The following is a 56,856-nucleotide window of genomic DNA, read 5'->3' as shown; positions in this document are numbered from 1 at the left end:
CAAATCGAAAATCAAAAGAATTTAATCAAAAATCAAATCAGTGATAATTTTCTTGAATTTGAAAATATCTTACAAGAATGTTCTTTTTGTAATGAATTTAGCAGTGGATTAAATGATGCGATTTTATTTGATATAGAAATGCTTGGAATTTTAAAAGAAACTGCTGAAAGTGCTTTTTTAACCACTCTTGAAAAAGCTGAAGATATAGAGCTTACTAGTAGTGAAATTGCTAAAAGTCTTGTTTATAACGCTATTTGTGAGGCTCATTTTGAAAAAGAGCGTATTTTAAAAATTTCAAGTATTATTTTAAACACAGCTTTTGAGATAGCAAATGAATCTATGGCTTATGCTAAAGATCTTTGTCTTGGCGTGATTAAAGGGACTAGAGATGGAATTTCTTTGGCTATGGAAAAATTTAAAACTTCACTTACTTATGCAAAATTTGAAGAAGATGTAAGTCTTAAAAGTAAAGAATTGATAGGCATAGAAGATGATTTTATCGCGCTTTTAAAAAGAGAAATTAAAGAACAAAAAAATCCATCAAAAGATATAGTTGAAAATTTATTAGAGCATGAGCTTGATAATCTTTTTGCCAAATTTAAACGCCTTGCCGTTGAGAGTAGAGAGCAATTACTTTTGGTTTTAAATGATATCAAGAAAAACCCAAAAATCAATGATTTTAATAGACTGACTCAAAGAAAATTACACCGCTTTAAACAAGAAATTCTTGAGCTTGAAAAAGTAGCAGGAGAAAAATACAAAGAATTAAATTCAAAAAAAGCTAAAAAACTAGGTGTAAGACTTTGGGAAAGGGCAAAAAAACTCATTAAAAAATAATATCCCATTTTTGTGGGATATTAAATATCTATTTCTATACCTACAGGCGCGTGATCTGAACCAAAAATATCATCTCTTATGAAAGCATTTTTAAGCTTGTCTTTTAAACCTGTTGAAATGAAAAAATAATCAATTCTCCAGCCCACATTTCTTTCTCTTGCTTTCATTCTATAACTCCACCACGAGTATTTTTCTTTGATATCGCCATTAATCTCTCTAAAAGTATCAATAAAACCAAGTTTTAGCAAATCATCAATCCAAGCTCTTTCTATGGGTAAAAATCCCGAGGTATTGGCATTTGCTTTTGGATGGGTAAGATCGATTTCTTTGTGCGCGGTATTGACATCACCACAAATAATAATCTCAAAACCATCCTTTAAAAGCTTTTCTAAATACACTAAAAAATCCGCATAGAATTTCATCTTAAAACCCAAACGCTCTTCATCTTTTTGTCCATTTGGAAAATAGATATTAAAAAGTGCTATATTTTTAAAACGATGTTCTAAAACTCTACCTTCTTCATCATCAAAAAATTCACATTTTTTCACTTCGCTATCAAAATTGCAAAGACTCATAACACCCGAGTATCCAGCTCTTTTGGCAGAATTAGAATACATATGCTTAAAAGGATATTCATAAATTTTCTTAGGAAATTTATCTTCATGTGCTTTAATTTCTTGAAAACCTATAAAATCAATATTTTCCTTTATTATCCAATCAAGTGCATTTTTATCACAAATAGCTCTTAAGCCATTGACATTCCATGAAAGTAGTTTCATCAGTTAATCCTTAAATTTTTGAAATAAAAATAATATCATAATTAATAAAAAATATTACTAATGGTTAGCTTTTTCCTTTTAAACTTTGCCTTTTAGTTATTTTTTAAGGAGAGAATATGTTTAAATTTAAACTTTCTTGGTTTCAATTTGTACTTTTTAATTCTATACTTATTACACTTTTAAATTTTAATTTGCATTCATTTGTTTATGAAAAATTATCCCAAAATTTATTGCTAACTTTAGTTTTTATTGTGGCTTATTTTGGTTTGGTCCATATGATTTTTTCACTTATTTTTGTAAAATATTTAACTAAAATATTATCTATATTTTTTATTTTATCATCTTGCATTAGTCTTTATTTTATTACTTTTTATGGAATTTTAATTGATTCAGATATGATACAAAATGTCGTGCAAACTGATGTAAAAGAAGTGAAAGATTTGCTAAGTTGGCGTTTGGTTTTATCGGTTATTATTGTTTTACTTTTTTGCATTTTTATTTTAAAAATTCGTATTGAAAATAATGTAGAACAAGATTTTTTTAAAAGAATACGAGTTAGGATTTTAAGTGCGTTTTTGGGTTGTTTTATATTTTTAATCTTCTTTATGCCTTTAAGTAAAACCTTTATACCTTTTTTTAGAACTTACAACGAAATAAGAATGTATAATGTTCCTTTTTATCCAATTTATGCTGTATATCGTTATTATGTGCGTTTTTTAAAGCCAAAGCCTGAATTTAAAACCATAGGCGATGATGCGTTTAAAGAGGATAATACTACAAAGAAACTTTTAGTTTTAGTAGTGGGTGAAACTGCTAGAGCGGCGAATTATTCTCTTGGAGAATATGCTAAAAATGATACTAATTTTTATACCAATAAAAATAATGTAGTATTTTTTGATAATTTTTCTTCATGCGGTACTGCTACGGCGGTGAGTTTGCCTTGTATGTTTTCTCTTTCAAAGCGTCAAAACTATTCAAGTAGCGAATATCAAGAAAATGTTATGGATATCTTGCAAAAAACAGGCGTAAAAGCTTCTTGGATAGATAATAATTCAGGCAAGTGTAAAGGAGTTTGCGATAGGTTATCTGACAAGCAGCAACTCTCTAGCGATTGGGATGAGAATTTATTGCCTTCTTTAAAAGAAAGATTAGGCAATTTAGATACTCAAAATATCATAGTTCTTCATTTGCAAGGCTCTCATGGACCAGCCTATTATAAGCGTTATCCAAGCGAATTTAAAAAATTTACTCCAACTTGCGATACTAATGAACTTTCAAAATGTGCTAGTGAGGCTTTAATCAATACTTATGACAATACTTTGCTTTATACGGATTATCTTTTAAGTGAGATTATCGAACTTTTAAAAGAAAAAAAAGATTATGAGAGTTCTTTATTATACCTTTCAGATCATGGAGAAAGTTTGGGTGAAAATGGAATTTATTTACACGGAATGCCTTATGCTATAGCACCAAGACATCAAACTCATATTCCTGTTATTTTTTGGAGTAGTGATGAAAATTTAATGACCACAGCTCAAAATCATAAAAGTTTAAATCTTTCTCAAGATAATCTTTTTAGCACGCTTTTGGGTTATTTTAATATTCAAACCGCTGTCTATGAGCCAAGCTATGATATATTAAATCAAGCTTTAAAGGCTAATTAATGAAACCAAAATATCATCTTTTAAATAATGCACGATATGCGCTAGAAGGAATTCTAGCCTTGTTTAAAAATGAAATGGCTTTTCGACTAGAGCTTTGCGTGATTATCCCCGCTATCGTTTTTAGCTTTTTTTTAGATGTAAGCTTTTTAGAGCATTTATTTTTAATCGCTGTTTTAATTCTCATCTTAATCGTTGAAGCTTTAAATTCAGCCATAGAAGCTTGTGTGGATTTGATTACAAATGAATGGCATGAAAAAGCTAAAGTTGCTAAAGATTGTGCAAGTGCGGCAGTATTTTTTAGTGTGTGTTTAGCGCTTTTTATTTGGGGTTTTATCTTAGGAAAACTATGGCTGTAAAAATTGAAAATTTAATGAGAGAAATTTTAGGCAAAAAACGCTTTGAGCTGCTTCAATTTTTATGTGAAAATGCGGATGAGAATGGTTTTGTGATGGTAAAAATAAGTGAGCTTGAAGCAAGATTAAATCAAAGCAAACCTACCATCATCGCAACTTTTAAATTTTTAGAAGAAAAAAAGCTTTTTAAAAAGTTGAAAAATGGATTTTATCAACTTTGCATCCCTTGTGATTAGAAAATAAATTTTCTTGTTTTAATTATTCTTCTTTTTATCATTCTTTTTGGCTTTATAAGATAAAATTTGTTTATTGATTTAGGAGAAAAAATGACACTTAAAAACCCACTAGATATGCATTTGCATTTAAGAGATGAAAATATGCTAGGCTTGGTTGCACCTTTTAGTGCTAAAGATTTTCGTGCGGGTGTGATTATGCCAAATTTAGTTCCACCACTTTGTGATTTAGAGAGTTTAAAAGCTTATAAAACGCGTATAATAAATGCTTGTGAAAATGAGAATTTCACTCCTTTAATGACTCTTTTTTTTAAAAATTATGATGAAAAATTTCTTGAAAGTGCCAAAGATGAAATTTTTGGTATCAAGCTTTATCCTGCGGGCATTACTACAAATTCAAAAGGCGGGGTTTCAAGCTTTGATATAGAGAATTTAAAACCTACTTTAGAAGTGATGAGTGATTTACAAATTCCACTTTTAGTGCATGGAGAAACCAATGATTTTGTGATGGATAGGGAAAGCAATTTTGCTAAAATCTATGAAAATTTGGCTAAAAATTTTCCGCGTCTTAAGATTGTTATGGAGCATATTACGACTCAAACCTTATGTGAACTTTTGAAAGATTATGAAAATTTATATGCAACCATTACTTTGCATCATTTAATCATCACTTTAGATGATGTTATCGGTGGAAAAATGAAGCCTCATCTTTTTTGCAAGCCTATAGCTAAGCATTACAAAGATAAAGAAGCGCTTTGTGAGCTTGCTTTTGGTGGATATGAAAAAGTTATGTTCGGAAGCGATAGCGCGCCACATCCTAAGCATGAAAAAGAATGTTGCGGTTGTGCAGCGGGTGTGTTTAGTGCGAGTGTGGCGCTTTGTGTTTTAGCTGATCTTTTTAGTAAAAATTCAAATGAAGCCAATTTACAAAGATTTATTTCAGATAATGCTTGCAAAGTACATAATTTAACCTTTGACAAAGAAAAAACCATCGTTTTAGAAAATCAAGAATGGCAAGTTCCAAACGAATATAAAAACGAAAGTGAAAAAGTAGTTCCTTTTATGGCAGGAGAAACTTTAAAATTTAGAGTAAGATAAAAACTAGTTTTAAAACTAGTTTTTATCTAAGGTGTTATTTTTTATAATACGGCTAAGATTTTATTAAGATTGTCTTTTTTGATGCCTTTCCACACTAAAAACCAATCCACAATGCACCATATCCATAAAGCAAATAGAATTAAACCACCGATATAAATCCAAATGGTAACAACACCTACTAACCAAGTTATAAGTTTAGCGACCCCCAAACCTATATCACCCTTATAAAAACGATCAATTCCAAAGGCACCTAAAAATAGACCTAAGATCAAACCTATAATATGGCTTTTAAAAGGCAAGATGGCAAGAGAGTTGATTTTATCTTCACTTGCATTTTTAAGCTTGTCTTGCACAAGGGGCAAGCTATTAGATGGAATTTTGTCTGAAATCATCATCAATACAGTATTTATATCCATAAAATCTCCTATAATAATATTAGAATAAAATAATAACTAAAATAATCTAAAATTACTTTTAAGTTTAATTTTATAAAATGAGTATTTTGATAAAAATATTTCAGTATTACAAGATTATATATCTACCTTAAGATAGAATTTTATCTTAAGGATGATTAAAAAACCAAAAGTTTGATTTTTGATTGTATAGTTTCTGTGATATCATCTTTCACAAAAGCTTCTAAATCTTGCTTGGAAGCTTTAACCCCATTCATATCTAAATGCCATAAAGCATTTTCTATAGCTTCATCTTTTCTTCTTTCTACTATGCGTGTTTCATCAAAGACAAATTTATGAAACTTTATATCATTTTCTAGCAAATAACTTTCCAAATCCTGCTTATAAACACCCTTAAATTCCGTATTAAAATGCTTAAAAATAGGATCTAAAAAATCACTTTTTCTATAATCTGCCCAACCAAGATAAATTCGAAATTTAGCTAATTGGATAAAGTTTAAATAATCTTTTTTATCTTGCAAAGCAGGAGACATACTCAAAAAGGCTATGTCAAATTGAGTATTTTGATTTTTACTTACCCATTCAGTAAAAGTGCAATTTTCATATTTTATATTTGTTAATTGGAGTTTTTTAGCATCTTCTTTTAAAATTTCTAACATAGCTTTTGCATTATCAAGGGCGGTGATTTCTTTTGCATTTTGTGCTAAGTGTAAAGTCCATACTCCTGTGCCACATCCTATATCTATAATGCTTTTATTTTTAAAGCTTATATTTAGTTTTTCTAATTCTTTAAAAGTTTGCTCTTGTATGGAATTGAGTTTTTGATTGTATCTTGCGTAGTTTTTAGCTTTTTTATCCCAAAGATTCATTGATAGTCCTTATTTTTAAATCAATAAAATCATAGCATAAAAAATACTAAATTATTAAATTATCTATTTATAAAACAAACCAACCCAATCTACTTAGGTGTTAATAAATAATGAATTAAAAGATATCAACGAGTAATCAGCTAAAAGTGTTAATGAATTAAATCTTTAGATTGATACTCGCATATCAATCTAAATTTTATATATCAGTCTCTAATTAAAATCTTTTCTTTTTCACATCTTCAAGTATATTATTAGCTATATCACTTACAGTATTAGAAATAATAGCAGACTCATTAGCAATCTCTACATTATCCTTAGTAGTTTGATCAATTTGAGCTACACTCTCATTGATTTGAGTAATACCTGCAGTTTGCTCTTTAATAGATTCTGCCATATCATTGATAGATTGAACCAATAAATTAGTATTAGCTTCTATTTCAGATAAAGACTTTTGAGTTCTTTCCGCTAGCTTTCTAACTTCATCTGCAACAACTGCAAATCCTCTACCATGTTCTCCTGCACGTGCGGCTTCAATAGCAGCATTTAATGCTAGAAGATTGATTTGATCTGCAATATCTCCAATAATACCTGTAACATTCTTAATCTCTTCAGATTGAGTGATAACATCACTGGTTTTTACAGAAACATTTTGCATAGAAGAAGTAATCTCTTCTAAAGCAGCAGCTGTTTCTTCCAAAGAAGCTGCTTGAGAATTAGAAGATGAAGTAAGGTTTTGAACTGCACTTTGAAGTTTAGAACTTTCACTGGCTAAGTGATTAGCAAAGTCAGAACTTTGTTTTAACATCTTAACGATTTCATCTCCTAAAGCATTGGTAGTGATTTCAACATTACCACTAGCATTATCAAGTTTATTTCTAAAGTCTAAAGACTTATATTCTTCAAAGATCTTATGAATAGCATTCATATCTGATCCTACTTTAGTTTGTAAAACATCTAAAAGTCTATTAAGAACATTTTTAAGTTCTATTAATTGTGGATTTCTAGGATTAGCTGTAATTCTTGCAGTAAGATTACCACTTTCTACTACTCCTACGGTTTCAACACTTTCTTTTACTGCTTTAGCATCTTGTTCTAAACCTTGTTTAGTAGCAAGGATGTTTTCGTTGATGATTTTACCCATTTTTCCTAGTTCATCATCGGCCCTAATTTTGATTGTGTGAACTTCGACTTTTTCATGATTTAAGAAGCGGAAGAAATTTTCTAGAGCTTTGAGTATAATAGGAATTCTTGCTCCTACTATTTTTCTTACACAAAAATATACAACTACTAAAATAGCAATCAAAGCTATAGCGGCAACACCAACGATAATAAATTCTAATTTATATAAAGGTGCTAAAACTGATTTCTTAGGCGCTGTTACAACTACGCTCCATTTGCTTGAATTATTTAAAGTATTAAATGGAGTGATACTTGCGTAACTAGGTTGCCCCATTGAATCGGTATAATTATCAATGATGATTTGTCTATGTTCTTTCACTGCATCATTGATTAAATTTATAGAAGGATCTTTATTGATATCAATCAAATTTTTTAAAATAGCTCCTGGGTTGGTATTGTGAACCGCAATAACCCCTTGATCATTTGTGATCATTCTTATATTACCTTCAAAAAGGTCTAAAGATGGATCAAGTAAAGCTTTAGAAATTTCATTAAAATCCAAAGAATATCCTATAGCTCCTACAAGCTTACCTTTATTGTTGAAAATAGGCATTCCCAGATTGATACCCAAAAACTCATTTCCATTATAATTAAGGTGTGTAGGAGGACCAAAAAATACTGAATCATGATCCCCGTATTTCGCATTTTGTTCTATTTCTCGAATTATATTTAGTTGCGCGAAATTATTTGGAGTACGGATAACTTTTATACCTCCTGATCTTTCTAAAGTGGTATCAGAAAAAATCATAGCAAAGGTGTTGCCATCTTGGCTTCTAAAATTTTTATCTATAGCAGCAGTATTGCTTAATACCGAAGGATCTTTTAGATAAAGAAAAGCATATTCTGCTCTTGCACTACTATCAAAAGTATTTTTTACAATACTTTCAACCAAATTTACATCAATTTGATCATATTGTGAAAATATTTCATTCAATGAAGAAGCGGTACTTTTTGTTAAGACAATGGGTTCATTTAAAATACCTTCCATGTAGTTTACATATCTTTTTGAAGATATGAATAGTGCATTTTTGGCTTCTCTTTCTGCAAAGGAAGCAACTTCTGAGGATACAATAGATATTAAAACCACTATAGCTACAATTACACTGATGGCAACTGATAGTACGAGTTTTGAACCTATATTCAAAGATTTAAACATTGAATAAACTCCCATTAATTATTTTTTGAAAATTATCAGATTTTAACAATATATCAAAAATTTTTTAAAATTAAGTTGAAATTTGTCCTAAAAAGTTTAACGGATTATAGTATATTGATATTTTTAAAAATATTTAATATTTACCATAGTTTTTTAAATGCATTTTAAAGTGTGGTAAAATTCGGGATTTTCAAAACTTGGCGGAAAAGGAGCTTCAGCTCTAAAAGTTTTATATGTATTGCCTGGAAGGGTGTCTATGATTTCTATAGTATAAGAAACGCTTGTATTTTGCATTTTGGCATTACGTACATTTTTATCATCAAAAATTTCTCCTCCAACCTGTTTTTTGTTTAATATGCTTAACATTAAATAGCATTTGCGAATATTAAATTTAGTAAGATTTTGCACTTTTCCTGTGATAATAATGCTTTCGTGTCTTAAATCTCTAGAAAAGGTAAGTTTGCTAAGACTAGCTTGGATTGTAAATTGATTAATAGTTAGAAATACAGAATAGATTAAAAGAGCAGTGAAAATAGTTGCAATAGTATAGGAAATTAAAGCAAATTCTTTTTGTTTAACCTTTAAGAAAATTAAAATACAAATTAAAATAAAGCAAAAAATTAAAATAACAAAAGCTAAAATATGAAAAATTGTAAATTGCATTAAAAGCACTCCGAATTTAGGCGTATAGTGTAGTTATTATCGTAGTTAAAATTGTCAAAAGCAATTCTTTGAAATTGGGTTGTGTTTTGTTTTAGATTAAAAATCTCTCTACTTTTTTGCCTAAAAGGAATAAATTTGTTTTTATATGTATTTATGAGATTATCTTGAGGTAGCTTATCTTTGAAAATTTTAGCTATTATTTTACATTGTTTAAAGTCGTTTTTAGAAGTATTTGTGATATTAAAATCAACAATCAAAGCTCCTGAACTTTGTATGAATTTTTGTTCTACAATGGTTGTTTTTCTACTCCTTGCTTGGCTGTCTATGAGTTTATACCCATATGTATAAACTAAAAAACAAATGATTATATTAAGCGCGATAATTAAAAGAGCCGCCACGGGTTTGTGGCGTAAAAAGATACACAAGAGTAGAACACAAGTGAAGAGAAAAAAGACAAATAAAATCAGCATATAATCCACCAAATACAAGTGAGTAGTGTAAAAATGCACAATTTCTTTTAGTCTTTCCACTCTATACACCCTAGTTCATATTAGCAGAACTTTGTTTTTTAGCATCCTTAGTATCTACCCAAATATTTGGCACTGCTCCACCAGGAGTTAAGAAAATTTTGGCATCTTGATTGACTTTCAAGGCTTCATTAAATTCTTTTTGGGTTTCGATTTGTTTTAAGTTAAGCAAAGGAGTATTTAAACTATTTGCAATTTCTTTATTAGAATAAGCTTGCGCATCTGCTTCTATTTTTACAGCCATTGCTTTACCTTTAGCACTGATGATGGTTGCATTTGCTTCCCCTTCAGCTAAAGCAGCCTTTTTTAAAGCTTCTTGGTTTGCTCTTTCTACTTCATATTTGGTTCTTTCTGCTTCTTGTTTTGCAATCTGTACGCGTTCGATTTGCTCTTTTACTTTTAAAGGTAAGATAATTTCTCTAAGTTGAACCGCACGAAGTTCTACAGGCTCATTAGGTTGTGCTTCTATAGTTTTTCTTATACCCTCTTCAATTTGAGTTGCAATTGCATTACGATTTGTTGGAAGCTCTTCAGCAGTATATTTTCCCACAACACTTCGAACCACATCGCGCACCACAGGATCTATAATTTTGTTTTCCCAATTTAAGCTCCAAGTTGCTATGGTTTGAGGAACTTGTAAAGGATTTAGGCGGTATTGAACTGTTACATCGATAGAAACAGGCAAGCCACGTGAATCAAGCACAGAAATGCTGTTTTTATTGATTACGCCTGAGCCTGAAGATAAATTTTCATTACTCCCTTCTATAGAAGCATAATTGATTTGTCTTACTCTAGTATCAATTATGGTTATTTTTTGTATAAAAGGTAGAAAAAAGTGGAGTCCTGGTTCTAAAGGATTTGGATCATATTTACCTGTAGTGGATTTAATCCCCATTTCCCCAGAATTTATTACCATAAAAGGTTTTGCGATAATTAAAAACAAAACAATAATAATTGCACCATAGACAAAAGGAGAAAATTTTCCAAAACCCTTGAAATTGAATTCAGGGGCTTTAAAATTGAAATTTTGTCGATTGTTATTGTTATTAGAGTTTCCATTTTTTTTATTGAAATAATCATTCAAATCAGCTGGCATTTATTTCCTTTATCTTTAAATATAAGTTAGCATAGATGCGTATTTTTCATTGCGTCCGTAAACTACATCAAAATAAGCATCTTGAAGTTTTTTAGTAATAGGACCTCTTATACCACTACCTATAATTCTTGCATCAACATTATTAATAGGGGTGATTTCTGCAGCAGTTCCAGTAAAAAATGCTTCATCAGCAGTATAAACTTCATCTCTTGAAATTCTTTGACGAAGTACAGTTAAGCCAAGATCGTGAGCGATTTTAAGCACTGTATCTTGAGTGATGCTTTTTAGGGAAAAGTCATTAGGAGGAGTGATTAAAACTCCATCTTTTACGATAAAGAAGCACTCTCCTGTGCCTTCTGCAATAAAACCTTCTTCATCAAGCATCAAAGCTTCTTCATATCCTGCTTCAATAGCTTCAAATTTTGCAATTTGAGAATTAAGATAGTTTGCACTCGCTTTTGCTTTGCCCATGCAAGATTTTACACTATTTCTTACAAAAGATGAAATTTTTACTTTAATACCTTTTTCTAAACCTTCTTCACCCAAATAAGCACCCCATTCCCAAGCAGCGATACCAACACGCACAGGAGCTTTTACATGATAAAGTCCCATTACTCCATCACCTAAGAAAATCACAGGGCGAATATAGACATTATTTTTAAAATCATTCACTTTTAAAAGTTCAATTTGTGCCTTTTCAAGCTCTTTTTGAGAAAAAGGGCAGTTTAAAAGAGTAATTTTAGCGGATTCTAAAAGTCTTTTAGTGTGATCTTCAAGTCTGAAAATCGCCAAACCTTTATCTGTTTTATAAGCTCTTGTTCCTTCAAAAACAGCATTACCATAATGTAAAGAATGGGTTAAAAAGTGCAAAGTTGCATCTTTAAAATCAACTAATTTTCCATCCATCCAAATTTTGTCTGCCGAGATCATTTTTAGCCTTAATAGTTATATTTTTGTTAAAAAACTTTTAATTTTATCAAAAGTAAATTAATGATAGCTTGATATATAAAGTATAAATTTAAACATTTAATGAAGGATTTTAATAAAAAATAAAAACTTTTTAAAATTTATCAAACTTCTATCTTAAAAATATAGTTTTTATTAGCTTGTGTTTTGGTAAAGCTTTTTTTGATAATTAAAAGTAAAATTAAGAAATTTAATGTCGAAATTTTGAGAAAGATTGAATTGAAAATTTTTTACAGAATTTAGTGTAAATTTAAAAATTTATTTGTTAAAGTTTGAAATAATTATAAAAATTAAATAAGGAGAAAAAATGCCAATTGTAAATATTAAATTAGCAAAACCGGCTTTAAGTAAGGAGCAAAAAGCTGAATTGATAGCCGATATAACCGAGCTTTTAAGTACAAAATACAATAAAAGCAAAGAAAGAGTAGTAGTGATGCTAGAAGATATCGAGAGTTACGATATAGGTTTTGGTGGAGAGAGTGTAGAGGCTATCAAGGCAAAGGCAAGTAAATGAGTATTTTAAAAGAGGGAGATGAGGCACCACAATTTGAGCTTTCAAATCAAGATGGAGTGAAAATTGCTCTTAAAGATTTTATTGGTAAAAAAGTGATTTTATATTTTTATCCTAAGGATAATACTCCAGGTTGCACCACAGAAGCTTGTGATTTTAGTGCAAACTATGATAAATTTTGTGATAAAAATGCAGTGATTATCGGTGTAAGTCCTGATGGTGTGGCAAGTCATGATAAATTTATTGCCAAATTTAATTTAAAGCATATTTTATTAAGCGATAGTGAAAAAGAAGTGGCAAAAGCTTATGGAGCTTGGGGACTTAAGAAAAATTATGGTAAAGAATACGAAGGCATTATAAGATCGACTTTTGTTATCGATGAAGCGGGAAAAATCGCCCAAATTTATAGCAATGTCCGCGTAAAAGATCATGCACTAAAAGTGCTTGAAAGTCTTTAATGTTAGTACACATTTGTTGCAGTGTAGATAGCCATTATTTTATAGAAGAGCTTAGAAAAGAATACCCTAAAGAAAAAATTATAGGGTATTTTTATGATCCTAATATCCATCCTTTAAGCGAATACGAGCTAAGATTTTTGGATGTAAAAAGATCTTGTGATAAGCTTGGTATTAAACTTTATAAGGGTGAGTATGAGTATGAAAAATGGCTAAAAGCTGTAAAGGGTTACGAAGATGAACCAGAAAAAGGTGCAAGGTGTGAAATTTGCTTTGATTTAAGAATGGGTTCAAGTGTAGAATTTGCAGCTAACATAGGAGAAAAAAAGCTTACAACAACACTTTTAACAAGTCCTAAGAAGGATTTAGAACAATTAAAAAATGCTTTGCAAAAAGAGTGTGAGCCTTACGGAGTAGAATTTTTAGCTCCTGATTTTCGTAAAAATGGAGGCACTCAAAGACAATTTGCTTTAGCAAAAAAAGAAATGCTTTATCATCAAAATTATTGTGGTTGTATTTATGGGCTAAAAAAACAAAAACAGGATAAAAATTTTATCGATGAATTAATGTCACCTATTAATGCTCAAATTTTACCTGCAAGCATAGAAGCTAGAATAGCTCTTTATAAAAAAGTCAATCTATTAGAAAAAAAAGGTATAAAATTTGAAATCATAAGACAAAAATTTTTAAACTACCGACTTTTAAATGCTTTAATAAAGCTTGATAAAAAAGCTGTTAAAAGTCATATTTTATTTTATTCTCATTTTAAAAATCATTATACAAGATTTAGTTTAGATGAAAAGATTTTAAATGAGAATTTAAAAGATGGAATTTATAAAAGTATGAAGGATGAAATCAACTTTATAGAATTTTGGCGCTTTAATTCTTATTTTAAAAATAAATGGAAAAATTTTGAAGATTTTTTAAAATATCCTTTGAAAATAGAAGAAGAAATTAAATGGAGAAATAAGCATTTTGGAGCTTATGATCTTAGTCCTGTTATAGTGCTTGAAAAAATTTTACCTACAAGATATGAGATTGTAGCCAAGAGTGAAATTTATTTTGATGTTAAGGAAGTAATAAAAAGAATGTAGATTTAAAATATTTTAAATCTACTTAAAAATTTGACTAAAATTGGTTAATTTAACATAATTTTTAATGATTTTTTTATATAATTGAGTTTTTAATTGTTTTTAAGGCTGATTTAATGATAGATGTAATGCAAATTCAAGAAATTTTACCTCACCGTTACCCCTTTTTACTTGTTGATAAAATCACAGAGTTAAAAGTTGGAGAAGTTGTTCGAGGATATAAAAATATCAGCATAAGTGATCATGTTTTTATGGGACATTTTCCAGGCCATCCTATTTACCCTGGAGTTTTGATTTTAGAAGGTATGGCACAAACAGGTGGTGTTTTAGCTTTTGAAAGTATGGATGCTAAGGTAGATCCAAAAAGCAAGGTTGTATATTTTACGGGTATTGACGGAGCTAAATTTAGAAACCCTGTTCGTCCTGGAGATAGACTTGATTATGAAATGCAAGTGGTGAAAAACCGTGGTAATATGTGGATTTTTAAAGGTCAAGCTTTTGTAGATGGAAATTTGGTTGCAGAAGCAGAACTTAAAGCTATGATAGTAGATAAATAAGAGAGAATAAGTGAAAAAAATTCATCCTAGTGCTGTAATAGAAGATGGAGCGATTTTAGGTGATGATGTTGTTATCGAGGCTTATGCGTATGTAAGTAAAGAAGCTAAGATAGGCAATGGGGTTGTTATCAAACAAGGCGCGAGAATACTTTCAGATACTACCATAGGTGATCATTCTCGTGTATTTTCATATGCTATAGTAGGCGATATTCCTCAAGATATATCTTATAAAGATGAGCAAAAAAGTGGAGTGATTATAGGGCAAAATTCTACTATTAGGGAATTTGCTACGATTAATTCAGGCACGGCCAAGGGCGATGGTTTTACTCGCATAGGGGATAATGCTTTTATAATGGCGTATTGTCATATCGCACATGATTGCCTTTTGGGAGATAATATTATTTTAGCCAATAATGCAACCTTAGCAGGGCATGTAGAGCTAGGAGATTTTAGTGTTGTGGGCGGTCTTACTCCTATTCATCAGTTTGTTAAAGTAGGCGAGGGTTGCATGATAGCAGGTGCGAGTGCGCTTTCGCAAGATATAGTACCTTTTTGCTTAGCTGAAGGAAATCGTGCGAGTATTAGAAGTTTAAATTTGGTAGGAATTCGTCGTCGTTTTGATAAGGATGAAGTGGATAGACTCAGCAAAGCTTTTAAATTCTTGTTTAGACAAGGGGACTTAAAAGAAAATGCTCAAAAATTATTAGAAAATAATGAAAGTGAAAATATTAATAAAATGTGCAAATTTATATTAGAAACCAAGCGTGGAATTCCTGTATATAGAGGTAAAAATAATGCCTAGAAAATGCAGTTTTTGTAATGAGGTGGAAAGTCCACAAAGAAGAATTTTGGCTAATGAAAATGATGACGCATTTATTTGTGAGTATTGTGTTGAGGGAGCTTATAGTATTATTTATGGCGAAGAAAAAGAATTTAAAGAGCCAAAACACGAACATGGTGTAGATTTTAAAGATATTACTCCAAAAGAATTAAAGGCTTATTTGGATCGTTATGTAATAGGACAAGATAGAGCTAAAAAAGTTTTTAGCGTGGGAGTTTATAATCATTATAAAAGACTTTTTAAATCAGAGCTTCAAGATGATGATGTGGAGCTTTTTAAATCCAATATTCTTCTTATAGGTCCCACAGGTAGTGGAAAAACCTTACTTGCTCAAACTTTAGCCAAATTTTTGGATGTACCTATAGCAATTTGTGATGCAACTTCTTTAACCGAAGCAGGTTATGTGGGTGAGGATGTGGAAAATATTTTAACCCGTCTTTTACAAGCTGCCGATGGAGATGTAGAAAGAGCTCAAAAGGGTATAGTATTTATTGATGAGATTGATAAAATAGCTAGAATGAGTGAAAATCGTTCTATCACCCGTGATGTGAGTGGAGAAGGTGTGCAACAAGCTTTGCTTAAAATTATAGAAGGAAGCTTGGTTAATATTCCACCAAAAGGCGGAAGAAAACATCCTAATCAAGATTTTATTCAAATTGACACTTCGAATATTTTATTTGTTTGTGGTGGAGCATTTGATGGCTTAGAAACTATACTTAAGAGAAAATTAGGTGATAAGGTCGTAGGTTTTTTTGATAATGAAAAAGAAAATAGCAAAGCCTTGCTTGAAAAGATAGAGCCTGATGATTTGGTGCATTTTGGTCTTATACCTGAACTCATAGGGCGCTTGCATGTTATAACTTCTTTAAATGAACTGAATGAAGATGATATGGTAAGAATTTTAACTGAGCCAAAAAATGCTATTGTAAAGCAATATCAAAAACTTTTTGCCATTGATGGCGTGAATTTGAAATTTGAAGATGATGCTTTAAGAGAAATAGCAAAATTAGCCCTAGAACGAAAAACGGGTGCTAGGGGACTTAGAAGCATTATAGAAGAAATAATGGTAGATTTGATGTTTGAGTTGCCAGAATATAAAAATTATGACATCGTTATCACCAAAGAAGTAGTAAGAGATGGTGCGAAAGCATTATTAATTAAAAAGAAAATAAGCTAAAAAGGGATAAAAATGATTTTAGATCAACTTATAGGATTTTTTTCAAGCGATATGGGTATAGATTTAGGAACCGCTAATACTCTTGTTTTGGTAAAAGATAAGGGTATAGTTATTAATGAACCCTCTGTTGTGGCAGTAGAGAGAGAAAAGTATGGCTCTAGAGCTAAAATTTTAGCTGTAGGAAAAGAAGCTAAAGATATGGTTGGTAAAACCCCAGGAAATATCGAAGCTATTCGTCCTATGAAAGATGGAGTTATCGCTGATTTTGATATGACAGAAAAAATGATTCGTTATTTTATAGAAAAAACTCATCGTAGAAAAAGTTTTTTAAGACCTAGAATCATCATTTCAGTTCCTTATGGTTTAACTCAAGTTGAAAGAAAGGCTGTTAGAGAAAGTGCTTTAAGTGCAGGTGCAAGAGAGGTATTTTTGATAGAAGAGCCTATGGCAGCAGCTATTGGGGCAAATTTGCCTATACAAGAGCCTAAGGGAAATTTGGTTGTAGATATAGGGGGTGGAACAACTGAAATTGGTGTGATTTCTTTAGGTGGACTTGTTATTTCAAAATCTATTCGCACTGCGGGCGATAAACTTGATACAAGTATAGTTAATTATGTTAAAGAAAAATACAATCTTATCATTGGTGAAAGAACTGGCGAAGAGATTAAGATCGCTATTGGTTCAGCCATTCAGCTTCCAAAAGAGCTTTCTATGGTTGTAAAGGGGCGTGATCAAGTGAGTGGACTTTTAAGTCGTATTGAGCTTACAAGCGAAGATGTTAGAGAGGCAATGAGAGAGTATTTAAAAGAAATAGCAGACGCCTTAAAGATGGTACTTGAAATGATGCCACCTGATCTTGCAAGTGATATAGTAGAAAATGGTGTTGTTTTAACAGGTGGTGGAGCATTGATTCGTGGGCTTGATAAATATTTGAGTGAAATTGTTCGCTTGCCAGTATATATTGCTGATGAGCCGCTTTTAGCTGTAGCCAAAGGAACAGGTAAAGCTTTGGAGGAAATTTCACTATTGCAACAATTGACGAATGAAGAATAAGCTTATATTTGTTCTTGTTTTATTTTTTTTAGTTTTTATATCTTTTTACTATGGGGGCTTGGTAAAAAAAAATATTCTTTTGGTAAATGATGCGGTGTTAGAAAAATTTTATGGAGTTAAAGATTTTATCGCCGAATCTTTTTCCAAGCATTTTAATCAAGTAGAGCAAATTGAACAATTAAAAGCAAGAAATCAAGAGCTAGAATATGCAGCTGTATTGACTACAAGTTTTGCAAATCAATTAAATCGTATTTTAGAGGATAAGAATTCAACAAGATATTTGCCTCAAGTTTCTTTAGTAAGAGCTATTTCTTATGTGAGATTAAATGATTATAAGAGATTGTGGCTTGATTTTGCTAAGGTTTCTCCTAATAAAAACAAGGGTTTGATTCATCAAGGATATACTATAGGCATTGCGATTAATAAAGATGGTAGAGCTATGGCGCTTTTACAGGGTGATGAGCAATGCGTTTTTTCTGTATATGTAGGTAAAAATAAAATTCCTGGCCTTATCCAAGGCGAAGATGATAAACTCAAGGTTAAATTTATACCTAAATGGGCAAAGATTAATATAGGAGATGAGATTTTAACAAGCGGTCTTGATAATATCTTTTTTTCAGATGTTCCAGTTGGCATTGTAAGCGCAATCGAAGATGGAGATGTATATCAAAGTGCTGAAGTAAAACCTTATGCTAATATCAACATCCCCGCTTATCTTTATATAGTCGATAGCTTATAAATCAATACTTAAACTCTTTTTAAATAAATTTCCATATGGACTTTTTTTATCTAAAATTTCGCAACTTTCTTTGATATTTAAATTTTCTTTTAAACATTGTAATAGAATTTCCATGATAGAACATGCATCTTGGGCTAAAATATGCGCAGGGCATTTTTTTGCATGGGTATAATGCTCATGAATTTTATGAACTAAAGTAGAGTTTTTGATCTCGACTAATAACATTTCCAAAGGAGCTTTAAAAAACATTGTATTTTCTTTGGCATTGATAGAAAGATAAAACATATCCAGTCCATAGATTTTTTTATCATAAGAATCAAAAAAGTATAAAGATTTATTAAGATTATCTTTAAAAGTGTTAATCATAAGTTCTAAAATTTGAATTTTTTGTTCTTTTGTATAAAAATTTCCTATGGGAGAAAAACAAAATTCAAGTAAAGACTTAATAGAATACCATTCACTTGCATTAAAAGAATGCGCTCTCATTTTTTCACCCCTTCTCATACGGTAAATTCGAGCTTCTTCGCTATCGCTATTTTGATATACTAAGGGTACGATAAAATCTCTATAGGCGGGATTTGGAAAAGCAGGGTGTAGTATAAGCGAGCCTTCGTTTTCGTTTTCAAAAATGTATTTTAGCCCACCGATGTATCCCTCATCAATGATGCGGATTTCATCATTTTCTATTTGATTTAAGAGTGTGTAAAATTCATTTTCGCTACTGTCCCATATTTTAAAAGGATAGCGAAAGAATTCACAAATTTTCTCTTTGCTTTTGGTATCAAGTTCTTTTACTGTGTCATTTTCTATAAATTTAGCAAGGGTTCTGCGATCTTTGCCCAAAATTGTTGCAAATTTGCTCAAACTTAAGCCTGATTTTTCCAAAATTACCTGTGTTCTATCTTTAGAATTTAACATTGTCTCACTCTTAAAAATTATTTTTGTTACTTTTTGATACAAACATATTTTTTTATTGTTTTTTATATTTTTTAATTATTAAAAAATATAGGTAAATATGCATACAAAAATTAAAATTTTGTTCAAAAAATATACAAAAATTATTTTTTTGGCTACAAAATCACACAATCAAACCAAAAAATTAGCATTTTATTTTTCAAACAAAAACTCTATAATGCAAATTCAACTTATCAAGAAAGGATAGATTATGGGTATTGTTTATGAGCAGACTTATCGAGAATCTCTTCAAAATCCTGAAGCATTTTGGGCTGAAGCAGCTAAAAAAGTGCATTGGTATAATGAATGGGATAGAGTGCTTGATGATAGCGATGGGCATTACAGATGGTTTGTTGGCGGGTGTATGAATACTTGTTATAATGCGCTTGATTTACATGTACACAATGGCAGGGGTGATCAATTAGCACTGATTTATGATTCTCCTGTTACGGATACAAAGAAAAAATATACTTATAAGCAACTTCGTGATCGTGTTGCAAAAGTAGCCGGAATTTTAGCAAACAAGGGCGTGGTTAAAGGGGATCGCGTTGTTATTTATATGCCAATGATACCCGAAGCACTTATAGCTATGCTTGCTTGCGCAAGACTTGGGGCTATTCATAGTGTTGTATTTGGAGGCTTTGCAGCACATGAGCTTGCTACTAGGATAGAAGATGCTAAACCTAGAATGATTATTAGTGCAAGTTGTGGGATAGAAGTAAGTAGCATTATTGAATACAAACCTATTTTAGATGAAGCGATTAAAAAATGTACTCATAAGCCTACTACTTGCTTGATTTGGCAACGCCCACAATATAGAGCAAATATGCTCCCTTGGAGGGATATTGATTGGGAGCTTGAAGAGGAGAAAACTCGCGGTGTAGATCCTGTACCTGTTTTAGCTACAGATCCGCTTTATATACTTTATACTTCAGGTACTACAGGTTCTCCAAAAGGAGTAATCCGTTCTAATGGTGGCCATTCTGTAGCAATGAAATGGTCGATGGATAATATCTACAATGCTAAAGCAGGAGATGTCTTTTTTACTGCTTCTGATGTAGGTTGGGTTGTGGGACATTCTTATATAGTTTATGCACCTTTAATGAATGGATGTACAACCATAGTTTATGAAGGCAAGCCTGTAAGAACGCCTAATCCTTCAGCATTTTGGAGAATTATAGAAGAATACAAAGTAAATGTGCTTTTTTCAGCTCCAACTGCTTTTAGGGCGATTAAAAAAGAAGATCCTAAAGGAGAATGGATCAAAAAGTTTAATCTTGATAGCTTAAGATCTATTTTTGTAGCAGGTGAAAGATGTGATAGTGATACACTTAAATGGATAGAAAAGCTTACAAAAAAACCTGTAATTGATAATTGGTGGCAAACTGAAACAGGTTGGGCGATCGCGGCTAATCCTTTGGGCTTAGAAGCACAAGTTGTTAAAGCAGGAAGCCCTACAAAACCTATGCCAGGATTTAATCTTAAGGTTTTAGATGAAAAAGGTCAAGAGCTTGGAGCAGGAAAAAAAGGAATTTTGTGCTTGAAACTTCCTTTACCTCCAGCTTGTTTAATGGGAATTTGGGAGAATGATGAAAGATATCGTAGGGGATATTTAGATCAATTTCCAGGCTATTATCTAACAGGAGATACGGGTTATATCGACAAAGATGGCTATGTATATGTTTTAGGAAGAATGGATGGAATTATTAATGTTGCAGGCCATAGGCTTTCAACTGGGGAAATGGAAGAGATTATAGCAAAACATCCTGATGTTGCAGAATGTGCGGTTATAGGTGTAAACGATGAACTTAAGGGTGAAATACCTATGGGCTTTATAGTTTTAAAAGAAGGTATAGAGCGAGATCATAGGGGTATAGTTGAAGGGGTTGTAGCTTTGGTGCGTCAAGAAATTGGAGCTGTAGCTTCGTTTAAAATTGCCACAGTTGTTAGTGCTTTACCTAAGACAAGAAGTGGAAAAATTTTGCGTAAAAATTTAAGAGAAATAGCAGATGGTTCGACTTTAAATGTTCCAGCTACTATAGAGGATAGCAATGTTTTAAAAGCTTGCGAAAAAGCTATTAATGATTTAGGATACCCAAAAAATAAAGGAGAGAAATAATGAGTGCAGGAAAAAAATTTAAAGAATTAGTAAAGACAAGCAAACCCTTGACCATAGTAGGAGCTGTCAATGCTTATAGTGCTTTACAAGCTACTAAAATAGGACATAAAGCTTTATACCTTTCAGGAAGTGGCGTGGCAAGTGCGAGTTATGGCTTGCCTGATTTAGGGATTATCGCGCTTGAAGAAGTATGCATTGATGTAAGACGTATTTGTTCTAGAGTGGATACGCCTTTATTGGTTGATGCAGATACGGGTTTTGGAGGCGCTTTTAATATTGCAAGAACGATAAAAGAATTAATTCGCGCGGGTGCAGCAGCAACTCATATTGAAGATCAAGTAGCTCAAAAAAGGTGCGGACATCGTCCTAATAAAGAATTAGTAAGCACTGAAGAGATGTGTGATCGTATTAAAGCGGCTGTAGATGCAAAAATCGATCCTGATTTTGTGATTATGGCAAGAACGGATGCGCATGCAATTGAAGGTCAGCAAAAAGCTATCGAAAGGGCTTTAGCATATGTTGAGGCTGGAGCTGAAATGGTTTTTGCTGAAGCTATTACAAGTTTAGAAGAATATGAAGAATTTGTTAAAAATGTAAAAGTTCCAATTCTTGCAAATATCACAGAATTTGGAAAGACTCCTTATTTTACCAAAGAAGAATTAAATAGAGCAGGAGTATCTATGGTGCTTTATCCTTTAAGTGCAAATCGCGCGATGAATAAAGCTGCAGTGCAAGTTTATGAAAGCATATTGAAAAACGGACATCAAAAAGATGTGCTTGAGATTATGCAAACTAGAGAAGAGCTTTATGAAATGTTAGATTATTATTCTTATGAGCAAAAATTAGATGAATTATTTAAAAGAGGTGCAAAATGAGTATAAGTGAAGCAGCTAAAAAAACGGGTGGTTTAGCAGGAGTTATCGCAGGGCAAAGTGCAATTTGTACTTGTGGGCTTGGAAATGGACTAAATTATTATGGTTATAGCATAGAAGAGTTAGCGCAAAATGCAGAATTTGAAGAAATAGCTTATTTGCTTCAGTTTGGAGAATTACCTAATGCAAAAGAATTGGAAAATTATAAAGAAAAAATCATTGCTCAAAGAGCTTTGAGTGAAAATTTAAAAAGCGTTTTAAAAGCTATACCTAAAGAAGTTCATCCTATGAATTTAATGCAAGCAGCCGTTGCGGCATTAGGAGCTTTAGAGGGTGAAAATGAGGATTTTAGCGATCAAGATGAAAAAATCATCAGACTTTTAGGAATCTTACCGAGTGTGCTTTGTTATTGGCATCATTATGTGAATTTTGGTAAAGAAATTGATTTTGACTCTAAGCAAACAAGTATAGCGGGATATTTTTTGGAAAAATTAAAACTTGAAGCTCCAAAAGAAGATTTTATCAAGGCTATGCAATGCTCATTAATCCTTTATGCAGAGCATGAATTTAATGCTTCAACTTTTACGGCTAGAATTTGTGCTTCTACAAAAAGTGATATTTTTAGTGCGGTTGCGGCGGCTATTGGAGCTTTAAGAGGGCCTTTGCATGGAGGAGCAAATGAAGCAGCGATGCACCTAATAGAAAGTTTTAAAAGTGTTGAGGATGCTATTAAGGGTGTGAATGAAAAATTAGAAAATAAAGAGCTTTTAATGGGCTTTGGTCACCGTGTTTATGGACTTGGAGGCGATCCTAGAAATGCGCTTATTAAGGTTTGGAGTAAGCATTTAGGAGGCGATGATTTACTTTTTAAAATCAGTGAAGCCATAGAAGCTTTGATGAAAGAAAAACGCCCAAGTTTGCCACCTAATGCAGATTTTTATAGTGCATCAGCTTATCATTTTATGGGAATTCCAACTGAGTATTTTACGCCGATTTTTATTATGAGTCGCGTAAGTGGTTGGTGTGCGCATATTAAAGAGCAAAGAGCAAACAATAAACTTATACGCCCAAGTAGCGAATATATAGGCGTTGAACCAAGAAAATTTGTAAAAATTCAAGACAGATAAGGAGAAAAAAATGAGTGATATGGGAATTTTAGAGGCAAAACGCCCTGAATTTGATGAACTTTTAACAAAAATTGCAAAATATGCTGATGAATTTGAAATCACAAGTGATTTGGCTTTAGAAACGGCTAGATATTGTTTAATGGATACTATAGGTTGTGGGCTTTTAGCGCTTAAATATCCTGCTTGCACCAAGCTTTTAGGGCCAAGTGTTGAAGGGGCTGAATTTAGACCTTTAGGTGCAAAAGTGTTTGGAACTTCTTATCAATTAGAGCCAATCCGTGGAGCTTTTAATGTGGGTGCTATGGTAAGATGGCTTGATTTTAATGATACATGGCTTGCGGCTGAATGGGGACATCCAAGCGATAATTTAGGTGCGATTTGGGCAGTGGCTGATTATGTAAGTCGTAAAAATATCTCTGAGGGAAAAGAGCCTTTAAAAGTAAAATGTGTCCTAAAAGCCATGATAAAAGCTCATGAAATTCAAGGAGTTTTGGCACTTGAAAATTGCTTTAATAAAGTAGGAATGGATCATGTTTTACTTGTAAGGATAGCAAGTACTGCAGTAGCTGCAAAGCTTTTGGGTTGTAATTTTGAAGAAATTCGCAATGCCATTTCTCATGCTTTTATTGATGGTGGAGCTTTAAGAACTTATCGTCACGCACCAAATACAGGCAGTAGGAAAAGTTGGGCAGCGGGTGATGCTTCAAGTCGCGGGGTGGATCTTGCTTTAAAAGCTAAAACAGGAGAGATGGGTTATCCTTCAGCTTTAAGTGCTAAATTTTGGGGCTATGAAGATGTGAAAATGAAAGGACAAAAACTCACCATTCCTCAAGAATTTGGCTCTTATGTAATGGAAAATGTTTTATTTAAAATTTCTTTTCCAGCTGAATTTCACGCACAAACCGCAGTAGAAGCAGCTTTAGCTTTACATGATGAGGTAAAAGATCGTTTGGATCAAATAGAAAAAATCATCATCACAACTCAAGAATCAGGCCATCGCATCATCAATAAAGTAGGTGAGCTTGCAAATCCTGCTGATAGGGATCATTGTATCCAGTATATGGTTGCTGTGCCACTTATATTTGGGCGCTTGAATGCAGATGATTATGAAGATAGTGTTGCAAGTGATGAAAGAATCGATGCTTTAAGAGCTAAAATGCAAGTAGAAGTCGATGATCGCTATACAAAAGAGTATTTAGAAAGCGATAAAAGAAGCATAGCTAATGCCGTGCAAGTTTTCTTTAAAGATGGCACAAGCACAAAAAAAGTCGAAGTTGAGTATCCTATAGGACATAAAAGACGCAGAAATGAAGGAATCCCTCTTTTAATTGCCAAATTTAAAGCCAATCTTGCTACGCGTTTAAGTCCAAAACAATGCGAAAAAATCATGCAAATTTGCGAAGATCAAAAAAGCTTAGAGCAAATGAATTTTAACGAATTTAGTGATCTTTTTTGGTTGGGTTAAAAATATAAAACAAGACTATTTTAGTCTTGTTTTTAAGTTTAGATAGGGTATGATAATATATTAATTTCATAGCTATTTAATATTTCTATAATAAAAAACTAAAGCAAAATATTTGATAATTGAGATTAAAAAGTTTTTTTAAAGATCAAAGGAGCTTAAAATATGCTAAAAAATCCTAAATTTCAAGCTTTCTTTTTTGCTTTCTTAGCCGCTATATTTAACGCTTTTGTTGGAATTTTTAGCGTTTTTCTTTTTAAAAAAGGTTTTATGAGTTCAGAAGTAGCTTTTTATAAATGCTTTGTGGCTAGTTTGATTTTGTTTGCGATTTTAATTTATATGAGAAAATTGGGCGCTTTGCTAGTTTTTATCAAGCAGAAAATTTTCACACTTTTGCTTCTTGCTTTTTTTGGATTTTTTATGCTTTATCATTTTGAGAGTGCTGCTTATACAAGTATGAGTGTGGCTAATGTAGTTTTTGTGCTTTTTGGTGTGGGAATGATCATCACTTTTATTTGTGAAGCATTGGATGCTAAACGCTTTTTTCATTTAAATGAGCTTTTGGCTATGGTTTTTGCGCTTTTGGGACTTTGGATGATTTTTTTGGCCGAAGGTGGAACTTTAGAAAATTTCACTCATTTAAAAGACCTGGTAAATGCTATTTTAGCAGGACTTGGCTATGCTTTATTTTTATTTTTTACTAGAAAATTAAAACTGGGTTTTGGGTTAATTCCTCTTTGTGCTTTGCTTTTTATAGGAAGTTTGTATTTGAGTATTCCTTTGTTTGGAGCAAATTTAAATCTTAATTTTTCTTTAGAGAGTCTTGTTTTACTTTTAGCTTTAGCATTTTTGCCTACTATAGGTGGATTTTACTGCACTACTAGAGCCTTAAGTCTTGCAAAGTCAAATTCAGTCCAGCTTATAGAACTTAGTGAGCCTTTATTTGCTATGCTTTTTGGGTTTTTGTTTTTGGCTCAAAGTATTTCATTTTTGCAAATTGTAGGTGGAGTTTTCATACTTTTTGCTATTTTTGTCCACGAATTTAAATTAAAATTGTAAAAAGCAGTTTTTTAGAAATTTTTTTCAATTGGATTTTTAAAATTTCTTTAGAAAGAGCAGATGCTTTATGGCAAGCAAAAGATTGTTTATTGCTTGAGTTTTGACATTGATTTTGACTATTTTTTTGCGTGATTTTAATAAGATATAATTGCATAGCTTGATCTTTGGAATTTTTATCAACTGCCATGTTGCAATCAGCATAATATCCAGCCTGACAAGATTTATAAAAAAGTTTTTGGGCTAAAATATCATTCTTATTAAATAATTCAACCCAGCCTTGCGCAAAGCACAACTTTGTATCTTTTTCACAAATTTTAGAGCTTAACTCTTTAGCTTTGATTAAGTCTTTTTCTACTCCTTGTCCGCATGCATACATATAAGAAAGTCCTGCACAAATAGCATCATGCCCTTGCTCGCAGCTTTTTTTGGCTAGTATAATTGCTGATTTTGTATCTTTTTTACTAAGTGTAGCGATATGTTCTAATAAAGCAGAACTTGAGTTTTGATCTAAGAAATATTTTAAATTGCTTTGATAAGTTTTTTCATCTAGCTTTTTCAATAATTTAAATTTTATATTGTTGATTCTCGCGCAAGAGTCCAATCTTCCAAGCTTACAAGCTTTTTGTAAAAGCAATAAAGCTTTGTTTAAATCCAAAGAAAGTCTTGTGTCTGCTGCAAATTCTCCTCCTAAATAAGCACATGCGGTAGCGTTGTTTTCTAAGCATTGTTTTTGAAAAAGACTTAAATCACTCTCGAAAAAATATTCCCCCTTTGGAGTAAGGGCAAAATTTTCCTTTAAGGGCTGATTTAAAATTTCTTTTAAATTCTCGTCCAAGAATTGATTAATGCCTAAATTTTCTTTTATATTTTGGGGTAAATTATTTGCTAAAACGGAAAATTGACAAAAAAATATTAAAAAAACTAAAATTTTAATTTTTTTCATGGGTATTTCTTTCTTGCCTATTTTTTTTAAAATTATAACAGAATTTCAAAGTTTGTAAAACTAAAATTTGTTATAATCAGCCCAAATTTATGCTCTTAGGAAAATTCATGCCAAAACGAACAGATATTAAAAATATTTTACTTATAGGAAGTGGTCCTATCGTTATAGGTCAAGCTTGTGAATTTGATTATTCAGGAACTCAAGCAGCAAAAACTTTAAAAGAACAAGGATATCGTGTAGTTTTAATCAATTCCAACCCAGCAACTATTATGACTGATCCTGAATTTGCTGATGCTACTTACATAGAGCCTGTAACCAAGGAAAGTATTTTAAGCATTATTAAAAAAGAGAAAATCGATGCCATTTTGCCAACTATGGGTGGACAAGTAGCTCTTAATGTGGCTATGGAAGTTTATGAAAGCGGGCTTTTAGGTGATGTGAAGTTTTTGGGTGCAAACCCTGAGGCGATTAAAAAAGGTGAAGATCGTCAAGTTTTTAAAGAATGTATGAAAAAAATCGGTATGGATTTGCCAAAATCTATGTACGCATATAATTATGATGAAGCTTTAAAAGCTGTAGATGAAATCGGCTTTCCTTTAATGATCCGTGCGTCTTATACCTTAGGTGGTGCTGGAAGCGGTGTGGTTTACAATATGGATGAATTTAAAGAACTTGCCAATGCTGCTTTAGCACTTTCGCCAATCCATGAAATTCTTATCGAAGAAAGTTTGCTTGGATGGAAAGAGTATGAAATGGAGGTTATCCGCGATAAAAATGATAATTGTATCATTGTATGTAGTATAGAAAACCTCGATCCTATGGGAGTGCATACAGGAGATAGTATCACAGTTGCACCTGCTCTTACCTTAACTGATAAAGAATACCAAGTCATGCGTAATGCCTCTTTTGCTATTTTGCGTGAAATAGGCGTGGATACAGGCGGATCAAATGTGCAATTTGCCGTCAATCCAACAAATGGTAGAATGATAGTTATTGAAATGAATCCAAGGGTTTCAAGATCAAGCGCCCTAGCTTCTAAAGCAACGGGTTATCCTATAGCAAAGGTTGCAACACTTTTGGCAATCGGATTTAGCTTAGATGAGATAAAAAATGATATTACAGGCACTCCTGCTAGTTTTGAACCTGTGATTGATTATATTGTTACAAAAATTCCTCGCTTTACTTTTGAGAAATTCCCAGGAGCCAATACAACTTTAGGTACAGCGATGAAAAGCGTGGGTGAAGTAATGGCTATTGGCCGAACTTTTAAAGAAAGTATACAAAAGGCACTTTGTTCTTTGGAAAGAAATTTAAGTGGTTTTGATAGAGTGAAATTTGAAGATAAAAACGATCTTATCTTTAAAATTCGCAATGCTAACGAAAAGCGTTTACTTTATGTAGCACAAGCTTTTAGAGAGGGTTTTGATGTAAAAGAGCTTTATGAGCTTTGTAAAATCGATCCTTGGTTTTTATCCCAAATTAAAGAAATTGTGGATTTTGAAGAGCAAATTGATATGGATATCTTGCATAACAAAACCCTTTTAAGAAAAGCAAAAACTATGGGTTTTTCAGACAAGATGATCGCTTTGCTTGTGAATCTAAAAGATAATTTAGAATTAAGTCAAAATGACATTTATTATGCAAGAATGAAGCAAAAAATCATAGCAGAATTTAGCGAAGTGGATACTTGTGCGGGAGAATTTGAAGCTTTAACTCCTTATCTTTATTCTAGTATCAATGTGAGTGAGCTTACTCAAAGCAAAAATGAAGCAAGAGATAAAAAAGAAAAAAAAGTGATGATTATAGGTGGGGGGCCAAATCGTATAGGACAAGGAATCGAATTTGACTATGCTTGTGTACATGCTTCTTTTGCATTAAAGGATTTGGGTGTAAAAACTATTATGTATAATTGCAATCCAGAAACTGTTTCAACGGATTATGATACGAGTGATATTTTGTATTTTGAACCTATTGATTTTGAGCATTTGCGTGGTGTGATTGAACGCGAAAAGCCAGATGGAGTTATAGTGCATTTTGGTGGCCAAACTCCGCTTAAATTTGCTAAACGCTTGAGTGCTTTTGGAGCTAAGATCATAGGCACAAGTGCAAGAGTGATCGATATGGCAGAAGATAGAAAGAAATTTGCCGAATTTATCACAAAACTTGGTATCAATCAGCCTAAAAATTCTACCGCTACAAGCGTAGAAGAAGCGGTTTTAAAAGCAAGTGAGATAGGTTATCCTGTGCTTGTAAGACCAAGCTATGTTTTAGGCGGAAGAGCTATGCGTGTGGTTAATGATGAGAGCGAACTTAGACTTTACATGCAAGAAGCTGTGGATGTAAGTGATAAAAGTCCTGTTTTGATCGATCAGTATTTAGATAATGCGACTGAAATCGATGTTGATGCTATCAGCGATGGTAAAGATGTTTATGTAGCAGGGATTATGGAGCATATCGAAGAAGCAGGAATTCATTCAGGCGATAGTGCATGTTCTTTGCCACCTTGCAATATCGATGAAAAAATGCAAGAACAAATTATACAAAAAACCGCTAATATTGCTTTAAATTTAGGTGTTGTAGGGCTTTTAAATATACAATTTGCAATTTACAATAACGAACTTTATATGATAGAAGTAAATCCTAGAGCAAGTCGTACTGTGCCTTTTGTAAGTAAAGCTACAGGTATACCTTTAGCAAAAGTTGCAACGCGTGTGATGTGGCAAGGAAATCTAAAAGAAGCTTTAAAATTTTATGATACTTTTGGTGTGGTGAATTTTGATAATACGATTTTGCGTCCTAAGCTTTCAAAATATATCAGTGTAAAAGAAGCGGTATTCCCTTTTGCTAAGCTTAGCGGAAGCGATTTAGAGTTAGGACCTGAGATGAGATCAACAGGTGAGGTTATGGGTATAAGTAAGGATTTTGCTAATTCTTATGCAAAAAGCCAAATTTCATCTTTTAATCATTTGCCTGAAAATGGCGTAGTGTTTATCTCTTTAAAGGAAAAAGATAAAAAATATGCTAAAAAACTTGCAAGTGAATACTCTAAGTTAGGTTTTAAACTAATGGCTACAAGTGGAACTTGCAAGGAAATTGTAGAAAATGGCTTTGAGTGTGAGCTTGTGCATAAAATTTCAGAAGGGCGTCCAAATGTGGAAGATAAGCTAAAAAATGGAGAAATTCAGTTAGTGATTAATACAAGTGATAGTCATACCTTTGCAGGGGATACAAAGAAAATTCGTGAGAATATTATCCGTTTTAAAATCCCTTATTTTACAAATTTGCGTTCTGCTCTTGCGGGTGCAAAATCGATTAAAGCGATACAAAGTCAAAGTTATTTAGAGGTTAAGAGCTTGCAGGAGTATCTAAAAGCTTGATTTATCTAGCGCAAACAGATACTACAGCAGGATTTTTAAGTAAAAATTTAGAAGAAATCAATGCTTTAAAAGGTAGGGCTAAAGATCAGCCCTGCTTGATTACCTCTGCAAAATTCAGTGAGTTAAAAAAAATCGTAAGGGTTCCAAATCAATTTAAAAATTTAGTGCGTCGTGCTAAAAAAACAACTTTTATTTATCCAAACAATCAAGCAATAAGAATCGTCAAAGAGTGTAAACACGCACAATTTTTAAAAGAAAAGGGCTGTTTTTATTCAAGTTCTGCAAACAAGCATGGACAAAAATTTGATGAGCTTTGGGCTAGAAGTGTCGCAGATGTTGTAGTCGATGAGATATTTTTTGAAAATACCCCATCAAAAATAATAAAACTTCATCGTAAGAAGCTTAGAAAAATTCGTTAATTTAATGCTTGTAAAATTTCTTCAAAAGCTATGCAAAATTGCTCCAAGCCGTCTTTTAGTAATTCATCGCAAGCTTTTTCTCTTTCATTTTGTGAAATGATAGCATTAAGTTGTGTGTAAATTTCAAAATTCATTAAAGGTTTTTTAAATTCAAATTCGGTTTTAAATGCATTGATAGCATCTAGTGGAGCAGTGTTTATGCTATTTTCAAAAAGAAGTTCTTTGATATAATAATCTTTTGGCAAACCATCACCTTTTACACCCGTGCTCGCAAATAAAGCTCGGATATTAGGTTCATTTTTGGAGATGATATTGTTATAGGCTAAATTTGCATTTAAAATTCCTATACGATTTTGTTCTTTCGCTTTGGAATTTAAAAGTCTATCGAAACGACTTACAAAGATACTTATAACAGCTTGTGGGGTTCTTAAGCGAGTGTTTTTTCCTTGTAAGGCTATATTGTTTTTTCTAAATTCAACCAAACCCGCATTTAAAGCCTCAAAGCATTTTTGACTTTGCTCTAAAGAAAAAATCAAAGTAGCATTTACACTGATGCCATTTTTCATCAATTCATACATTACTTCATAAGAAGCATTGGTTGCTGGGACTTTAATCATCACATTATCTTTTCCAATGGCACTATAAAGTTTTTTTGCCTCACCTAAACTCAAGCTTGTATTATCATAAAATCTTGGATCAATTTCAAGGCTTATAAAACCATCATTTCCTGTGTGATATAAAGGAGCAAGTTTATCTGCTGCTTTTTGTATATCAGCCACAGCAAGTTCTTCGTAAATTTCCTTTGCCTTTTTTCCTTTTAATTTCGCTATTTTTTCTTTATAGATGGGTGAGTTTAAAATAGCATTTTTGAAAATAGCGGGATTTGAGGTTGCTCCATTGATGCCACGCGATAGTAAATTTAAAAAATCATCATCTAAAAAACTATTTTCTATAAAATCACACCAAAGAGAAAATTTTTTCATCTTATATTACCTTTATTATTTCTTTTAAGTCTTTGTTGTCTATGCAAATATCTGCTTTTGAGCGTAAAATTTCTTTAGCACAAAAGGCGACTTTTAAACCGCTTTCATTAAACATAGCGATATCATTTGCCCCATCACCCACACACATGACTTCATGAGTTTGCAAATTTAAAAAGTTCTTAAGGCGTTGTAGCATTAAACCCTTTGAATTTGAAAACATCATTTCTCCACCCACTAGTCCTGATAAAGTATTGTTTTTATGATGTAGGTAATTTGCAAAGCCCAAATTTACTTTTAGTTTTTTCATAGCAGGATCAATCCCTTCATGAAAACCTCCACTAAAAATAACAACAAAAATATTTTTAGAATTTAAAAATTCAATGAGTTCATAAGCTCCATTCATCAATGGAAGATCTTGCCCTATTTTAAGAACAAGATCGTAAGGCATTCCTTTTAAAAAACTAACGCGCTCCTGCAAGCTTTCAAAAAAATCAAGCTCACCTGCCATAGCGCGATGAGTGATATCAACCACTTCTTTTTCTTTGCCATAAGCCTTAGCTAATATATCGATAGTTTCTCCATCCATCAAAGTGGAATCAAAATCAAAAACACAAAGTTTTATCATTAAAATTCACGCTTAAGCAAGGCTTCAACTTTAAGTATGGTAAGGATATTTTCATCTCTTTTACCTATACCATAGATCATACCTTTATCTTTTACTAAAGTTTCAGGTGGCGGATCAATACGGTTTCTATGAATTTTGATAGCCTCGGTTAATCTATCTATCACGAAGCCTGCATTTCCTCCAACGCCACTCCCATTGGATTCGCCTCTTAAAACAATATAACGAGTTTGAGGAGTCATTTTAGAACTTCCTAGATTAAAACGCTGCGCCAAATCAATTAAAGGCATAACATTTCCACGCATATTAAATACACCTAAAACATAATCAGGAACGCTTGGAACCCTTGTGTATTCTATAGGTTTGATGATTTCTTGTATGTTAAGAATTGGAATAGCATATTCCTCATCTCCTACCACAAAACCTACAAGTTGTATGATATCATCTTCTTTTTGATCACCAACAGGACCAGCTATCTGAGTTTGCTGCTTTTGCAATATTTGCTCTAATTTTTCATTACTCATATTCTTATCCTAGTTTCAAATTTTTTCTAACCACATTTTCCAAATATTCTGGAGAATAAGGTTTGGTAATATATTCTGTCATACCTACTTCTACCCCTCTTAGACGATCGGTTTTACTTGTTCTTGAAGTAACAGCAATGAGCGGTAAGTTGCGATATTTGGAATATTTTCTAATTTCGCCCGCTAAGGTATAACCATCCATTCTTGGCATTTCGATATCAATTAATATCGCATCAATATCATGATCGCCCGATTTTATAATGTTTAATGCTTCAACACCATTGGTAGCTTCAATAAGGCTAACTCCTAGTGGCTCTAAGGCTTTTTGCATTAAGGTTCTATCCATTTTAGAATCATCGACAATTAAAACCTTATAATCACTTGGTTTTTCTTTTGGTTTTTTAGCACTTGATTCAAGTTGAGCTTTGATGTCAACTTTTATTTCTTTTGCCATATCCATCATAGCGCCCACATCTATGATAAGTGTTACTCTACCATCACCGCGGATAGTAGCACCCGCTATACCTTGAATATTTTGCAAATAATCACCCATAGATTTAATAACAATTTCTTCTTGTCCTATAAGAGTATCAACAATAATACCCAGTTTACTTTCTGCCACGCCAATAACTACAACATAGGTTTGATCTCCACTTTCAAGCACTTGTTTAACTCCAAAGACATCAGATAGTCTTACAAGAGAAAGCACTTCATCTCTAAGGCGCAATACATTTTTACCTTCGATAGTATAAATATCATCAATTGGCACTCTAACTGTTTCAAGTACACTTGCAAGAGGAATTGCATAGTATTCTTCTTGAGTTCCAACAAGTAAAGATTGAATAATAGCTAAGGTAAGAGGAATTTTAAGTTTAAATGAACTTCCTTTGCCTAATTCACTATCGATTTCAATCACTCCGTTGAGTTTTTCAATATTAGTTTTAACAACATCCATTCCAACGCCACGTCCCGAAACATTTGTAACTTTTGTTGCAGTTGAAAAACCTGGTTTAAAAATCAAAGCAAAAGCTTCTTTATCAGTCATTTGATCCGCTTCTCTTTCGGTAATCAAATTCTTTTCTATAGCTTTAGCTTTTAGGCCATTTGCATCAAGTCCCTTACCATCATCGGTAATTTCTACAACGATATGATTTCCTTCGTTATAAGCTTTAAGTTGTACTATACCTTTTTCAGGTTTTCCATTAGCAGCACGCGTTGCTGGATCTTCAATACCGTGATCACACGAGTTTCTAATCATATGCATGATAGGATCGCCAATTTCTTCGACAATAGATTTATCAAGTTCGGTTTCTTCACCTGTAATTTCAAGTTCTATGTGTTTGCCAAGTTCACGGCTCAAATCACGCACAACTCTTGGGAATTTATTGAAAACTTTTGCAATAGGCTGCATTCTAGTTTTCATAACTGCAAGTTGAACATCTGTTGTAATGATGCTTAATTGGCTTACAACTTGATTTAATTCTTCAAGGAATTTTTCACCCTCATAGCGTTCTTCGACATCATCATAAATTTTAAGCAAGCGGTTTTTACCCAAAACAAGCTCACCGATGAGGTTCATTAGATGATCTAATCTTTTTACTTCAACGCGTATGGTTTGATCCATACCGCCTCCACCGCCTCCACTAGCAGGAACCTTTTTCTCTGTATTTTCAGCTTTTGGTGTACTTGCTGCTGGTTTAGAGTTTGTAGGTGATGCGGCATTTTGTTTTTTCTGGGCACGGCGTGCTTGATCTTCTGCCTTCCTAGCTTTTAATAATCTTTCTATTTCAGCTTCAACTTCAGAATCACTTAATTGATTAACATCGACTTCAGGTTCTGGTGCAGGAGCTGGTTCTTCTTTTTGAGGAGTTTCTACAGGAGTTTCGTTTAATTTAGCGCTGCTTGGAGATTCTCCTTCTGATATAGCTGTTAATCTGGCACAAATTGGTCCTATATCCATTTCTATGGCTGTATCATTGCCATTATCACGTATAGAGTTAAGCAAGGTTTTCATTCTATCGATGGATTCCAAAACAACATCCATGATATCTGGAGTGATTTTTAATTCCCCATGTCTTGCTTTATTTAAAACATCTTCCATGTGATGTGTTAATTTTGTTAAAACATCAAAATTTAAAAAGCTTGAAGAACCTTTTACAGTGTGTGCTACACGGAAAATTCTGTTTAATAATTCTAAGTCTTCTGGATTTGTTTCAAGTTCCACTAAATCATGGTCGATTTGCTCAACTAGCTCAAAAGCTTCAACCAAAAAGTCTTCAAGTATTTCTTGCATATCTTCCATATTTTACCCCTGTTCTTGAGATTGGTGTTTTTTGATGACTTTAGCAATCTCATTGAAGAAATCACTTGCATTAAATTTAACCAAATAGCTTTCACCACCGGCTTCGTGAACACCTTTTTCATTCATAAATTCATTAGATAAGGATGAGTTAAAGACTATAGGAATATCTTTAAATCTTGCATCTTCTTTGATACGTGCAGCAAAATGGAATCCGTCCATTTGAGGCATTTCAACATCACTGACAATAATTTTTAATATTGAGCTTAAATTTTCTCCATAAATTTGACTGAGTTCTTCAAGCTTATTTAAACCTTCAACTCCATCTTTAACCTCAATTACTTGGAAGCCCATTTGTTGCATCATTTCTTTAACGCGTTTTCTAGCTGTCATACTATCATCTAAAATAAGTGCTGATCCGCTGAATTTTTCAATTTTACTAAAATCTATATCGGTTTTAGGAGAATAAATTCCTAAATCTTCAACAACACTTTCTAAATCAAGTATCAAAAGAACTTCATCGTTTTCTATACGAGTGACACCTGTAATTTTTCCTTTATCTAAAGCACCTGAGCCTGTAGAGAAAGTAGCTGGCTCTATATCTTTCCAATTGATACGGCGAATTCTTTTAGCTTCATGAACTATAAAGCCTATAAGAATATTGCTAAATTCAGTAATGATAACTCTAGGTTTTAGCATAGTGCTTTCTGGCTCGGTGATTTGCATCCATTTAGCAAGATTTACTACCGGTATAACCACACCTCGAAGATCGAAAATTCCTTCGATGTAATCAGGCACTCCCGGAAGTTCTGTGAGGCTTGGAATTTTGATAATTTCTCTAACTTTAGAGACATTCACCCCATAAATTCCCTCATAGACTTTATCGTGTCCTTGCTTAAAGATACGGAAATCAACAAGCTCCATTTCATTTGAACCCGTTTTCACGATATTTTCATCAAACATTTTGACCCCTCAATTTCTGTTCTCGAAATTTGATTTCTTGATAGCATTCTACTACAAAAAAACTTCTCTCATATGCAAAACTAGCTAAGTTGAAATATTTAATATCTTTTTCATCTAATATTAGATTTTGATGATAGTGCCCTTCGCATACCCAAAAGCCTAAATTTCCATATTTTTTATATCTTTCTTTGGCTAAATTTTTAAAATTTTCAATTTTATAAAAAAGATTTTTTTTGTTTTGGTTTTTAAGAATTTTATTTGAAATAGAATTTGAACTTATTTGATTTAAAAAATTTAAAAAGACTAGCAAGTAATGATTTCTTAAGCTTTTAAGGATAAATTGCAAACACGGAGATAGAAAAATATCTCCGTGAGCTAAAGTTATAAAAGAATTTTTAAAATCGGTATTTTTACCTTTACTTGTATGCAAATTAAGTTTTAAAGGTTGTTCTTGTAGGCTAAAAATTTTAACCCTTTGAAAAAAACGGGCAAGATTAAAATCATGATTTCCCTCAAGATAAATAATTTCCATTTTTAAAGCGAGTTCTTCAAGAAGTTTAATATAGGGTTTTGCAAATTCATGCGTAGCAGAGATTTCACCTATAAGTAAATCAAAAATATCCCCCATTAAAATGAGTTGAGGTGTGGTAATTTCGCCTTTTTTTAAAGCTTGTAAAAACTCCCAAAAACCTCTTCTTTTATCATTTTCATGAGCATCTGCGATTAAAATCGCTCCATTTTGTAATAAAATGTTCTATCCTTAAAATTTTAAAGGTTCATAGCTGATAGAAATGATTTCAAATTCGCTTTCTCCTTTTGGCAAACGCACTTTAAATTCATCTCCTTCTTTTTTGCCAAGCATAGCTTTTGCAATAGGCGAAGCAATAGAAATATAACCCTTATCTAAATCTCCTTCACAAATACCTACTAGAGTATATTTACTTTCTTTTTCGGTATCTAAGTCCATAATCACCACAGAAGATCCAAATTTAACGCTATCGTGTTCATAACTTGAAGGGTCGATTATCTGTGCTCTTGCGATTAAATCGCTAAGTTCTGCGATACGACTTTCTATCAAGGCTTGTTTTTCTCTTGCAGCGTGGTATTCTGCATTTTCTTTTAAGTCACCATGACTTCTTGCGGTGTCGATTTCTATCACAACAGCAGGGCGTTGGTTGTCTTTTAAATCTTTTAATTCAGCGCTTAATTTATCATAGCCAAATTGGCTCATCGGTTCTTTTTTCATTATATATCCTTAATTGTTATTGATTTAATATTTTAGCGAGATTTTTCGCACTTCCAAATTTTAAATATTCTTTTAGAAAATGCACTTTATCAAAAAATGCCTTATAATCATATTTATTATAAGCTTCATAAAGGTTTAAAACATTGACTTGTTCTTGTAAAAATTCAGGATTTAAAGCTTCTTTTCCAGCAAAATCACAAAAAATATTTGCAAGTCCAATGTGTTTTAATTTTACAAAAAGCCTTGCGATAAATATATCAATAGCCTTTGCTTTATAAGCCAGCACAAAAGGAGTTCCTACCAAAGCTGCTTCTAGGGTAGCAGTTCCACTGCAAATAAAAGCAAAATCAGCTTTTTTAAGCACTTGAGGTGTATTGCTTTGTATTTTAAAATCCTTTATATCGCCATAAATTTCTAATCTTTCGAGATTAAAAGGTGGCACGCAAAGGATTTTTTCTCCTTCAAATTTGCGTGATAATTCTCTAAAAACAGGCATTAAACGCTTGATTTCACTGCGTCTTGAGCCTGGTAAAAATGCTATAGTCTTTTCGCTTTCATTTTTGTTAAGTAAAATTTTAATATCGTTTTCATTTTTAAAATCTTTAATTTCATCTAAAAGAGGATGTCCTACATATATGCTTTTACTAAAAAATTGCTCATCAAAAGGCAAGATAGAGGCTAAAACATCAAAATGGTTCTCTATAACAGGAATACGCCCTTTTTTCCAAGCCCAAACTTGAGGCAAGATATAATAAATTCTTTTTGTTTTTGAATTTGCTTTTTTTAAAGCCTTGGCAAAAGGGATATTAAAAGCGGGAGAATCGATACATAAAACCGCGTCCATTGTTTGGCTTAAAGTCAAATTTACTAATTCTTTAATCGCTCTTTTTGCTTTAAAAATCAAAGGCAAAATTTCTATAAAACCCATAGCGCTAAATTCATGCGAGCTATAAAGTGGCTTAGAATTTAAGGCAAATTCTTTGCATAAATTTTCATCATAAATTCCATAAATTTTAAATTCGCCAAATTCTTCTTTATAGGCTTTTAAAACTTCTTTTAAATGTAGGTTTGCCGAAGGTTCTAAGGCGCATACTAAAAGATTTTTCATTGTTACTCTTTATAAATTTTTAAAAATAACATAATATCTAAATTTCACTTATTATTTGTCAGTTTTTATTTTTTAAATCAAATATTATTGATAAAAATTATCATTAGATAAAATTTATTTAATTATTTTTTGCTATAATGTTTTTATGGAATTTACATTAGATCAAATTTTAGTAGCGATGGCTTTGACCATCCTTGCCGGACTTTCAACCGCTATTGGTTCTGTGATAGCATTTTTTAGTAGAAATGACAATCTTAGAATTCTTTCTTTTGGACTTGGTTTTTCTGCTGGAGTGATGATATATATCTCTTTTATGGAAATTTTACCTTCTGCTTTTGTGGATTTTAAAAAATATTATCATTCAGGTTATGGAGAGCTTTTAGCGCTTTTATGTTTTTTCGGCGGAATTTTTTTATCAGCCATTATCGATAAATTTATCCCTGAAGATGTCAATCCTCACGATCCTAAAGAAGATCTAAGCGAGCTTAAAATTTGCCCTTTGCCTCAAAAAAATGAAAAAGCACCCGCTTTTCATGCAGGCGAGCCTTTAAAAAAGATCAATGTAAAGGCATTGAAAAGAACGGGTATATTTACTGCGCTTGCCATAGCGATACATAATTTTCCCGAGGGTTTTGCAACTTTTATCTCAAGCCTTGATAATCTTAGCTTTGGTGTGGCTATCGCCGTAGCTGTGGCTATACACAATATCCCTGAAGGAATGGCGGTTTCTTTGCCAATTTATCATGCTACAAAAGATAAGAAAAAAGCTTTTATTTACTCGGCACTTTCGGGTATAGCCGAGCCTATGGGAGCGATTGTGGGAGCGTTTTTGATCTTGCCTATCATGAATGAGCTTACTTTAGCCATCACCTTTGCTGTAGTGGCTGGGATCATGGTGTTTATCTCTTTTGATGAGTTATTGCCTGCAGCAAAAACTTATGATAAAGCCCACGATAGTCTTTATGGGCTTGTTTTAGGAATGGCTGTAATGGCAATGAGTTTGATTTTATTAAATCCTTGAGTTGAATTAAAGATTTATAAAGTATTGTTTTAGCTTTTTTAGCGAGTGGTCAAATTTTTACTAAGATTTTTAAAATTGCTAGAAATAAAAAGTGTATTTTAACATATAAAACTTATTATAAACCAAGCCATGAAAGCTTGGTTTTATTAGAAAAGTATCAGTAGATCACACTTGCTTCGATTATAGCAGGAGAGAAAAAGAAAAGTTTGCTTAGTTCAGTTACGATAGAACGATCCAAAAGGCATCCTCCTAAACCAAAGCGATTTTCTATGGCGATGCTAGAGTCAGGAAAAGTGCTCATGCATTGATTGCCGCCATTGATTAAAGATCTAATTTGTATAGAACCATTTGTCATCGGTATGATAGAAAAGATAGTTTGCATTTTTTTATCTTGTAAATCTTGTTTGCAAGATTTTGTGCCAAAACTTTTTTCACTTAAAACAGCTAAGCATATATCATCGCCCTTAGGACTTACAAATTGAACATAACCAAAAGGCAAATCTTTTGCGTGCATATCCTTAGCTTTTAGTTCTTCGCTTGGTACAATTTCTTTTAAAAACCAATTTTGATCTTCTAATCTTTTTGAAGTTTTTCTAAAAGGACTTAAAGAAATTCCTGTTTCTAAAGATCTTATAGCAAACATAGGGGTAAAGTCTTCTAGTTCATCTAAGCTAGGTCCTGCTTTTAAAAAGCTTAAAAGGGCAAAAAATAAAATAAAAAATTTTTTCATGTTAAACTCCTAAGGTCTTCTAAAATTTACAGGAAAATGATCCGAAGCTAAAAAGGTTCTTAGTCCTGCTAAAGCTAAAATCGCAACTATCGGTGGTGGGTTGTATAAAGCTGCAGTGTTGGAATTTCCAGTGATAGCATAATCAATCGTTCTTCCACCCGTTTGCGTAGAAGAAGGCGGAACAACTACGCGAGTGCGCGCTCTTAAGTCAGGATCTAGCAAGGTTACTAAGGCGCCTGATTCTCTATTAAAATCGCCTAAAATCATCCAATTGATTTCAGGTCTATTTCTAAAAAACATATCCACAGCAGCTACAATGGCTCCTGCGTCATTTCCCCCACTTGCTAGAGCGTGTATATTGAAAAAAGCATCATTGCCTATGCGTATGCCTATAATAGGTCTTGAAGCAACTGTTGGAGGAGGCAAAACAAAAACTTCATCCGCTTGCATCCTGCTAACGATAGCTAAATTCACACGATTTGCTCCTACATCTACTCTAGAATAATATATATAAACAGAGCTAGGTCTTGATACAGAGCCTAAATTCCATATATATTCATGTATAGGAATACCCACGCCCACAGGTTGCACTTGCCTAGGAGTCATCATAGCTGTGCTAGGTAAAACTCCTGCTTCTTGAACAGCTAAAACATCCATAGGATTTGCGCCGGTTATGAGTTGTCTTATGCTAACATTCCATTTGCTTTCAGTTGCAGCCGATGAGCCTTGCAAATTCCAAGTTCCGGTATTGTAATTTTCTAAAGCGGCAAATAATACATTAAAACTTAAAATCAAAAATACTATTTTTTTCATTATCTTCCTTTCATAGCGAAAAAATTAAATAGGAGCACCTATATACCATTGTCTATCCAAATTCTTTTCTTTTTCTTTTAAACAATCGGTTAAGTAAATATTGTAAAAGCTCAAATTAAATTCTTCCATTACATTTGAAACAGGTGTTTGTATACATTGTTGAGTGGCAAAATTTTGAATTTGATAAGCACCATTAGTCATCGGGTAAAGTCTCCAAAACTGCGCGAAGTTTGTTTGATCGCAAGGATAATGAACGATGCCATTTCTATAGGCATTTAAGCAAGTAAATGTTTTTGCATTTTTAATCATTACAGTATTGTTTGGAAATTCAATGAGCTGCCAAGCTCTTGCATCTCCAAAAGGTCTACTAGCAAATAAACTATATCCCCATATCCAATTGCCAGGATTTAAAGCCCAGATTGTTAAAGATGCTCCATTAGGATTCATAATAGTGACAAAATCACTTACCATACCTGTGTTTTCGTATAAAGCATTTGAAGCAAATTCATTTGGAGATTTTAGCCTTGGCAAAGGTCCTTTGACGGCGTTATCTCCTTTGAAAGTATTAGGAGTGATTACAGGTGGGACAAGCGGTATGGCAGGAAATTTTTTACCTTCCACTAAGCTTGGTGTGTTTTGTTTAACAGGGGGTGTGGGTTTTGAGCCAAGTCTTAAAGGATCATTATCGCTAAATTTACCATAGGATCTTCCTAAGGGGTTGATTTGTTGTTCTTTTGAAGAGCAAGCTGAAAAAATGATTGTTACAATCAAAAACATGAAGCTTAATTTTATTTTTTGCATATATCCTCCTTGTTTTAGGTTTTGATATATTAACATATATTTTAATTTATTTTGCTACATCAACGCGACTTTTAATTCTTTCATTAAATCTTGTACTTATAAAAATGTATGAAAATGATTTAAAAACCGTAAATTGATTACGGTTTTTTATGCATATTTTTTCTTAGCGCCAAAATGACATAAGGCAGAACAAAGTATGCAAAGTACGCAAGCACTTAGAAGCATTATAAGTCCGGCATTCCAACTACCATAATAATCCACAGCCCAACCAATAGCCTTCGTTCCAAGTGAGGCACCTACTACATAACTCATAAAGCCACGAAGTCCTACACAAGATCCTACGGCAAAAGCAGGAACAACTTCCATAGTTTGAACACTTGCTAAAAATTGTGGTATATAGATCAAACATCCTGCCATAGCCGCAAAGAAAATAACCATATAAAGATTGCTTGAGCTAAAATATCCGATAATCATAAAGAAAATGATTGCCATAGCACCAATAGCAGGAGGCATTCTATAGCCTTTAAAGATTTTATCTGAAATATATCCTGCAAGTAAGGTAGAAGGTATGGCTGCCCACTCAAAAAGCCAAAATGCAACACCCATTTGTTCTTTGCTAAAACCCTTTGTTTCAAGAAGATAGATAGGAAGCCAAGAAATAAGCCCAAAACGTACCATATAAACAAAGGTATCCATCCAAGCTACATACCAAGCATTTTTATTTTTAAGGACATAATGATAAAAAATTTCAAGACTGCTTAAATTTGGACTTTCTACAGCTTTAATTTCTTCGGTTTTAATACCCCTCATTTCGTTGATTTCGCTAATATCAACCAAACCTTCATTTTTAGGACTTCCTTTGACTGCATAAAGCACATAAACACTGATTAAAATTGCACAAAGAGCAGGAACATAAAAATGATTGATATGCCAATGCGTTTCATTAAAATCTGCCAAGCTTACGCCTAAAAATGCTGCTAAAGCGAATCCAGAAAGTGATACTATAGGAGCGATTATACCTCCTCCTAAATTGTGCGAGATATTCCAAATAGCTGTATAAATTCCCCGCTCTTTTTTAGGATACCAATTTGCTAAAGTGATAAAAGAAGGACCAACACCCATACCTTGAAACACTCCAAGTGCGATGACAAAGCCTACATAAGCATAAAAAGAATTTGAAAAACCCAATAAAACATTTATAAGAGCACACAAAATGAGCCCTAAAGCCATATATTTTTTAGGATCAGCCTTGTCGCTAAGTACACTCATAGCACCTTTGCTAATTCCATAAGCTATAAGCATAGAACCCGTGATTGTCCCAATGTCTGATTTGCTAAGTTCGAGTTGATTTTGTATAAATGGGGTTGCAAGAGTGATATTATTGCGTACAAGATAATACCCCATATATCCTATAAAAACCCCACTTAAACTCCAAGTTCTCATCTTGTAGTATCTAAGTAAAATTTCGTCTTTAGGAAATTTTATAGCTTTTGCTTTTGGTTTAAAAAAGTCAAACATGCTCCACCCTCCTAATTTTTTACAATTTATTATGTAATAATATTAATAAATATTAAATAAAAATATAATTAAAAATAGCATAAAATTAATATTTTAAAATCAAAAATTAATATTACAAAGCTTTTAAAAAAATATGCTACAATCCAAATTTATCTTTTGCAAGGAAGAGTAATGAAAGAAATTCTTATTACCAATGATGATGGTTTTGAAAGCGAAGGGCTTAAAAAACTCATTAAAATGTTAAAAAAAGAATTTAAAGCAAAAATTACCATAGTTGCACCTGTTACTGAAAAATCAGCTTGTTCGCATTCCATAACTCTTACAAAACCTTTGCGTTTTATCAAAGTAGGAAAAAGATTTTACAAGCTTGATGATGGAACTCCTGCAGATTGTGTTTATCTTGCTCTTCATGCGCTTTATAAAACGCGTTTGCCTGATCTTGTAATAAGTGGGATTAACAAGGGTGCAAATGTGGGTGAAGATATCACATATTCAGGTACTTGCGCGGGTGCTATGGAAGCAGTTTTACAAGGAATTCCTGCTATAGCTCTTTCGCAATTTTATAAAAAAAGTGAAAAAGAGCTTGATTTTAAAAATGCTTTAAAAGTTACTAAAAAAATCGTTCAAAATATCTTTGATAAAGGCTTTCCTTTAGGAAAAAAAGAATTTTTAAATATTAATTTTCCAGCAAAATCTAATATAAAAGGCATTAAAATTTGTAAAGCAGGCAAGCGAGTGTATAATTTTGAGGCGCATTCAAATATCAATCCACGTGGGATGGAGTATTATTGGCTAGCAGCAGCAAATTTGGATTTTGAAGATGAAAAAGATAGCGATATAGCTTTATTAAAAAAAGGTTATGTGACTATAACTCCTATAATGCTTGATTTAAGCGCTTATGACAAAATGAAAAAAGTTAAAAAATGGTTAAAGGCAAATAATGAATGATAGATTTACGCGTATAAAATGGCTAGTAAGCGAGGAAAATTTCGATAAAATTTCACAAACCAAAGTGCTTGTATGTGGACTTGGCGGAGTAGGTGGGATGTGCGTTGATGCACTTTATCGTAGCGGTTTTCAAAATCTTACTTTAATCGATGCGGATAAATTTGAAATCACCAATCAAAACCGCCAAATTCATAGTGAAAATTTAGGCGAAGAAAAAGCTAAGGTTTTTGCTAGAATTTACAATGCTAAGGGTATAGTAAGTAAAATAGACAATGAATTTTTAGCAAATTTTGATTTAAGTGAATTTGATTTAATCGTCGATGCGATTGATGATATCCCTGCAAAAGTAGCACTTGCTAATTTGATCGATTTTAAGCGTCAAATTTTTATCTCTTCTACGGGTGGGGCTAGAAAGCTTGATCCTACGCGTATAAAAACTACAAGTATATTTAAAACCCACGGAGATGCTTTAGCAAAAAAATTTCGTTACGAGCTTAGAAAATCAGGTTTTAAAGGAAATTTTGATGTGGTTTTTTCAGATGAGGAAGCGCATTGTAAAGATCTTGGATCTTTTATGGGTGTGACTGCATCTTTTGGTTTAGCTTTAGCAAGTTTAGCATTGAGAAAAGTTCTTGATAAGAAAAGCTGATATTAAAGATTTAAATGCTTGTTTGTCGCTTTTTGAACAAAGCGTAATAACGCTTTGTGCTAAGGATTATACAAAAGATCAAATTCGTGCTTGGATTAAAATTGATAGACGGCAATGGGAAGAAAAATTTAAATATGATGAAATTTTTCTCTATGAAAAAAGAGGGGAAATCGCAAGTTTTATAAGTGTTAAAAAAGAGCAGCAATTGCTCGATTTGCTTTTTACTCATCCTGATTTTGTTAGACAGGGTTTAGCACAAAATTTACTTGATTTTATTTTAAAAACTTATTTACATAATGAAATTTATACCTTCGCATCCTTAAGCGCTAAAGATTTTTTCTTAAAAAATGGTTTTGAACTTATAAGAGAAAACAAGGTTATTAAAGAGGAGCAAAATTTAAAAAATTTTTTAATGAAAAAAGATGTGGTTTAAAAACTAGAAGTTAAGATAAGCAAAAATAATAAATTAAAAGATATAAAAATCATTTTTTACTTATCTTAGATAAATGAATTTATCTAAGATAGAAAAAATTACAAAAATAGTTAGATATTAGAAAATAGCTCCGTGTTTTTCATAATTTGTTATTTTTGTAGCAGTGTTATTTTCATCTACAAAGACAACTTTTGGTTTAAATGTTTTTGCTTCTTCTTCGTTAAAATCAGCATAAGACATGATGATAATTTTATCTCCTACTTCAGCAAGACGAGCCGCAGCGCCATTTAGGCATACAACCCCTTCTTCTTGCGTAGCGATGGTGTAGGTTTCAAATCTAGCGCCATTATTGACATTGACTACTTGAACTTTTTCGTATTCTAAAATTCCACTAGCTTGCAATAATTTTTCATCTATACTTATACTTCCTACATAATCAAGCCTAGCTTCTGTTACGCTTGCGCGGTGTATTTTTGATTTGAGTAAAGTAATGTTCATTTTAATCCTTGTACTAAAAAATTATCAATGAGTCTTGTTTTTCCAACAAAAGCAGCCACTGCTCCTAAAACATTATCGGCGATATTTTCAATATTTTCCATAGTGTTAAAATCAACTAATTCTATATAATCGATTTTGATTAATTTTTCTTTTTCTAAAATATCTTTCATAGCTTGGATAATTTTGGAAGTATCTTTTTCTCCTTCTTGGACTAATTTTTCAGCTAAAAAAATGCTTTGAGATATAGCTAGTGACGCTTTTCTTTCTTCTTTACTAAGATATACATTTCTAGAGCTTTTAGCTAAGCCATCTTCTTCTCTAATGATAGGGCAAATTTGAATTTTTAAATCAAAATTTAAATCATCAACCATATGTCTAACGACTATGCATTGCTGCGCGTCTTTTTGCCCCATATAGACTATGTCAGGGTTTAGGATATTAAAAAATTTAGCCAAAACTGTGCAAACGCCTCTAAAATGCCCTGGTCTTTTAGCTCCACAAAGCTTATCCGTGATCGTGTTCATATCCACATAGGTGCTAAAATTCTTAAGATACATTTGAGCTGCATCGGGGATAAAAACCATATCAACGCCATTATCTTGACACATTTTAATGTCGCGTTCTAAATCTCTTGGATAACTAGAAAAATCTTCATTAGGCCCAAATTGCATAGGATTTACAAAGATACTTACTATAACTTTATCTTGTGTTTTGGCATTTTTGATTAAACTTAAATGCCCATCGTGCAAAAAACCCATGGTTGGAACATAGCCTATACTAAGATTATGTGATTTCCAATTTTTTGCAATTTGTTTTGCTTCTTTGACAGAAGTAATGACTTCCATATTTGTATCCTTAGTATAATTTATCTAATAATTCATCATCTAAATAATCAAAGCTGTGCTCTTGGGAAGGAAAAATACCGCTTTTAACTTCATCTCTATATTTTTCAACTCCTACTTGAGGGTCAATTTTATCAAAATGCTTTACAAATTTTGCTTTAAAATCTTTATTTAAACCCAAAAGATCATGATAAACTAAAACTTGTCCATCGCAGTATTTACCTGAGCCTATGCCGATTGTTGGAATTTCTAAAATAGAGCTTATTTTTTGTGCTAATTTTACAGGCACGCATTCTAAAACTAACATACAAGCACCCGAATCTTGCACAGCTTTTGCATCATCTATGATTTTTTGAGCCGATTGTAAATCTTTACCTTGAACCCTATATCCACCTAGTATATTTACAGCTTGCGGGGTTAGTCCTAGGTGAGCAACGACGGGTATTCCTGATTGGGAAATCAATTTAATCTTACTTGCGATTTCTATACCCCCTTCCACTTTTACCCCATTTGCATGGCTTTCTTTGATAAATCTTGAGGCATTTAAGATAGCGTCACGATCTGAACTTTGATAAGACATAAAAGGCATATCAGCAAGTACGAAAGACTTTTTAGCTCCGCGAGAAACAGCTTTGGTAAAAATCAACATTTCATCCATAGCAACACTTAAAGTATCTTGCATACCAAGCACTGTCATAGCTAATGAATCTCCAACCAATATAATATCTATATCGCTATTGTCTAAAATTCTTGCACTATGATAATCATACGCACTCACCATAGTTATTTTTTCATTTTTGGCCTTTTTTTCCAAAAAACTAATCATACTTTTTCTCATTTTGCATACCTCAATTTTTAGCTATAAAATAATAAGCAAAAAACTAGCATATAAATTTTCATAAATAGTAAATGAATGATAAAGTGAGTTATATTTAATCAATGGATTGTTTTAATGGTTACAATTAAATACTAATAAATTCTAAAAATAATAAATTTTTTATACAAGTCTTTATTTTGGTTAATATAAGTCTTAATATATTAGCAATATTGTCAGATTTATAAATATTCATTTAAATGATTAATAATGTAACATTGTTAGAGAAATTTTTTACAATTGAGTTAAAAATTTGCAAATTTTGTTATTTTTATAATATGCAAATAATGCATACTATAAAATCATAAGAAAAAAGGAAAATAAATGTTAAGAGTTGGAATAATTGGTTTTGGTCTTAGAGGGTTAAGTATTTTAGAAAGGTTTGTTTCAAATTTGCCACTTATGGCAAGAGCAATTACTCAAATCTTGCCACTTATTGTCAAAGAAATGGAATATGTGTATAGTTATACATATATTGATTTAAAATCACAAGAAGATTCTTTTTTGTTTAGAAATGAATATCTTGCAAATTGATACACAAAGTGTACTTGATAAATATATTCCCAAATACGATCAGTTTAATTTCTATTCTTTGGTTAATCCATTGCAAAAAATCATAGATAAGCAAGATTTTTACTCCCAATTAATTACTTATTTAGAAAATGATATAAAAGAAGCTCGTTTGGGCAATTTAAAAAGCCCAATTAAGCCAGCTTGTGATGTTTTACGTGATGTTACAATAAAACATATAGAAAATACGCAATTTCAACTAGTTGACTCATTTAACAATTCTTATTGTGTAAATAGATTAATTGACGCAAGAATTAACGAAATTAAAATTAATGATAATGCACTTTTTCAATCTCTTATCGCTAATAATTTAGCTACAAAATTTCATTATGGAAATTTAGAACTAGAATGTTTGAAAATTGACGAAAACTTTTGTTCTATTAATAAAGATAATAAAACTATTGATAGGTTATTTATTTTGGGATTACCTACAGAGGGAATTAAATTTTATACTTTTATTTTGCCTCGCCCTCACATTGCCTCCACATTTCTTTGCGATTCAAATAAAGCTGTAGATTCTCTTATCAAAAGGACACAAGCATGATCTTGCGCATTATTATTTGTTTTCTTTCAACCTTTGTGGCAAATGGTTTGGCAAGATTTGGATATGTTGTTTTAATCCCTATTATGATAATATCCGGCAGATTGAATGAAAATCAAAGCATTCAGCTGGGTATTGCAGTTTTAGTTGGGTATATTTTTGGTAGTTTTTTCATTAACTTCTTAAGAAAATTTATAAGTCTTGAAAATATTGCAAAACTAAGTTTTTTAATAATCTCTTTAAGTTTTTTTGCTTGCATGATGGAAAGTCTACCTTTTATATGGGCGTGGCTATGGAGATTTTTTGCTGGTGTGGCAAGCGCTTCTTTGATGATACTTGCTGCACCACTTTCTTTGCCTTATGTTAAAGAACGTTTTAGGGGGCGTATAGGGGGTTTTGTATTTAGCGGTATAGGACTTGGTGCTGTTGTTAGTGGCTTTACTTTACCATTTATCGCTAATATCAATATCGATTTGGTTTGGATTGTTTTAGGTAGTGTGGTTTTTTGCGCTTTCATCTTAAGTCTTTTTTCACTTAGAACACTTAAAAGATCTAAACAAACAATACATAAAGATAATAAATTTAAAATTCCTTATGGATTATGGCTTCTTATTATTTCATATATTCTTAATGCCATAGGATATTTACCTCATACACTTTTTTGGGTTGATTATCTTGTAAGAGACTTAAAATTTTCAACCCTACTTGCTGGCTCATCTTGGGCTTTTTTTGGTATAGGAGCAGTCTTAGGAAGTATAGGTAGTGGAATTTTAGCTGATAGAATCGGGATAAAAAATGCACACATTGTAATATTATTTTTCAAAGCCTTATCTTGTTTTATCGCAGCTTTTGCCAGTGATTTGTTTTGGCTTAACTTTAGTATTTTTGTTATGGGCTTTACAACAACAGGCAATGTAACACTTACTAATGCCCTAGCATTAAAAATTGTTTCTAAAAAACATTTTCCTACAAGCTCAAGTTTTCTAACCCTTGCTTTTGGAATTTTTCAAGCTATTTTTTCTTTTCTTTTTGCTTATTTGTTAAAATTTTTAGATGGTTATTTTTGGATGTTTATCTTTTGTGGGTTTTGTTTGATATTTAGCTTTCTTGTGCTTTTGCCTATAAAAATAAGCACTTTGCGAAACTAACTTCAGCTATAAAGTTCTGCTTTAAATTTAAAGCAGAATATAGGTAAAAGCAAATAGGCTTTGATCACTAACTGCAAAGAAAACTAGCTTTTTTTCTGCTCTTTTCTTACTTCAGTGATAGTTTTTCCGCCTAAACCATAATTATCCATTTCAATTTCATCGATAATTACAACAGTAGAAGCTTTATTTTTGTTTAAAACCTTAGCAAGTAAATCTGTAACACCTTCAATCAATTCTTGCTTTTGCTTGAGTGTAGGTTCGCCATTTTCTTTTGTGATTCTAATATTAACAAAAGGCATGATTTCTCCTTAATTTTGCTATATTATAATAAATTTTTTACAATTATATGATATATTTAAGCTTAATATGTAAATTTAAATAACTAAATAAAGTATAGATAAGGTAAAATTATAAATGTAAAAACAAGATTTACATTTTTCCATTAATAAAAGTGCAATGTATTTCAGGATCATTTACAAGTTTATAAGAAACATAGCCTAAAATGGGTTTAAATTTCTCATTTTCGATTTGAAAAAATATCATAAAATCATTTAAAGCAATTTCATTTTGATTGACTTTTTTAGAATCTTTAAAAATTTTTTCTTTAAATTTTTTATATTCTTTAATGTGTTCTTGGCCGAGTTTTTCTAAAACTTCATTTTCACTTTTCACTAAAAATTCATCATCAAAATAAAAATCATCAAATTCTCTATCACTTACAGCAAAAACTTTATTCTCATTTAATATTTTAGCATTTTCAATAAAAGGATGATACTCATAAGATTTATAAAAAGCATACAATCTTTTTTTATCCATTTCATTAAACGAGTATTTAAGCCAAGCATCATTTTCACTTGCAAAAACCTTTTTATAAGCAAGAATGTATTTTTGGCTATTTTTTTCATATTCTTGTGTGAATTTTTTATATTCTTCGCTTTTTTCATCATTTAACTTATTTAATATTTGTAAAAAATATTTTTCGCGCTCTTTAAAATAAGAAAGCTCGTGTTTAATCTCTTCCAAAAACTCATCTGTAATTTTTGGTTCTAAATTAAATTTAGGATTGCATAAATCTACAAGCTTATAAAAAGGAACTGACAAACTAGAATCTTTTTCTATTCGCTCCTTGGCTTTACGGCTATTTTCTTCTATTTTTTCCAAAATCCAAAATGGAGAAGTAACCACAGTAAGTGCACCAAGTGCTACAATTTGAGGCGAATGGATCACGCCTATCGCCACCATTCCTGCTGTTTTGTTGCTACACCCACCCAAAAACAAAATACAGGTTAGACTAGCGACGATTTTTTTCATTGTTTTTACCCTAAGCTAATTTTAAAACAGTGAAAATAATTATAACTATTTTATTTAAATTAAAAGTGAGAATTACTCCAAATTTGGAGCAAATTTTAGAATAATTTGCGGTTAATTTAAGGCATTGAATTTTGTTTATTATTGCTATTATCAAAATTAGCAAGTGCGGCTTGAAACAAGATATAAGCATTTTTTTGATAAGAATGTTGAAAATATTAAAAAAGATTAAAACGCAAAATTCCTAGTTTTCGTTAGTGGGAATTTTAGGGCGCAAATTACCAATTATTGCTAAAATCAAACAAGAAAATAATTATAATCTTACTCATTTATATCAAATCTTAAAAGAATTTCAAATGGAATTTAAAGACTTGCTTTCTTAAAGTTTTCCTACGATGATAGGATTAAAGGCTTTTATAGAAAGTAAAAGCGTATCGCCGATTTTTATATCTTTATAAGATTTTAAAAATTCCTCTTCGCTAAGTGTGATTTTAACGATATCTTGATTTAAAAGCAAAGTAAAAATAACTAAAATATCACTTTTTTTCATCTCAAGCAAAGTTGCACTTAAACGCAATTTCGCACTTAAATTTGATGAGGTAAAAAATTCATTTGTTCTTGCATCTTTGATGATTTTTCCATCACTAAGCTCTAAAATTCTATGGCTTAATTTGTAAATTTCAGCCAAATCGTGACTTACTAATAAAGTAGTGATTTTAAAATGTTGTAAAATTTTCACAAGTTCATCTTGTAAAAAAGATCGCATTTTAAAGTCTAATGCACTCAAAGGCTCATCTAAAAGTAAAATTTGTGGCTCTCTTGCTAAAGCCCTTGCTAAAGCCACTCTTTGTGCTTGTCCGCCACTTAAATTTTTGGGATAAATTTTGGCTAAATTTTCCAAATTCATTAAGCTTAAAAGCTCTTCTGCTTTTTGTTTTGAAGTCGCAGCATAGGAAATGTTTTCTTTTACGCTCATATTTGGAAAAAGAGCATAATCTTGAAAAACAAAGCCGATTTTTCTTTTTTGTATGGCTAAATTGATATTTTTTTGGGTATCAAGCCAAAGCTCATCTCCTACTTTTATGCGCCCAAATTCAGGTTTTATAAGTCCTGCAATGATTTTAAGCAGAGTCGTTTTTCCCACACCGCTTTCTCCAAAAATAGCAGTGATTTCATTTGCTTTTAAGCAAGTGTTTAATTCTAGTTGCTTCTTGCCTTTTGCTGTGTTAATGGGAAGTTTTATATCGATTTTTATCATAAAGTAGCCTATAAAGCAATTTTTTTATTTACAAAATAAAGACTTAAGAGTATGGTAAAAGAAATCGCAAATAAAGTAAAAGCGTATTGATGCGCTAAGGTATAGTTTAAAACTTCAAGCTCATCATAAATAGCAATACTTGCGACTAAAGTTTCACCTTTTTTATGTCCACCTATCATCATCACCACTCCAAATTCACCGATGGTGTGTGCAAAACTCATCGCACAAGCACTAAAAATTCCTACTTTGGAATTGGGCAAAATCACTCTAAAAAGTGTGTAAATTTTACCCTTTCCTAGAGTATAAGAAGCATCAAGTAGGTTTTGATTGATCGATGAAAAAGCACTTTGTAAAGGATTTACCATAAAGGGTAGGGAAAAAATCAAAGAAGCAAATACCAAACCTTCAAAGCTAAAAACCAAAGAAAGGTTAAAATATTCTTTTAAAAATTGTCCTAAAAAGCTGTTTTGTGAAAAGCTTATGAGTAAATAAAAACCCAAAACACTTGGAGGCAAAACCAAAGGTAAAGCTACAAAGGTTTGCACCAAGCTTTTAAAAGGAAATTTCACAAAGCTTAAAAGATAGGCTAAAAATACTCCGATGAAAAAGAGTATAAAGGTGGTGATAAATGCAAGTTTAAAGGTAAGATAAAGGGTTTGTAAAAAATCATTATCCATAAACAGCCTTTAAAATGATATCGTTTTCCTTGACAAAGCAAAGCCATTCTTGTTCTTCTTCGAGTTTAAGCTCTAAGGCTTTTTCTTTGGTGATAATGCTAGAAATTTCATCACCCTTAAAGTCAAAAAAGATATGATATAGAATTTTGCCCTTTTTAATACTTTTAATCCTTGCTAGAAATGAATTTTCCACACTTAAAATAGAATGAGGCAAAGCAAAGCCAAGTTCGTGTTCTTTAAAAAGTACTTGAATTTTTGTACCTATTTTAAGATCTTGTAAAGAATGAAGATCAAGCATTAAAACTTTAAAAATTTGCTCTTTAATACTGATCTTAACGATGACAATCTCACCCTCATTTAAAAGCTCTATAATCTTACCATTTAAGATATTCAAGGTGTGTCAAATCCGTATTTTTTAAAGATTTCTTTTGCTTTTTGCGAACTGATAAAATCGCTAAATTCAAAGGCTAATTTTTTATCTTTAGCGTATTTTGTGATGACATAGCTTTGTTTTAAAGGGGTGAAGTATTTTTGATCGATCAAAATAGCTTTGCCTTTAGGATGATTGATAGAAGATACTAAAGAATAAGCCACGATACCCAAATCCGCATTATTGCTATCGACATGTAAAACAGGCACGGAGATATTTTCACCTAAAACAATTTTATCTTCAAAGAGTTTGTCTAAATTTAAATTTTCAAGCACTTCTTTAGCAGCTACTCCATAAGGAGCAACCTTTGGATTTGCAAGGCTTAGGTGATGAATTTTATTTGCTTTATCTTTTAGCTTTTCTATCCCACCTTCAAGTAAGCTTTCATCTAAGCTATATAGGGCTAAGATACCTAAAACATAAACTTTTGGTTTATCTAAAGCGTTTTGATCCTCATAAATTGCTTGCGCGTATTTTGTATCGGCTGAAAAAAATAGATCAAATTCCCTTCCTTGTTTCAAAAGTTGATAATACTTTCCTGAAGCACCAAAAACAAGATCTATATTGTCATTAGGGTGTGATTTTAAAAATTCATTTTTGACTTCTTCCATAGCTTTTGAAGCCGAAGAAGCTACGAAAACACTTAAATTTTGTGCATTTAAATTTAAAGATAAAAACAACACTATAAAACATAACACGAGCTTTTTCATTGTACTTTCCTTTGTGGATAATCTTGATTTTTTGTATTATAACATAAGAAATTTTATTTTGTATCTTTTTTGCATAAAATAAAAATAGGATGATAAGTGAGTTTATTTTGAAATTTTTCTTCAAATTCTTTTAAGAATTGCTTGTTTAAGCGATAAAATCCCAAAGAATTTACTCCGCTTAATTTTAAATGCCTAAAAACCTCTAAAGCGTTTTGAAATTCCAAATTTACAATTTCTTCTGTGATTTTAATATCAGAAAAATAGGGTTTGAAAATTTGTTCAAGTTCTTTTGTGCTAAAATATTTTAAACCCAAGCTTGTGCTTTGCTTGATCTCTTTTAAATTCATTTCTCCAAAAGTAGAAAGAAGTAAAATTCCTTTTTCATTTAGCATATTTGCTAGCGCGGGCAAAACCTGCTTTAAATCAAGCCATTGCAAACTTGCATTAGAAGTGATAAGATCAAATTTTTGCTTGCTTAAATTCTGTGTAGCTAGGGTATTCATATCAAAAATTTCTACATTAAGATTGTCAGGATAATCTAAAATATCATTTTTTAGATACTCATCAAAAGTGATAATTTTTGAAAGCTTATCGCTAAATTCACCTCTACCACAACCAAATTCAAACACTTTTTTAAAATGCGAAATTTCTAAATTTTTTAAAATTTCACAAAGTTTTAAACCCATTAAATCTTGCACTTTTGCGTGTTTTTGATAATCTTTTGCTTTTAAAAAATTCAAATTTCATCCCAAGTTTTAAAATGAAAAAAAGCAAAATGCGGTTCATTTAGGAAAATAAGTTTTGAAAAAGTATTTTTTAAAGCATTTTGAGGAAAAATTTCATCATTATTGCTTGAGTAAATTTTATCCCAAATAAAGCTTTCATTACGCTCTTTTAAGGCAAATTCGAAAAGTTTTTCAAGCTCGGTTTTTAAATCTTTTTCATCTTTAAAGATAAAATCTTTTGCTTCATTTTCGCGCTCTTTAAATAAAGATTTTTTAAAGCTTGAAAGATCAAATTTTTTAATTTGCTTAGCAAAAATTGCAGGATGAATTCCTTTTAATTTATCTATACCAAAATTCGTGCCATTGATGGCTATTTTTTGCGAAAACTCTATATCTTTTAAAACTCTACTTGCTACGCAAACTCCCATAGAAAAAGCTATAAGAGTGATTTTAGAAAAAGAGTTTAAATCAAATTTAAAGTCTAAATTTTCATAATCATAAACCAAAACTACATTTTTATCGCTTTTTAAATGTGTAAAATGACTAGGATGTGAAGCAAAACCGCCAAATACCAAGATAAGTTCTTGTGAGTTTTCATTTTGAATTAAATTACTTATTTTCATAAAAGTTCTACCACTTTCTTTAAATCTTCTTTACTAAGTCCTGCATGCAAAGAAAAACGAATTCTGGCTGTATTTTTAGGCACCGTAGGTTCTTTTATAGCGGGTGCAAAAATGCCATTTGTTTCAAGTTTTTTTGCTAAGTCTATAGCCTTTTGATTTTCTCCTAAAACCAAGGAGATGATGTAAGCATCGCCTAAAATTTGATGATTTTTTTCTATAAGTTGATTTTTAAAAAAGTTGCCTATGATTTGTAGTTTTTCTCTTTTTTCTTTTAGCTCGCTCATTTTTTCAAAAATAAATTTTGTCCAAGCTATATTGATAGGAGGTAGCGCCGTAGAATAAATAAAAGCTCTAGCCTTGTTGATAAAAAAGCTTTTATAAAGATTATTACAAATCATACAAGCACCCATAGAAGCAAGAGCCTTGCCAAAGGTAAAAACTATAAAATCAACCTTTTCTTCCAAATTTAAAGCTTTAACAAGTCCCAAGCCCTCCTCATCAAAGCAACCCACGCTGTGCGCTTCATCGATATAAAGTTTGATTTTAGGGTATTTTTCTTTAAAGGCGATGAGTGTATTAAAATCAGAAAAATCACCATCCATGCTAAATAATGCTTCGCTTAAAATGATGATATTTTCATAATGATCATAATGTTTTTGAATTAAATTTTCTAAATGATTCATATCGTTATGATGAAAGCGAAAAAATTTTGCTCCGCCAAGTTTTAGCCCATCAATCATACTTGCATGGATGAATTTATCTGCTAAAAAAAGTGTATTTGGAATGCTTGCAAGTGCAGCTATACAAGAGATATTAAGATGATAACCGCTGTTAAAATGTAAGATTTCTTTTTCTTTAAATTTGGATTTTAAAAAGCTTTCTAATTCTTCATAAATTGTAAAATTTCCACTCAAGCTCCTTGAACTTGAGCTTGAAAAAAATAAGTCTTGTTCTTTGATATTGTCTAAAAATTCATCTTTTAAAGATTTGCAAGAGCTTAAATTTAAATAATCATTCCCCGCTAAATTTAAAAGCTTTTTACCCTCTTTAAAAACAAAATTTCCTTCATGTTTGAGGCTTGTAAGTTTTCTAAGATTATGATTTTTTTCAAGGGTTTCTAAGATATTTTCAAGGCTCATTTTTTTCCTAAAATTCAGAAATTTAAAGTATTATTTTGCCAAAATATATTTAAAAAAGAAGTTATAATGCAAAATGAAATTTTAAAAAAACTCGATTTAGAGCATATTTGGCACCCTTGTACGCAAATGAAAGATCATGAAAATTTGCCACTCATTCCTATAAAAAGAGCTAAAGGAGTGTGGCTTTATGATTTTGATGATAAGGCTTATATGGATTGTGTGAGCTCGTGGTGGGTAAATCTTTTTGGGCATTGCAATGAAAAAAT

At 31.8% G+C, this 56,856-nt stretch carries 62 protein-coding genes and 1 pseudogene (2 of these 63 only partly in view); 28 read left to right on the top strand and 35 right to left on the bottom strand.

Annotated features, from left to right (window positions below; genetic code table 11):
- A protein-coding gene (locus AAID94_07870) for a hypothetical protein (GenBank protein ID XAK23742.1) crosses the window boundary here: on the top strand, positions 1-837 show its 3' portion. Its footprint begins 300 nt before the window's first position; the window shows 837 of its 1,137 coding nt (coding positions 301-1,137); the start codon falls outside the window, past its left edge; it ends in the stop codon at positions 835-837.
- Between the two features lie 20 nt (positions 838-857).
- On the opposite strand, the gene AAID94_07865 is transcribed toward AAID94_07870, so the two are convergent.
- Entirely contained in the window at positions 858-1,616 is a 759-nt protein-coding gene (locus AAID94_07865) for an exodeoxyribonuclease III (GenBank protein ID XAK23741.1), read from the bottom strand.
- Positions 1,617-1,732: 116 nt separating this feature from the next.
- Between AAID94_07865 and AAID94_07860 the strand changes: the two genes are divergently transcribed.
- The 4 genes from AAID94_07860 to pyrC all read left to right on the top strand — a co-directional run bounded on the left by AAID94_07860 (position 1,733) and on the right by pyrC (position 4,964).
- Positions 1,733-3,280 carry a phosphoethanolamine--lipid A transferase gene (locus tag AAID94_07860; GenBank protein XAK23740.1) on the top strand — a complete coding sequence of 516 codons (1,548 nt, stop codon included), beginning with the start codon at positions 1,733-1,735 and terminating at the stop codon, positions 3,278-3,280.
- Positions 3,280-3,636 carry a diacylglycerol kinase gene (locus AAID94_07855; protein XAK23739.1) on the top strand — a complete coding sequence of 119 codons (357 nt, stop codon included), beginning with the start codon at positions 3,280-3,282 and terminating at the stop codon, positions 3,634-3,636. The genes AAID94_07860 and AAID94_07855 overlap by 1 nt, the downstream gene beginning before the upstream one ends.
- Complete coding sequence (locus AAID94_07850; protein ID XAK23738.1) at positions 3,627-3,869, top strand: replication/maintenance protein RepL; 243 nt, start codon at positions 3,627-3,629, stop codon at positions 3,867-3,869. The genes AAID94_07855 and AAID94_07850 overlap by 10 nt, the downstream gene beginning before the upstream one ends.
- Before the next feature lie 90 nt (positions 3,870-3,959).
- A complete protein-coding gene (gene pyrC / locus AAID94_07845; protein XAK23737.1) occupies positions 3,960-4,964 on the top strand; it encodes a dihydroorotase in 1,005 nt (334 codons plus the stop codon).
- Between the two features lie 41 nt (positions 4,965-5,005).
- Here pyrC and AAID94_07840 read toward each other — a convergent pair whose 3' ends face one another.
- The 7 genes from AAID94_07840 to ilvE form a co-directional block, all read right to left on the bottom strand.
- Positions 5,006-5,380 carry a TM2 domain-containing protein gene (locus AAID94_07840; protein XAK23736.1) on the bottom strand — a complete coding sequence of 125 codons (375 nt, stop codon included), beginning with the start codon at positions 5,378-5,380 and terminating at the stop codon, positions 5,006-5,008.
- 155 nt (positions 5,381-5,535) lie between these two features.
- Positions 5,536-6,246, bottom strand: coding sequence for a class I SAM-dependent methyltransferase (locus tag AAID94_07835; protein XAK23735.1), 711 nt, complete (start codon positions 6,244-6,246; stop codon positions 5,536-5,538).
- A 214-nt stretch (positions 6,247-6,460) separates the two neighbouring features.
- The gene (locus AAID94_07830) at positions 6,461-8,581 is read right to left on the bottom strand and encodes a methyl-accepting chemotaxis protein (protein XAK23734.1); all 2,121 of its coding nucleotides are present in this window, start codon (positions 8,579-8,581) and stop codon (positions 6,461-6,463) included.
- Positions 8,582-8,734: 153 nt separating this feature from the next.
- A complete protein-coding gene (locus AAID94_07825) occupies positions 8,735-9,244 on the bottom strand; it encodes a DUF2393 family protein (protein XAK23733.1) in 510 nt (169 codons plus the stop codon).
- The gene (locus AAID94_07820) at positions 9,244-9,774 is read right to left on the bottom strand and encodes a DUF2393 family protein (GenBank protein ID XAK23732.1); all 531 of its coding nucleotides are present in this window, start codon (positions 9,772-9,774) and stop codon (positions 9,244-9,246) included. Before AAID94_07820 ends, AAID94_07825 begins: the two co-directional genes overlap by 1 nt.
- 10 nt (positions 9,775-9,784) lie before the next feature.
- Positions 9,785-10,867, bottom strand: coding sequence for an SPFH domain-containing protein (locus tag AAID94_07815; protein XAK23731.1), 1,083 nt, complete (start codon positions 10,865-10,867; stop codon positions 9,785-9,787).
- Positions 10,868-10,882: 15 nt separating this feature from the next.
- Positions 10,883-11,797 (bottom strand): branched-chain-amino-acid transaminase, encoded by a 915-nt coding sequence (gene ilvE / locus AAID94_07810; GenBank protein ID XAK23730.1) that lies wholly within the window; start codon positions 11,795-11,797, stop codon positions 10,883-10,885.
- A gap of 343 nt (positions 11,798-12,140) precedes the next feature.
- Here ilvE and AAID94_07805 point away from each other — a divergent pair, with 343 nt between their 5' ends.
- From AAID94_07805 to mreC, 8 genes are all read left to right on the top strand, one after another.
- On the top strand, positions 12,141-12,347 hold the full coding sequence (locus tag AAID94_07805; GenBank protein XAK23729.1) for a 4-oxalocrotonate tautomerase family protein: 207 nt from the start codon (positions 12,141-12,143) through the stop codon (positions 12,345-12,347).
- Entirely contained in the window at positions 12,344-12,802 is a 459-nt protein-coding gene (bcp, locus tag AAID94_07800; protein ID XAK23728.1) for a thioredoxin-dependent thiol peroxidase, read from the top strand. The genes AAID94_07805 and bcp overlap by 4 nt, the downstream gene beginning before the upstream one ends.
- Complete coding sequence (locus AAID94_07795; protein XAK23727.1) at positions 12,802-13,893, top strand: epoxyqueuosine reductase QueH; 1,092 nt, start codon at positions 12,802-12,804, stop codon at positions 13,891-13,893. The genes bcp and AAID94_07795 overlap by 1 nt, the downstream gene beginning before the upstream one ends.
- A gap of 113 nt (positions 13,894-14,006) precedes the next feature.
- Positions 14,007-14,447 carry a 3-hydroxyacyl-ACP dehydratase FabZ gene (gene fabZ / locus AAID94_07790; GenBank protein XAK23726.1) on the top strand — a complete coding sequence of 147 codons (441 nt, stop codon included), beginning with the start codon at positions 14,007-14,009 and terminating at the stop codon, positions 14,445-14,447.
- Between the two features lie 10 nt (positions 14,448-14,457).
- A complete protein-coding gene (gene lpxA / locus AAID94_07785) occupies positions 14,458-15,249 on the top strand; it encodes an acyl-ACP--UDP-N-acetylglucosamine O-acyltransferase (protein ID XAK23725.1) in 792 nt (263 codons plus the stop codon).
- Positions 15,242-16,465 (top strand): ATP-dependent Clp protease ATP-binding subunit ClpX, encoded by a 1,224-nt coding sequence (gene clpX, locus AAID94_07780; protein ID XAK23724.1) that lies wholly within the window; start codon positions 15,242-15,244, stop codon positions 16,463-16,465. The genes lpxA and clpX overlap by 8 nt, the downstream gene beginning before the upstream one ends.
- 12 nt (positions 16,466-16,477) lie before the next feature.
- Complete coding sequence (locus AAID94_07775; protein ID XAK23723.1) at positions 16,478-17,518, top strand: rod shape-determining protein; 1,041 nt, start codon at positions 16,478-16,480, stop codon at positions 17,516-17,518.
- Positions 17,508-18,257: a rod shape-determining protein MreC gene (mreC, locus tag AAID94_07770; GenBank protein XAK23722.1), complete on the top strand. Its 750-nt coding sequence runs from the start codon at positions 17,508-17,510 to the stop codon at positions 18,255-18,257. Before AAID94_07775 ends, mreC begins: the two co-directional genes overlap by 11 nt.
- Here mreC and AAID94_07765 read toward each other — a convergent pair.
- Positions 18,252-19,175, bottom strand: coding sequence for a hypothetical protein (locus AAID94_07765; protein ID XAK23721.1), 924 nt, complete (start codon positions 19,173-19,175; stop codon positions 18,252-18,254). The two genes, mreC and AAID94_07765, sit on opposite strands and share 6 nt — an antisense overlap.
- Positions 19,176-19,422: 247 nt before the next feature.
- On the opposite strand from AAID94_07765, the gene AAID94_07760 reads away from it, so the two are divergent.
- The 5 genes from AAID94_07760 (at position 19,423) to AAID94_07740 (ending at position 25,850) form a co-directional block, all read left to right on the top strand.
- Entirely contained in the window at positions 19,423-21,330 is a 1,908-nt protein-coding gene (locus AAID94_07760; GenBank protein ID XAK23720.1) for a propionyl-CoA synthetase, read from the top strand.
- Positions 21,330-22,205, top strand: coding sequence for a methylisocitrate lyase (gene prpB, locus AAID94_07755; protein ID XAK23719.1), 876 nt, complete (start codon positions 21,330-21,332; stop codon positions 22,203-22,205). The genes AAID94_07760 and prpB overlap by 1 nt, the downstream gene beginning before the upstream one ends.
- The gene (locus tag AAID94_07750; protein ID XAK23718.1) at positions 22,202-23,329 is read left to right on the top strand and encodes a citrate/2-methylcitrate synthase; all 1,128 of its coding nucleotides are present in this window, start codon (positions 22,202-22,204) and stop codon (positions 23,327-23,329) included. Before prpB ends, AAID94_07750 begins: the two co-directional genes overlap by 4 nt.
- A 10-nt stretch (positions 23,330-23,339) precedes the next feature.
- Complete coding sequence (prpD, locus tag AAID94_07745; GenBank protein ID XAK23717.1) at positions 23,340-24,794, top strand: 2-methylcitrate dehydratase; 1,455 nt, start codon at positions 23,340-23,342, stop codon at positions 24,792-24,794.
- 162 nt (positions 24,795-24,956) lie between these two features.
- On the top strand, positions 24,957-25,850 hold the full coding sequence (locus AAID94_07740) for a DMT family transporter (protein XAK23716.1): 894 nt from the start codon (positions 24,957-24,959) through the stop codon (positions 25,848-25,850).
- Here AAID94_07740 and AAID94_07735 read toward each other — a convergent pair.
- On the bottom strand, positions 25,834-26,226 hold the full coding sequence (locus tag AAID94_07735; GenBank protein XAK23715.1) for a hypothetical protein: 393 nt from the start codon (positions 26,224-26,226) through the stop codon (positions 25,834-25,836). The genes AAID94_07740 and AAID94_07735 overlap by 17 nt on opposite strands.
- A pseudogene (locus tag AAID94_07730) lies at positions 26,202-26,505 on the bottom strand (hypothetical protein). Before AAID94_07730 ends, AAID94_07735 begins: the two are co-directional and overlap by 25 nt.
- Positions 26,506-26,900: 395 nt before the next feature.
- Here AAID94_07730 and carB point away from each other — a divergent pair.
- Both carB and AAID94_07720 read left to right on the top strand, forming a co-directional pair.
- Positions 26,901-30,170, top strand: coding sequence for a carbamoyl-phosphate synthase large subunit (gene carB / locus AAID94_07725; GenBank protein XAK23714.1), 3,270 nt, complete (start codon positions 26,901-26,903; stop codon positions 30,168-30,170).
- The gene (locus AAID94_07720) at positions 30,167-30,589 is read left to right on the top strand and encodes a Sua5/YciO/YrdC/YwlC family protein (protein ID XAK23713.1); all 423 of its coding nucleotides are present in this window, start codon (positions 30,167-30,169) and stop codon (positions 30,587-30,589) included. The genes carB and AAID94_07720 overlap by 4 nt, the downstream gene beginning before the upstream one ends.
- On the opposite strand, the gene AAID94_07715 is transcribed toward AAID94_07720, so the two are convergent.
- From AAID94_07715 to lpxB, 8 genes are read right to left on the bottom strand one after another with little or no spacing between them, the layout of a single operon-like run.
- Positions 30,586-31,572: a transaldolase gene (locus tag AAID94_07715; protein ID XAK23712.1), complete on the bottom strand. Its 987-nt coding sequence runs from the start codon at positions 31,570-31,572 to the stop codon at positions 30,586-30,588. The two genes, AAID94_07720 and AAID94_07715, sit on opposite strands and share 4 nt — an antisense overlap.
- Before the next feature lies 1 nt (position 31,573).
- Positions 31,574-32,197 (bottom strand): phosphoserine phosphatase SerB, encoded by a 624-nt coding sequence (serB, locus tag AAID94_07710; protein XAK23711.1) that lies wholly within the window; start codon positions 32,195-32,197, stop codon positions 31,574-31,576.
- Positions 32,197-32,718 carry a chemotaxis protein CheW gene (locus AAID94_07705; GenBank protein ID XAK23710.1) on the bottom strand — a complete coding sequence of 174 codons (522 nt, stop codon included), beginning with the start codon at positions 32,716-32,718 and terminating at the stop codon, positions 32,197-32,199. The genes serB and AAID94_07705 overlap by 1 nt, the downstream gene beginning before the upstream one ends.
- 4 nt (positions 32,719-32,722) lie before the next feature.
- Positions 32,723-35,020, bottom strand: coding sequence for a chemotaxis protein CheW (locus AAID94_07700; protein XAK23709.1), 2,298 nt, complete (start codon positions 35,018-35,020; stop codon positions 32,723-32,725).
- Between the two features lie 3 nt (positions 35,021-35,023).
- Positions 35,024-35,980, bottom strand: a complete 957-nt coding sequence (locus AAID94_07695) for a chemotaxis protein (protein XAK23708.1) — start codon at positions 35,978-35,980, stop codon at positions 35,024-35,026.
- Positions 35,973-36,731, bottom strand: a complete 759-nt coding sequence (locus AAID94_07690; protein XAK24798.1) for a metallophosphoesterase — start codon at positions 36,729-36,731, stop codon at positions 35,973-35,975. The genes AAID94_07695 and AAID94_07690 overlap by 8 nt, the downstream gene beginning before the upstream one ends.
- A 9-nt stretch (positions 36,732-36,740) precedes the next feature.
- Positions 36,741-37,226 (bottom strand): transcription elongation factor GreA, encoded by a 486-nt coding sequence (gene greA, locus AAID94_07685; GenBank protein ID XAK23707.1) that lies wholly within the window; start codon positions 37,224-37,226, stop codon positions 36,741-36,743.
- 16 nt (positions 37,227-37,242) lie between these two features.
- The gene (gene lpxB / locus AAID94_07680; GenBank protein XAK23706.1) at positions 37,243-38,334 is read right to left on the bottom strand and encodes a lipid-A-disaccharide synthase; all 1,092 of its coding nucleotides are present in this window, start codon (positions 38,332-38,334) and stop codon (positions 37,243-37,245) included.
- Between the two features lie 145 nt (positions 38,335-38,479).
- On the opposite strand from lpxB, the gene zupT reads away from it, so the two are divergent.
- A complete protein-coding gene (gene zupT, locus AAID94_07675) occupies positions 38,480-39,355 on the top strand; it encodes a zinc transporter ZupT (GenBank protein XAK23705.1) in 876 nt (291 codons plus the stop codon).
- A 157-nt stretch (positions 39,356-39,512) separates the two neighbouring features.
- Here the strand turns inward: zupT and AAID94_07670 are convergent, their stop codons facing one another.
- The 4 genes from AAID94_07670 to AAID94_07655 all read right to left on the bottom strand — a co-directional run bounded on the left by AAID94_07670 (position 39,513) and on the right by AAID94_07655 (position 43,217).
- On the bottom strand, positions 39,513-40,085 hold the full coding sequence (locus tag AAID94_07670) for a cytolethal distending toxin subunit A (protein XAK23704.1): 573 nt from the start codon (positions 40,083-40,085) through the stop codon (positions 39,513-39,515).
- A gap of 9 nt (positions 40,086-40,094) precedes the next feature.
- A complete protein-coding gene (cdtB, locus tag AAID94_07665; protein XAK23703.1) occupies positions 40,095-40,898 on the bottom strand; it encodes a cytolethal distending toxin nuclease subunit Cc-CdtB in 804 nt (267 codons plus the stop codon).
- A gap of 24 nt (positions 40,899-40,922) precedes the next feature.
- Positions 40,923-41,699: a cytolethal distending toxin subunit Cc-CdtA gene (cdtA, locus tag AAID94_07660; protein ID XAK23702.1), complete on the bottom strand. Its 777-nt coding sequence runs from the start codon at positions 41,697-41,699 to the stop codon at positions 40,923-40,925.
- A 147-nt stretch (positions 41,700-41,846) separates the two neighbouring features.
- On the bottom strand, positions 41,847-43,217 hold the full coding sequence (locus tag AAID94_07655) for an MFS transporter (GenBank protein XAK23701.1): 1,371 nt from the start codon (positions 43,215-43,217) through the stop codon (positions 41,847-41,849).
- 171 nt (positions 43,218-43,388) lie between these two features.
- On the opposite strand from AAID94_07655, the gene surE reads away from it, so the two are divergent.
- Genes surE through AAID94_07640 form a run of 3 tightly spaced genes read left to right on the top strand, consistent with a single transcriptional unit; the run spans position 43,389 to position 45,247 of the window.
- Positions 43,389-44,165 (top strand): 5'/3'-nucleotidase SurE, encoded by a 777-nt coding sequence (gene surE / locus AAID94_07650; protein ID XAK23700.1) that lies wholly within the window; start codon positions 43,389-43,391, stop codon positions 44,163-44,165.
- Positions 44,155-44,814: a tRNA threonylcarbamoyladenosine dehydratase gene (locus AAID94_07645; GenBank protein ID XAK24797.1), complete on the top strand. Its 660-nt coding sequence runs from the start codon at positions 44,155-44,157 to the stop codon at positions 44,812-44,814. Before surE ends, AAID94_07645 begins: the two co-directional genes overlap by 11 nt.
- On the top strand, positions 44,798-45,247 hold the full coding sequence (locus AAID94_07640) for a GNAT family N-acetyltransferase (protein XAK23699.1): 450 nt from the start codon (positions 44,798-44,800) through the stop codon (positions 45,245-45,247). Before AAID94_07645 ends, AAID94_07640 begins: the two co-directional genes overlap by 17 nt.
- A 117-nt stretch (positions 45,248-45,364) precedes the next feature.
- Here AAID94_07640 and panD read toward each other — a convergent pair whose 3' ends face one another.
- The 3 genes from panD to panB are packed head-to-tail and all read right to left on the bottom strand — an operon-like array spanning position 45,365 to position 47,425.
- Positions 45,365-45,745, bottom strand: a complete 381-nt coding sequence (gene panD, locus AAID94_07635; GenBank protein ID XAK23698.1) for an aspartate 1-decarboxylase — start codon at positions 45,743-45,745, stop codon at positions 45,365-45,367.
- Positions 45,742-46,590 carry a pantoate--beta-alanine ligase gene (gene panC, locus AAID94_07630; GenBank protein ID XAK23697.1) on the bottom strand — a complete coding sequence of 283 codons (849 nt, stop codon included), beginning with the start codon at positions 46,588-46,590 and terminating at the stop codon, positions 45,742-45,744. The genes panD and panC overlap by 4 nt, the downstream gene beginning before the upstream one ends.
- A 10-nt stretch (positions 46,591-46,600) precedes the next feature.
- Positions 46,601-47,425: a 3-methyl-2-oxobutanoate hydroxymethyltransferase gene (gene panB, locus AAID94_07625; GenBank protein ID XAK23696.1), complete on the bottom strand. Its 825-nt coding sequence runs from the start codon at positions 47,423-47,425 to the stop codon at positions 46,601-46,603.
- A 360-nt stretch (positions 47,426-47,785) separates the two neighbouring features.
- On the opposite strand from panB, the gene AAID94_07620 reads away from it, so the two are divergent.
- From AAID94_07620 to AAID94_07610, 3 genes are read left to right on the top strand one after another with little or no spacing between them, the layout of a single operon-like run.
- Entirely contained in the window at positions 47,786-47,995 is a 210-nt protein-coding gene (locus AAID94_07620) for a hypothetical protein (protein XAK23695.1), read from the top strand.
- Positions 47,985-48,575, top strand: a complete 591-nt coding sequence (locus AAID94_07615; GenBank protein ID XAK23694.1) for a hypothetical protein — start codon at positions 47,985-47,987, stop codon at positions 48,573-48,575. Before AAID94_07620 ends, AAID94_07615 begins: the two co-directional genes overlap by 11 nt.
- Before the next feature lie 2 nt (positions 48,576-48,577).
- Positions 48,578-49,720 carry a YbfB/YjiJ family MFS transporter gene (locus AAID94_07610; protein XAK24796.1) on the top strand — a complete coding sequence of 381 codons (1,143 nt, stop codon included), beginning with the start codon at positions 48,578-48,580 and terminating at the stop codon, positions 49,718-49,720.
- 83 nt (positions 49,721-49,803) lie between these two features.
- On the opposite strand, the gene AAID94_07605 is transcribed toward AAID94_07610, so the two are convergent.
- The 9 genes from AAID94_07605 to AAID94_07565 all read right to left on the bottom strand — a co-directional run bounded on the left by AAID94_07605 (position 49,804) and on the right by AAID94_07565 (position 56,590).
- Entirely contained in the window at positions 49,804-50,019 is a 216-nt protein-coding gene (locus AAID94_07605) for a 4-oxalocrotonate tautomerase family protein (GenBank protein ID XAK23693.1), read from the bottom strand.
- Between the two features lie 130 nt (positions 50,020-50,149).
- Positions 50,150-51,031 carry a hypothetical protein gene (locus AAID94_07600; protein XAK23692.1) on the bottom strand — a complete coding sequence of 294 codons (882 nt, stop codon included), beginning with the start codon at positions 51,029-51,031 and terminating at the stop codon, positions 50,150-50,152.
- 376 nt (positions 51,032-51,407) lie between these two features.
- Positions 51,408-52,286: a sulfate/molybdate ABC transporter ATP-binding protein gene (locus AAID94_07595; protein ID XAK23691.1), complete on the bottom strand. Its 879-nt coding sequence runs from the start codon at positions 52,284-52,286 to the stop codon at positions 51,408-51,410.
- A gap of 8 nt (positions 52,287-52,294) precedes the next feature.
- Complete coding sequence (modB, locus tag AAID94_07590) at positions 52,295-52,963, bottom strand: molybdate ABC transporter permease subunit (protein ID XAK23690.1); 669 nt, start codon at positions 52,961-52,963, stop codon at positions 52,295-52,297.
- The gene (locus AAID94_07585; protein XAK23689.1) at positions 52,956-53,357 is read right to left on the bottom strand and encodes a molybdenum-pterin-binding protein; all 402 of its coding nucleotides are present in this window, start codon (positions 53,355-53,357) and stop codon (positions 52,956-52,958) included. Before AAID94_07585 ends, modB begins: the two co-directional genes overlap by 8 nt.
- Positions 53,354-54,103: a molybdate ABC transporter substrate-binding protein gene (modA, locus tag AAID94_07580; GenBank protein XAK23688.1), complete on the bottom strand. Its 750-nt coding sequence runs from the start codon at positions 54,101-54,103 to the stop codon at positions 53,354-53,356. Before modA ends, AAID94_07585 begins: the two co-directional genes overlap by 4 nt.
- A 53-nt stretch (positions 54,104-54,156) precedes the next feature.
- On the bottom strand, positions 54,157-54,843 hold the full coding sequence (gene bioC / locus AAID94_07575; protein ID XAK23687.1) for a malonyl-ACP O-methyltransferase BioC: 687 nt from the start codon (positions 54,841-54,843) through the stop codon (positions 54,157-54,159).
- Positions 54,840-55,451 (bottom strand): pimeloyl-ACP methyl esterase BioG family protein, encoded by a 612-nt coding sequence (locus AAID94_07570; GenBank protein XAK23686.1) that lies wholly within the window; start codon positions 55,449-55,451, stop codon positions 54,840-54,842. Before AAID94_07570 ends, bioC begins: the two co-directional genes overlap by 4 nt.
- On the bottom strand, positions 55,448-56,590 hold the full coding sequence (locus tag AAID94_07565) for a pyridoxal phosphate-dependent aminotransferase family protein (GenBank protein XAK23685.1): 1,143 nt from the start codon (positions 56,588-56,590) through the stop codon (positions 55,448-55,450). The genes AAID94_07570 and AAID94_07565 overlap by 4 nt, the downstream gene beginning before the upstream one ends.
- Before the next feature lie 66 nt (positions 56,591-56,656).
- On the opposite strand from AAID94_07565, the gene AAID94_07560 reads away from it, so the two are divergent.
- A protein-coding gene (locus AAID94_07560; GenBank protein XAK23684.1) for an adenosylmethionine--8-amino-7-oxononanoate transaminase crosses the window boundary here: on the top strand, positions 56,657-56,856 show its 5' portion. Its footprint extends 1,084 nt past the window's final position; 200 of the gene's 1,284 nt are visible here — the first part of the coding sequence; it begins with the start codon at positions 56,657-56,659; the stop codon falls past the right edge of the window.

It is taken from the genome of Campylobacter coli (assembly GCA_039516895.1).
Taxonomy (GTDB): Bacteria; Campylobacterota; Campylobacteria; order Campylobacterales; family Campylobacteraceae; genus Campylobacter_D; species Campylobacter_D coli_B.
Note: the sequence above shows the minus strand (reverse complement) of the source record. Positions and strands in the feature narration are given on the sequence as shown.

Excerpts from the sequence above, each read along its gene's own strand:
- zupT (XAK23705.1), top strand. The coding sequence starts at position 38,480 with ATGGAATTTACATTAGATCAAATTTTAGTAGCGATGGCTTTGACCATC.
- AAID94_07735 (XAK23715.1), bottom strand. The coding sequence starts at position 26,226 with ATGTATGCATGCGGACAAGGAGTAGAAAAAGACTTAATCAAAGCTAAA.
- AAID94_07595 (XAK23691.1), bottom strand. The coding sequence starts at position 52,286 with ATGATAAAAATCGATATAAAACTTCCCATTAACACAGCAAAAGGCAAG.
- clpX (XAK23724.1), top strand. The coding sequence starts at position 15,242 with ATGCCTAGAAAATGCAGTTTTTGTAATGAGGTGGAAAGTCCACAAAGA.
- greA (XAK23707.1), bottom strand. The coding sequence starts at position 37,226 with ATGAAAAAAGAACCGATGAGCCAATTTGGCTATGATAAATTAAGCGCT.
- pyrC (XAK23737.1), top strand. The coding sequence starts at position 3,960 with ATGACACTTAAAAACCCACTAGATATGCATTTGCATTTAAGAGATGAA.
- AAID94_07620 (XAK23695.1), top strand. The coding sequence starts at position 47,786 with ATGTTAAGAGTTGGAATAATTGGTTTTGGTCTTAGAGGGTTAAGTATT.
- AAID94_07865 (XAK23741.1), bottom strand. The coding sequence starts at position 1,616 with ATGAAACTACTTTCATGGAATGTCAATGGCTTAAGAGCTATTTGTGAT.
- panD (XAK23698.1), bottom strand. The coding sequence starts at position 45,745 with ATGAACATTACTTTACTCAAATCAAAAATACACCGCGCAAGCGTAACA.
- cdtA (XAK23702.1), bottom strand. The coding sequence starts at position 41,699 with ATGCAAAAAATAAAATTAAGCTTCATGTTTTTGATTGTAACAATCATT.
- AAID94_07700 (XAK23709.1), bottom strand. The coding sequence starts at position 35,020 with ATGGAAGATATGCAAGAAATACTTGAAGACTTTTTGGTTGAAGCTTTT.
- AAID94_07765 (XAK23721.1), bottom strand. The coding sequence starts at position 19,175 with ATGTTAAATTCTAAAGATAGAACACAGGTAATTTTGGAAAAATCAGGC.
- AAID94_07760 (XAK23720.1), top strand. The coding sequence starts at position 19,423 with ATGGGTATTGTTTATGAGCAGACTTATCGAGAATCTCTTCAAAATCCT.
- prpB (XAK23719.1), top strand. The coding sequence starts at position 21,330 with ATGAGTGCAGGAAAAAAATTTAAAGAATTAGTAAAGACAAGCAAACCC.
- lpxB (XAK23706.1), bottom strand. The coding sequence starts at position 38,334 with ATGAAAAATCTTTTAGTATGCGCCTTAGAACCTTCGGCAAACCTACAT.
- panB (XAK23696.1), bottom strand. The coding sequence starts at position 47,425 with ATGAGAAAAAGTATGATTAGTTTTTTGGAAAAAAAGGCCAAAAATGAA.
- AAID94_07850 (XAK23738.1), top strand. The coding sequence starts at position 3,627 with ATGGCTGTAAAAATTGAAAATTTAATGAGAGAAATTTTAGGCAAAAAA.
- AAID94_07830 (XAK23734.1), bottom strand. The coding sequence starts at position 8,581 with ATGTTTAAATCTTTGAATATAGGTTCAAAACTCGTACTATCAGTTGCC.
- cdtB (XAK23703.1), bottom strand. The coding sequence starts at position 40,898 with ATGAAAAAAATAGTATTTTTGATTTTAAGTTTTAATGTATTATTTGCC.
- AAID94_07805 (XAK23729.1), top strand. The coding sequence starts at position 12,141 with ATGCCAATTGTAAATATTAAATTAGCAAAACCGGCTTTAAGTAAGGAG.
- AAID94_07740 (XAK23716.1), top strand. The coding sequence starts at position 24,957 with ATGCTAAAAAATCCTAAATTTCAAGCTTTCTTTTTTGCTTTCTTAGCC.
- AAID94_07860 (XAK23740.1), top strand. The coding sequence starts at position 1,733 with ATGTTTAAATTTAAACTTTCTTGGTTTCAATTTGTACTTTTTAATTCT.
- AAID94_07855 (XAK23739.1), top strand. The coding sequence starts at position 3,280 with ATGAAACCAAAATATCATCTTTTAAATAATGCACGATATGCGCTAGAA.
- AAID94_07655 (XAK23701.1), bottom strand. The coding sequence starts at position 43,217 with ATGTTTGACTTTTTTAAACCAAAAGCAAAAGCTATAAAATTTCCTAAA.
- AAID94_07840 (XAK23736.1), bottom strand. The coding sequence starts at position 5,380 with ATGGATATAAATACTGTATTGATGATGATTTCAGACAAAATTCCATCT.
- AAID94_07605 (XAK23693.1), bottom strand. The coding sequence starts at position 50,019 with ATGCCTTTTGTTAATATTAGAATCACAAAAGAAAATGGCGAACCTACA.
- AAID94_07565 (XAK23685.1), bottom strand. The coding sequence starts at position 56,590 with ATGAGCCTTGAAAATATCTTAGAAACCCTTGAAAAAAATCATAATCTT.
- AAID94_07715 (XAK23712.1), bottom strand. The coding sequence starts at position 31,572 with ATGAAAAAATTTTCTCTTTGGTGTGATTTTATAGAAAATAGTTTTTTA.
- AAID94_07600 (XAK23692.1), bottom strand. The coding sequence starts at position 51,031 with ATGAAAAAAATCGTCGCTAGTCTAACCTGTATTTTGTTTTTGGGTGGG.
- serB (XAK23711.1), bottom strand. The coding sequence starts at position 32,197 with ATGATAAAACTTTGTGTTTTTGATTTTGATTCCACTTTGATGGATGGA.
- fabZ (XAK23726.1), top strand. The coding sequence starts at position 14,007 with ATGATAGATGTAATGCAAATTCAAGAAATTTTACCTCACCGTTACCCC.
- AAID94_07705 (XAK23710.1), bottom strand. The coding sequence starts at position 32,718 with ATGAGTAATGAAAAATTAGAGCAAATATTGCAAAAGCAGCAAACTCAG.
- modB (XAK23690.1), bottom strand. The coding sequence starts at position 52,963 with ATGGATAATGATTTTTTACAAACCCTTTATCTTACCTTTAAACTTGCA.
- AAID94_07570 (XAK23686.1), bottom strand. The coding sequence starts at position 55,451 with ATGAAAATAAGTAATTTAATTCAAAATGAAAACTCACAAGAACTTATC.
- AAID94_07795 (XAK23727.1), top strand. The coding sequence starts at position 12,802 with ATGTTAGTACACATTTGTTGCAGTGTAGATAGCCATTATTTTATAGAA.
- AAID94_07695 (XAK23708.1), bottom strand. The coding sequence starts at position 35,980 with ATGTTTGATGAAAATATCGTGAAAACGGGTTCAAATGAAATGGAGCTT.
- AAID94_07775 (XAK23723.1), top strand. The coding sequence starts at position 16,478 with ATGATTTTAGATCAACTTATAGGATTTTTTTCAAGCGATATGGGTATA.
- mreC (XAK23722.1), top strand. The coding sequence starts at position 17,508 with ATGAAGAATAAGCTTATATTTGTTCTTGTTTTATTTTTTTTAGTTTTT.
- ilvE (XAK23730.1), bottom strand. The coding sequence starts at position 11,797 with ATGATCTCGGCAGACAAAATTTGGATGGATGGAAAATTAGTTGATTTT.
- surE (XAK23700.1), top strand. The coding sequence starts at position 43,389 with ATGAAAGAAATTCTTATTACCAATGATGATGGTTTTGAAAGCGAAGGG.
- modA (XAK23688.1), bottom strand. The coding sequence starts at position 54,103 with ATGAAAAAGCTCGTGTTATGTTTTATAGTGTTGTTTTTATCTTTAAAT.
- panC (XAK23697.1), bottom strand. The coding sequence starts at position 46,590 with ATGGAAGTCATTACTTCTGTCAAAGAAGCAAAACAAATTGCAAAAAAT.
- AAID94_07815 (XAK23731.1), bottom strand. The coding sequence starts at position 10,867 with ATGCCAGCTGATTTGAATGATTATTTCAATAAAAAAAATGGAAACTCT.
- AAID94_07825 (XAK23733.1), bottom strand. The coding sequence starts at position 9,244 with ATGCAATTTACAATTTTTCATATTTTAGCTTTTGTTATTTTAATTTTT.
- bcp (XAK23728.1), top strand. The coding sequence starts at position 12,344 with ATGAGTATTTTAAAAGAGGGAGATGAGGCACCACAATTTGAGCTTTCA.
- carB (XAK23714.1), top strand. The coding sequence starts at position 26,901 with ATGCCAAAACGAACAGATATTAAAAATATTTTACTTATAGGAAGTGGT.
- AAID94_07835 (XAK23735.1), bottom strand. The coding sequence starts at position 6,246 with ATGAATCTTTGGGATAAAAAAGCTAAAAACTACGCAAGATACAATCAA.
- prpD (XAK23717.1), top strand. The coding sequence starts at position 23,340 with ATGAGTGATATGGGAATTTTAGAGGCAAAACGCCCTGAATTTGATGAA.
- AAID94_07670 (XAK23704.1), bottom strand. The coding sequence starts at position 40,085 with ATGAAAAAATTTTTTATTTTATTTTTTGCCCTTTTAAGCTTTTTAAAA.
- AAID94_07750 (XAK23718.1), top strand. The coding sequence starts at position 22,202 with ATGAGTATAAGTGAAGCAGCTAAAAAAACGGGTGGTTTAGCAGGAGTT.